The sequence below is a fragment of the Paenarthrobacter nitroguajacolicus genome (genome assembly GCF_029952445.1).
GTDB classification, from domain to species: domain Bacteria; phylum Actinomycetota; class Actinomycetes; order Actinomycetales; family Micrococcaceae; genus Arthrobacter; species Arthrobacter nitroguajacolicus_B.
The window spans coordinates 1-55576 of the sequence record NZ_JAQPPK010000031.1; the positions used below are offsets into that span (position 1 = coordinate 1).

Genomic DNA, 55576 nt, shown 5'->3' on the forward strand with positions numbered 1-55576 from the left:
CCGCGAGCCCATCAGCGGCGGCCGAGTCAACAGGGTATAAGAGACAGGTGGCAGCCGAGACCCCCGCGGCTGAAAGCCGCACACGGGAGCGGGGTGCATGGGCGGCCGCAGACCTCGCCGAAGCGACGTGGGGCCTTGAGGTGGCCAGGTGGGGCCGTGCAGCCGGCTCGGGAGTTTCCGGCACTGATGCCCCCGCCGCAACGGCAACACCGGCATCAACGGCATCCGCATCCATGGCTGCAGCATTCTCCGCGCCCAATCCCGCCAGTGCGGCACCCAGGCAGATCGAGGACTTGGGATCGGCGTCGACGGCGATCGGCCGGTCAAGTTCCACCGAAATCAGCTCAGCCACCAAGGGAATCCGTGACGAGCCACCAATCAGCAACACCGCGCTCAAGTCCCCAGGCTCAACATTGATCCCGCGCAGGCTCCGCTCCAGTGCATTCACGGTTTCCCGGATGGGCGCCTCGATCAGGGCCTCGAACTCCGAACGGACCAGCCGCAGTGTCCGCTGGGTTCCCGGCAGTGCGACGGCGATACTGGCCTCGCTGTCCATGGACAGGGCTTCCTTGGCTTCCCGGCATTCCCGCCGCAACCTCGACAACGCCGCCCTGCTCTCCGGGGCATCCGGATCGAGCCCGTCCAAGGCATCATCGAGGTGGCCCATCACGTGACGCAGGACGGCGGCGTCAAAATCGGCGCCGCCAAGTGTTTCTATGCCGTCCGGACGGCCCAGGAGTTCGAAAGTCCCGGCTCCCGCTTTGCGCAGCACCGCGGTATCAAAGGTGCCGCCACCGAGGTCGTACACGGCAATGGTGCTGCCGTCCTCCACCCGGGTTTGGGCGGCATAGTGCAGGGCAGCGGCCACTGGTTCGCTGATCAGGGTGACGTCCTGCAACCCGGCCATGTTCAGCGCGGCCAGGACCGTGGATGTTCGGTGTCCGCCCCAAGCGGCGGGATGGGTCATGATGATCGACGACGGCGAACCCCCCTCGCGCTCTTCGGCCCGGTCCACGACCCATCGGGCCATGGCTGCGTAGACGTCCTCCGGCGCCAGCCAGCTCCCGCCCACGGCAAGCGGAACGGAGTCACCAATGCGGCGTTTGAACTCCCTGACCATCCGGCCGGGATCATCCAGGCCCCGGCGCTCAGCGGCCTCCCCCACCAATATCCGGCCGTCATCTGCGTAGAAAAGCACAGAGGGCACAGCACTTCCGTGGAGCCCCAAAGGAAGGATTTCAGGCGTGGGTGCGGAGCTCCGGGAAGGCTTGATCAGAGCTGCGGCTGTGTAACTTGTCCCGACATCGATGGCGAGAACATAGCTCATGGGTACCTCGAAAGTTCACATGGCATGACGCAAGCGAGCGGCTTCACTGGCGGGTCCTGAACAAGTTAGCACCTGCCACGGACCGGCAAAAGACCTAATTGCTCAACCGAATTGTCAATTTCCGGAAGTCGCCATGACTGTTGAGGTAAAGCTCCTGCTCACGGCAGGAATGGGTCCTAGAGACCGGAGTAGGAATGCAGGCCGTTGAAAACCGTATTCACGAGTGTGAAGTTGATGATCACGCAGGCATAGCCAACGATCGACAACCAGGCTGCACGGGTTCCCGTCCATCCGCGCGTGGCACGGGCGTGCAGGTAGCCTGCGTAGACAACCCAGATCACGAAGGTCCAGACTTCCTTCGGGTCCCAGCCCCAGAAACGGCCCCAGGCCTTCTCCGCCCAGATGGCACCGAACATGAGCGTGAACGTCCAACCGATGAAGGCGATCGCGTTGATGCGGTAGGAGAGGTTTTCCAGGCTCAGCGCGTTCGGAACCACCCGCATGAAAGCAAGGTTGTCCTTGCGGCCGGCGGCCAGGTTCTTCTGCCGGTAGGACTGCAGCAGTTGCAGAACCGACATCGCGAAGGTCAGGGTGAACAAGGCAGATGACAGTACGGCAATGGAAACGTGGATGATCAGCCAGTAGCTTTGCAGCGCAGGAACCAAGTGGCCAACCGGGGTCCAGAAGGATACAGACGCGGCCACCAGCATGATGATCGCCAGGCCCAGCACGAACGTGCCCAGGAACCTCAGGTCGCGGCGGATCAGCGTAATCAGGAAGACGGCCACGGCAACGAAGGCGCCCGTGGTGAGGAACTCGTACATGTTGCCCCACGGCACGCGGCCGGCACCCAGCGCGCGGGTGACCACGCCGGCGCCGTGAATCAGCACGCCCAGGACGGTCAGCGCTACTGCAACACGGGCCGCGGCGCGGCGTTCACCGGCGTACTTCATGTCGCCTGCAGCGGTGCCACCCTCAACGGTGAGGCCCGACGTCGGGCGCTCGGCGCGGCCGGCCGGCCCACCGGCGTCGGGACCTGACAGCGCAGCTCCAACGCGACCGGCGGCGACAGCCACCTTCTCGCTGGTGGAACTGGCTGCGGCCTTGAGATCAACCGCCTGGAAAGTCTTGCTGCTCTTCGCCAGGTCCCAGGCAAAGGCGATGAACGCCACGGTGTACGTGCCGGCGGCCAACAGCATGAACAGCTCGCTGTACTGGCCCAGGGTTTCGTTGATGGCTGGCATTACTGGTCCTTCGAGGTTGAGGAAGAGACGGTTGGTGATGCGGGGGGTTCCGGTGATGACGGGGGTTCCGGGAGGTTCCATTCGCGGGTAAGGATCTCACGCAGTGCTGCTGCTTCGCCGGCCAGGCGGTGGTCCTCACCGCGTGCCAGCAGGCCGTACTCCACCATGGTGCGCCCGTCCTCATGGGTTCCGGTGCGGACCCAGACACGGCGCCGGTTGACGTACAGGGAAACCATGAGGCCGGCCACCGCCAGGAGGCCGAAAATGAGGGCGTAAAGCTGGCCCGGGTTGTGGTGGATGTCCACCCCGATGTACTTCTTGACGCTGTCGAAGGTAATGCTGCCCTTGCCTTCGGGCAGCGTGGCGGTCTGGCCCAAGCCCAGCACGATGCCGCCCGCTTCGAGCTTCCGCCCGTTCAGCTGGTTGAGGTTGCTGACGTCCAACTCGAAGACGTTTTGCGGCGTTCCCGCGTCCAGGCCCAGATCGCCGTAGTAGGAATCCAGGTTCAATTGCGGGTTGGCCAAAGCCGGGTCGGCGCTGAAGGAGATTCCTTGTTCCGACTCGAAGGCCGTGGGCAGGAAGAAGCCGTTGAAACCGAGCTGGTCTGGCTTGCCGTCCGGAACCTTGATGACCACCGAGGAGTAGTAATTGGCCCCCTGGACCTTCGCCGTGACGGGTCCTTGGAAGGCCACGTTGCCGGCACCGTCGCGGACAGTGACCACGGGTGCATAGCCGTTACCGGTGAGATACAGGCTGGTTCCGCCCAAGGAAATGGGGTCGTTGACCTTCAGCACTTCCTTCTGCTCGGGTGCGCCCGGGTTTTCCTTGGTAGTGACCTCGGCCGTGTAGTCGATTGGCTGGCCGGTCTTCTTGGGCGACTCCCGGTCGAACGTCGCTTGGAACTTGTCCAAACGGACCGAGTACGGCTGCAGCGAGCTGCTTTGGAAGTTGGTTCCCGGCGTGAATTGGTCGTAGCCCACCAGAGTGTTCACGAAGGTTTCGCCTTCCACCAGGATGCGCTGGCCGCTGTAGCCGAAGAGGCCGCCAATGGCCACGGACACCAGAACGCCGATCAGCGAGGTGTGGAAGACCAGGTTGCCTACTTCCTTCAGGAAGCCGCGCTCGGCACCCAAGGACGGCAGGGCGCCGTCGACGTCCCGTACTTCAACGCGGTAGCCGCGCTTCTTGAGCAGCCCGGCGGCATCGTTGATGGCTTTCGACGCCGGGATCCCGGCGTCGGCGGGCAGCGCGAGGGTGCCGTACTCGGGAAGGCGCGAAAGGCGCTTGGGGGTCCGCGGAGGCTGCGACTTCATGGCCTTGTAGTGCGCGATGGCGCGAGGGGTGACGCAGCCAATCAGGGAGATGAACAGCAGGATGTAGATGGCCGAGAACCAGGCCGACGAGTAGACGTCGAACATCTGAAGCGCGTCCAGGAACGGCCCGCTTGCAGGGTTGTTCTTGATCCACTCCGTGACGGTGACGGGGTTCGCGGCGCGCTGGGGAAACAGCGAACCCGGCACCGCACCCACAGCCAGCAGGAGCAGCAGGAACAGTGCGGTACGCATGCTGGTCAGCTGGGTCCATGCCCACCGGAGCATGCCTTTGAGGCCGAGGACGGGTACCGCAGCCTCGGACTTGGCCTGCTGGAGTTTTCCTTCCGCCGCATTGTTGCTCTCAGCGGATGGTGACTTCTTCTTGGCTTTCACGGACTCGCTCATCAGATTGGCAACTTCACGTCGTTTTGGAACCAGTACTGCAACTCGGTCACCCAATGGCCCCACACACCGGTGGCCATCAGGATGCCGAGCAAAATCAGGATGCCTCCGCCGATCCGCTGGATGGCCAGCCGGTGCTTGCGGAAGAACGTCATCACGCCCATGCCGCGGCGGACAGCCAAGGCGATCAGGAGGAACGGGATGCCCAGCCCAAGGCTGTAGATGAAAGCCAGGAGGGCGCCCTTTGCTGCAGAGGAACCACCGGAGAGGCTCAGCAACTGTACCGCGGAGTACGTCGGCCCAATGCAGGGTGCCCAGCCCAGCCCGAAAGTGAGCCCCAGAAGCGGTGCACCCCACAGGCCGGCCGGTGGCTTCGCGTGGATCTTGGCGTCACGCTGCAACCAGCCGAAACCGCCCATGAACACGACGCCCATAACGATCACCAGAACGCCCAGCAACTGCGTGATCCAAGCATTCTGCGGGCCGGTCAGGAGAGTTCCAAGCTGTCCGAAAGCACCGCCCAGGAGCACGAAGATCACCGAGAAACCGAGGACAAACAGCCCGATCCCCGCCAGCATGCGGCCGCGCCGCTGCTTTTGAAGGTCGACGCCGGTCAGTCCGGTCACGTAGCCGAGGTAGCCAGGGACCAGGGGCAGCACGCACGGCGACAGGAACGAGACCAGGCCGGCCAGCAAGGCAACCGGCACGGCCAGCAGCAAGGAACCGTTCAGGATCGTCTCGGCGAAAGGACTGTTCACGGCGACTACTCGGCCACGGCAGCGGTGATGAGGGCCTTCAAAGTGCCCTTCTCGATCTCGCCGAGCACGCGGGAGGCAACTTTGCCTGCCTTGTCCAGGACCAGCGTTGTGGGGACAGCGCCCGGCGGGACCATGCCGGACACGGACAGGAGCACGGACCCGTCCTTGTCGTTGAAGCTCGGGTAGGTGAGGTTGAAGGTCTTGTCGAAGGCTTCGGCGGTGGCTTTCTCGTCACGCAGGTTCACGCCAAAGAACTGGACGCCCTGGTCCTTGAATTCCTGGTGCAGCGCTTCGAGTTGCGGGGCTTCGATGCGGCACGGAGCACAGGCGGCAAACCAGAAATTCAGGACCGTGACCTTGCCTTGCAGGTCCTCGGGCTTGACTTCAGTGCCGTTGAAGAGCGTGCCCTTGATCGACACGGGCGCTGCGCGGTCGGCTTTGGCGAACTCCGTGACAGAGCCGTCGCCGGCAACATAGTTCTTGTTGTCGCCGGCTTTGGCCTGCTCAGCCAGGGAGTCTTTCTGCGCGCACGCGGAAAGGCCCATGGTCAGTCCGGCCAGAAGAACTCCACCGGCAGTCAAAACGCCACGACGTGAAAGGTTGTTGTCCATGTTTTCCTAAGCCCCCGGAGTGCTGGCCGCACCGGGAAGCAGGGCGGCAGCGGGTTCGCTGTACTCAACTCGTATGATCTTGCCGTCGTCATCGAGCGTCAGGGACGTGAGCGAGGTCAGGGTGCATTCGCGTTTGCGGGGATCGTGCGCCAGGCGTCGGCCCTCGGCAGTCAGGCGCGTGGACCAAATGGGAAGCTGGTGGCTGACCAGGATCGCTTCGGCGCCGTCCCCGCCCAATTCAATCGCCTTCAAGCGTGCATCTTCCACTGCGGCCAGGACGCGGGCAGCCTGCTCCTTGTAAGGCTCGCCCCAGGACGGGCGCAACGGATTCCGGAAGTAGAGCCAATGCTTGGGCTTCAGGAACTCGCTTTTGGTGGGATGGAGTCCCTGGAAGTGGTTCTCGGCTTCTATGATCCGGGGTTCGATGCTGATCTCAAGGTTCAGCGCTTCCGCCGTCGGCATGGCGGTTTCCTGCGCGCGGGTCAACGGCGAGGCAACAAGGTGCACGATCTTGGCACCCTCGCCAACACGGGCAACAAAGTGGTCGGCCAGCATTCGGGCCATCTCCCGGCCGCGTTCGGAGAGGTGGAATTCCGGCAGTCGACCGTAGAGGACGCCGTCGGGATTATGGACCTCGCCATGGCGAAGCAGATGGACAGTTGCTTGGGGCATGTTTACCAGTTTCTCAAAGAAGCGGGGCGATCCGAAATCTTCTACCGCAAGTAGAACTCAAAGTTTTCCCGAAATGTTCCGCGGAGTTGGAATAAAAGATGCATATGCATGTTTATACTAGACACGAAGCTCGGTTGACGCTTCAAGCAATTGGTTTCAGCCGGGCAAGCACGCAGTACCTTCCACTACATATAGGAGCAACAACCATGATGACCCTCCCCGCTTCCGTAACCACCGGCACCTGGACCCTCGACGCTTCCCACAGCGAAATCGGCTTCACCGTTCGCCACGCGGGCATCAGCAAGGTCCGCGGCCAGTTCAAGGATGCTGCAGCCACCCTCGAGGTCGGCGAAACCCTGACCGACTCCAAGGTCACCGCAACCATCCAGACCGCCAGCTTCGACTCCGGCGACGTCAACCGCGATGGCCACGTCAAGGGCGAAGACTTCTTCGACGTGGAGAAGTTCCCGGAGATCACCTTCGTGTCCCGCCACGTCAAGGCCAACGGCAACAGCTTCGACCTCGTGGGCGATCTCACCATCAAGGGCGTGACCAAGGAAGTCTCCATCGAGACCGAATTCAACGGCGTCGCAGTGGATCCGTTCGGCAACACCCGCGCGGGCGTCTCGGGCGAAACCACCATCAGCCGCAAGGAGTTCGGCCTTACCTGGAACGCAGTCCTCGAAGCCGGTGGCGTCCTGGTCAGCGACAAGGTAGTCATCAACCTGGAACTCGCGTTCATCGCTCCGGCCGCAGCCTGATTCCAGAACACCCCGAACGGCGTCCCTGTTCAGCTTCGTGCTGCAGGGGCGCCGTTTCGCATCCGGCCGTTTCGCATACGCAAGAGTCACCCGGCTATTGTTCGGCAAACACCCTGTATTTAGCTGCGAGTTAGCTCCGAATTTCCTATGCAACCTTCAACCTGCGGTCTACAGTGATGCCATGAGTACCCCAGATGAAGCACCCCAGCCACAGCAGCCCGGCGCCCAGCCACCGCAGCCAGGCAATGTTCCTCCTGCGGGCTACCAACCCCCCGCCGGCTATCAGCCTCCTGCCGGATACCAGCCACCCCAAGGCGGCACCGTTCCGCCCGGCGGTTACCAGGGGCAGCAGGGTTACCAGCCTCCCCCTGCCTACCAGCAGCCAGGGCAAGCAGCGTACACGGCGCCCACCGGCCCGAACCCCACACCGCCTGCAGGCTTGGGCTACAACGCCCCGCCGCGGAACGTTTTCGGTCTGGACTTCAGCAACATAACGCAGAGGTTCCGGGACACCACCGGCGTTCCGAAGACACTCACCACTTCCTACTGGCTTTGGGTCGCTGCAGCGGCCCTGGGCGTCATCGCCAACTTCGCCAACATCTTCATTTACCGCGACATCTTCGGGGCGCTGGCCATCGGGACGGGGATCTTCAACTTCGTCTTCAGCCTGGTGATAGCCGCCGTCTACGTGTTCATCGCCATCCGCCTCAAAGAGGGAGCGCGCTGGGCCCGGTTGGTTCTGTCGATTTTGGGCGGATTCGCGGTTCTCTCGTTGCTCTTCCTCCTGATTACGCTCAACCTGTCATTGCTCAGTTCAGCTGCGGCAGTTGCGGCCGCAATCATGATGTGGCTCCCCGAATCACAAAAGCACTTCGTATAGGCAGGTCCTGAACCCAGGCAGGCAGGTCCTGAACCCAGGCAGTTCCTGAACCGAGTCCCTTCCTGAACCGAAGGCCGTGGCCGATCCCCCAAGGATTCCCACGGCCTTCATCATGTAGAAGTACGCCAACATGATGATTTTCCCTGCCCACTTGAATTTCCTGCGCGTGGTATGCAGTGGCGCCGGACGCTGGGGGTACGGTGGAATCAGAACCACGCTGGGGGCAGGGTCACTTTGCTGATCCCGGCGGCCGTACCTGCAGTCGAACAAGCAAAGGAATGCCATGAGCAACCCTCCATACCCGCCGTCGAACCCGGGCGACCCCAACCAGCCCGAGCAGCCGGGCGCCCAGCCCGCATCGCCCCAGTATGGCCAGCAGTCCCAGCCGCCCGCGGCACCGCAATACGGCCAACAGTCCCAGCCTCCCGCGGCACCGCAATACGGCCAGCAGTCCCAGCCACCGGCAGCGCCGCAGTACGGGCAGCCCGCGGCGCCCCAGTACGGCCAGCCGGCAGCACCCCAGTACGGCCAACCCGGTGCCTCGCCCTACGGCCAGGCTCCCCAGTACGGTCAGGACACCAACTGGCCGAGCCAGCAGCCCGGTCCGTCCACGGTCCCCCAGATGGTCAATACCGCCTTCTGGTTGATCGTCGGTGCAGGAGCCGTCTGGCTGATCTCCATCATCATCTCCATGGCAGCGGTCAACGATCCCTCCTTCAGGAGCATGTTCGAGGACCAACTGTCGGCCGGCGGCGCTGATGTCCGCTTCGAGGACGTTCAGGGCTTCATTGTGGGCGTCATGGTGGCACTGGGCGTCATCGGCGCCGGCTTGTATGCGCTGGTTGCCATCAACGTCCGCAAGGGCCGCAACTGGGCACGCATCCTTGGTACAGTCCTCGCTGCCCTGTCGATCTTCGCCCTGGTGCCGCTGAGCCTGGCGTCGCTTTCAGCCTTGCTCGGTATCGTGGCGATCGTCCTGTTGTACCTGCCGGCGTCGGCTCCGTACTTCCGGAAGACTCCGCAGTTCGGCAACCCGTACCAGGGCCGCTAAGCGGTAGGCTTCCTACACACCACCAAGGGGCGCGGACTCCGGCAAAGGCTAAACAGCCTGGCCCGGTGTCTGTGCCCTTTGTGCGTGGTAGGCCAGAATCTGGAGTTCGGTGGCCATGTCCACTTTTCGCAGATTCACGTGCGGCGGGACCTGCAGGAGCACTGGCGCGAAGCTCAGGATGCTCCTGATTCCGGCTGCGATCACACGGTCACATACCGCCTGCGCCACGGTAGCCGGAAGCGCGAGCACCACCATGTTTGTATGTGTTCGTTCAAGGACCCGCTCAAGTTCGGCTGAATCGCTGACGCGCAGCCAACCTACCTCATTGCCGATCACCATGGGGTCGGCGTCGAAGATGGCCACGACGTCGAAACCTCGGGACTCAAAGCCGCCGTACCGGGCGAGGGCCTTGCCAAGGTTACCGGCACCCACAATTGCCACTTTCCAGTCATGGGTCAGGCCCAGGGCGGCGGCAATGTGGCGGCTCAGATATTGGACCTCATACCCGACGCCCCGAGTTCCGTAAGAGCCGACGTAGGAAAGGTCCTTGCGGAGAGTCGAGGAACTAACGCCTGATGCTTCGGCCAGCGCTTCGGAGGAGACGCGCTCCACTCCTTCGGCCAGAAGCGAGTTCAGCGCACGCAAATAGAGGGTCATCCGGGCCACAGCCGCGGGCGGGATCTGCTTGGCGGCAGGTTCGTTGTCCCCGGATATAGCTTCCGCGGACGGTTCCAGCGCAGTCACGGTATTCTCCATTGCGTCGCTTTGTTGTTCCACTCTATGACCCCCGGCCGGACTCAACAAAAGCCACTACATACAGGCAACTCCACGCTCAGCCCGCCAAGGCTTTCTTCAAGGTGCGGGTCAGCCGGTCCTCGTCAATCTTCCAAAAATCGCGCTGAACACCGTTCACCAGGACCACCGGAATCTCTTCCGCGTAGCGTTCCTGAAGTTGGGGGTCGCCGTCGATTGCCTGCTCGGTCCAGGTGATTCCAAGGTTCGCTGTAACGCGCTCGACGGCGGCGCGAGCCGCCGTGCAGAGGTGGCAGTCAGCTTTGGTGAGGAGAACGACGTCGGGAATAGCCATGTGATTAAAGGTAACCGCCCGCGATCCCCCTCCAGCAACCATCTCTCACATCCCACCCCCTCCAGCCGGACCCTCACTCACATCCCACCCCCTCCCGCCGGACCCTCACTCACATCCCACCCCCTCCCGCCGGACCCTCACTCACATCCCACCCCCTCCAACAACCATCTCTCACATCCCACCCCCGGGGGCATTCCCGTGCGCCCTCAACGCGGGGTACCGGCAATTGACTAGACTCAAGGCATGCCCGAGGAGAAGAACGCCGCTGTGGCCGGAGCTGCCGAAGCGCAGAAGCACACCGGTGAAGCTGCTTTCTTCGACGTCGACAACACCTTGATGAAGGGCGCGAGCCTCTTCCACGTGGCACGTAAAATGTACGAACGCAAAGCCTTCACTTTGCCGCAGGCGGCCGGTTTCGCCTGGAAACAGTTCAAGTTTGTGATGCGTGGCGAAAATATGGAGGACGTCCACGCCGTTCGCGACTCTGCCCTGACTCTGGCCGCCGGCATCACCGTTGATGACATCAAAGCCTTGGGCGAAGAGGTCTACGACGAAATGATCGAGTCCCGCATCTGGCCTGGTACCAAAGCCCTGGCCGAGCAGCACCTGAGAGTTGGCCGCAAGGTTTGGCTGGTAACGGCGACGCCCATCGAGGTCGCGACAGTAATTTCCACACGGCTTGGCCTGACCGGCGCTTTGGGCACAGTCGGCGAGGTACATGAAGGCATGTATACGGGGAAGCTAGTCGGCGATATTTTGCACGGACCCGCCAAGGCAGTTGCGGTCCAGTTGGTCGCCGAACGCGAGGGACTTGATCTGGACCACTGCTGGGCATACAGCGATTCCGCAAACGACATTCCGCTTTTGACCATGGTGGGGCATCCCGTGGTCATAAATCCTGATGCCAAGCTGCGACGGCATGCCCGCGACCACAACTGGCCTGTGTATGACTTTCGCTCCGGTCGCCGGGCAGCAACTCTCGGCCTCAAAGCCGCCACTGTCGGTGGGGCGATTTACGGTCTGTGGCGCGGCTTCTCACGCTTCCGCGGCCCCCGCCTCTAACCCTCCATCACATCCCACCCCTTTCCCACCATCCCTGTCTCACAAATCCGCCCTTTCCGGGGATCCCTACCGCAAATGATGAGCCGCATCTCCCGGCCCTGTGGATAACTTCTGCGCCGATGGGCAGTGGTGGGAAACAATGCCGGTATGCAGAAACCGTCACCCCTTCCCGTTGCCCTGGCCTCCGTTCCTTTCACACTCGAGGAAGCCGCAACCGCCGGGCTGAAACAGAGGCAACTTTCCAAACGAATCAGCATCGAGAACGTCAGCAGGGGTATACACCGACCTGTTGCCTGGGCCTTTGACTTAACGGAGGCTGCCCGCACTCTTTCGGCCGCAACCCCGGGCGCGTGGATATCCCACGTGACTGCAGCCAGGTTGCACGGGCTCTACCTGCCTCCGTGGCTCGCGGACTCAAACGAATTGCACCTGAGCAAGCCACGGAGGCTTCCCTCGGTCCGACGCCGCGGCATAACCGGACACACTGTGACTGTCAAAGATGATGAGGTTGAGTTCACCAACGGTATGTGGATCAGTACCCGGGCAAGGACCTGGTTGGACTTGGCGAGGCAATTGCCGTTGAAGGATCTGGTGTGTGTTGGTGACCAAATCATCCGCATCCCCAGACCCGAGTTCGAAAACCGGGACAGGCCTTTCGGTTCCATCGGAGAACTCCAGGCAATGGTTGAACAGCACAAGAACCTTCAGGGTGTTGTCCGAGCACGCGATGCCCTGGATTTAATGCGCGTAGGCTCAGACTCCGTTCCGGAATCGCTGCTGCGCCTGGCCATGGTGGACGCCGGCATATCGGAGCCCGATCTTCAGGTGCGGCTCCGTCCGGACGATCCGTTCTCGCCTTCGGCGGACCTCGGCCTTCGCGAGCGCAGGCTCGCTATTCAGTACGACGGCGGCCATCACCTTGAACAGGAACAGATGTTTAGGGATCGACGCCGTGACAAGGCCTTTGAATCGGCAGGCTGGACGGTTCTCGTCTTCAGTCAGGAGGACTTGGCGGACGGCTTTGCCCGTGCAATAGGACGAATCAAGCAGGCGCTAAGGAATGCTTGGATCGATCCCGCTATAGGTTCGGGGTTTGCGGCAGGCCGGTGAGAGAGGAACCCACCCAACAGGCGCACACCTGAGAGAGGAACCCACCCAAGGGGCGCACACCTGAGAGAGGAACCCACCCAAGGGGCGCACACCTGAGAGAGCGTCGGGGATGCAAAAATGCCCGCCACCTCGAAAGGCAACGGGCATTCACGCTTGATGAAGTATCTCTACTTCTTATTGCGGCGCTGGTGGCGGGTCTTGCGAAGCAGCTTGCGGTGCTTCTTCTTGGCCATACGCTTGCGGCGCTTCTTAATAACTGAACCCACGAAAGTTCCTTACAAACTAGAAGTTCCTGTCTGTTGGAACACATCCGCGGAAGCAGACAGTACAACTGACAGATTCTTACATTGACGTAAAACGTTCCTTAACAGAGTACCGCTTCAAAGGGGTACCCCATGACCACGGTCCGCTGAACGGACCCCGGCAGCCTCAGGCCGTCTCGGATTGTCCGTCAACCACAGCACCTTTGAGGTACTGGGCCACGGCTTCCTCCGGCACCCTGAAAGAACGGCCAAACCGGACGGCCGGCATTTCTCCTGAGTGGACCAGGCGGTACACGGTCATTTTGGAAACACGCAGGACGTCGGCCACTTCAGCCACCGTCATGAAACGCGCATTCGAGAAGTTAGTCTCCGCGGACATTTCCCATATTCCTTTGCTCTCAGCCGACTAGGACACCCCCAGGAACGGTGTGACGATGCTGAGCCATCAAACAACCATGTGCTAGATACTCTAGAGGCTGATGGGGCCAATGTGAAAGCTTTTCGGTGAAGTGGGATGCTACTCCCCCAACGCAGCTCCCGAGACGGCCCGACGCTTCCGGGCGGACGCAGCCAACTGCTCCAAGACCGACGCCGTGACATCCCATTCCATGCAGGCGTCGGTGACACTCTGGCCGTAGACGAGCTCCTGCTCACCGGACAACTGTTTGGTAACGTCCAGGTTCTGCGCCCCACCGACCAGGAAGCTCTCCAGCATCACACCGGCGACGGGAGAGGAAGCGCCGGCTTCGAGTTGAGCTCCGATTTCCAAGGCAACCTCAGCCTGGCGGTGGTGGCTCTTGCCGCTGTTGGCGTGGCTGGCATCCACGATCAGTCGCGGGTTGAGGCCCTTGGCTGCGAGCTTGGCGGACGCAGATGCAACATCGGCGGCGGAGTAGTTCGGACCCTTGCGCCCGCCCCGGAGAATGACGTGGGTGTCAGGGTTTCCCGACGTCGCAACCAGAGCTGCGCGGCCGTCGTCGTCGATTCCCAGGAAGGCTTGCTCCGCGGCAGAGGCGCCGCAAGCGTCGATCGCCACCTGGAGGTCGCCGTCCGTGCCGTTCTTGAACCCGATGGGCATGGACAGTCCGGAGGCGAGCTGGCGGTGGATCTGGCTTTCCGTGGTCCGGGCGCCGATCGCACCCCACGAGACGAGGTCGGCCATGTACTGCGGGCTGATCGGCTCAAGGAACTCCGTGGCGGTGGGCAGCCCCAGGGCAGTGACCTGCTTCAGGAAGCCACGGGCTGCGCGGAGGCCCGCGGCGATGTCGTGGCTGCCGTCCAAGTGGGGATCGTTGATGAGGCCCTTCCAACCGACAGTGGTGCGCGGCTTCTCGAAGTACGTCCGCATGACCACCAGCAGGTCCTCCTTGTGCTTCTCCGCCTGGCTGACCAACCTGCGGGCGTACTCAAGCCCGGCCTTGGGGTCGTGGATGGAGCAGGGACCAACGATCACCAGCAGGCGGTCGTCCACACCGTCCATGATGGCGCGGACCTGGTCGCGGCCGCGGTCGACGACGGCAGCCGAGCGGGCGTCCAGCGGCAGCTCAGCGATGAGGTCCTGGGGTGCCGGAAGCGGCTCGAAGCGGGCCACCCGCAAGTTGGAGGTAGCGGGCTGGGTGGGATCGCTGGATTCGAGCGATTCGGTGGATTCTGCGGCGATGCTGGTCATTTTTGGGTCCTGTCCGGGATACGGAGCGGGCCCCTTTTCAGAACCCGCCGGATATGGCGAAGGGCAGAGAATGATCTCTGCCCTGTTGGCTCTGAAGGAAAGTTGGATGCGTGTCAGTTAGACGCGGGCCCCTCCAGAGCCAACGAAAAATACGCATACCAACGGTTTGTCATAGCCACACCATAACCGGACAAACTCAAACCCGGCAAATTGCGTCCATCATGATGACAAAAGTTTGCGCAGGAACTGCAACTGCTTGATCCAGTGGTGTTCCTGGCCGCCTTCGTGGTTGTTGAAGCGGTACACCTCGATGTCCTTTTCCGGCGAGCCTGCAGAAAGCCCGTAGTTGTTGTAGCTCGCGAAGACCGTGGACGGCGGGCAGATATCGTCCATCTGGGCTGCGGAGAACAGTGCGGGAACGGTGGCCCGACGGCCCAGGTGGACGCCGTCGAAGTAGTTCAGGACGGCCAGCATCGGCTCGTAGCGGTCCCTGTGCCTGCCCAGGAAGGAAGCGATCTCCGGATACGGGCCGCGCGGGGTGATGTCGATCGCGCGGGGGAAGTCCTGCAGGAAGGGGACGTCGGGCAGTGCGGCGATGACGCCGTCGAGCCTTCCGGCCGTCAGCCCGGCGGCCGCAACGGTGATGCCGCCGCCTTGGCTCACGCCGGTGAGCACCACTGCGGAAGGGTCGACGGCGGGATGGCTCTGTGCCGCTTCAACCGCACGGAAAGCGTCCACGTAGACCCGCCGGAAATAGTAGTTGTCCTGATGGTCGGCGCCGCGCGTCATGAGTCCGGCATAGTTCACCTCGCCCGCCGAGGGGTGTGGATCCGGGGTGTCGCCGGAGACCCCGCCGTAGCCCTGGCCGCGGGTGTCCATGATGAAGTGCGCGTAGCCGGCCTGCGCCCAGCGTGTGTTCTGGTTGACCAGCCCGCGCCCGCCCGAGTAGCCAATGTATTCCACCACCACAGGAAGCCGCGTACCCGGCTCGAGGTGCGCCGGAAGGTGAAGCCAGCCCTTGATCCGGTCTCCCCCGAACCCTGAGAACGTCACATCGAAGGAGTCGATCACTGCCAGGTAGTTGTCCACGGGCTCGAAGACTGCGTCCAGCGGCAAGGCCCGGGCCTCGTTGATGGTGCGGTCCCAGAAGTCGTCAAAGTCGGCCGGCGCCACGGCACTGGAGGCGTAGTCGCGAAGTTGATCGAGGGGAAGGTCAAAGAGAGGCATGGGGACATCCTACGTCATGGTGTTGTGCGCCTTGTCACAGGCTCTGGAGCTAGAGCTTTTCGATCCGAAGGTCGCGGTAGGCGGCCTTCAGCGGGGCCATCTGGCGGATCCCGAAGTAGCCGCCGCCCAAGGGATCCGGCCCGGGGTCCGTCCAGGAGAACAAAGGTAATTCATTGATGGAGAAGGCCACCCGCGGCCCATCCTTGATGACTTCCATCCGGTAGAGGCCCTCAGCATCATCGGCCGGCGGAAGCGGGTCCGCACCCTGGGCCACGAGTTCAAAGCCCGCACTCTTGCGCAGGTTGCAGGTCCGGAACGCACGTTCTGAGGCGTACTTGTGCCGGAGGTACGAAATGTGGAGGGCATCCATGTCTCCGGAGTGATACTGCGGATAGAAGCCGGTCCGGGGCGACAAGGACGAAGAAAACAAGTCCTCTCCCCCATGGCCCCGCGCCGCGAAGAACACCATGGCCAGACCGGGCTCTTCCAAGGGCCGGAAGTCCCAGCTGATGCGGACATGGTCGGGTAGCAGCTCCGGGCACCACAGTGTCCAATGGGCGTGGTCCCCGTGCTCCTCCGCGTCGAGGGAGCCCGACAGGACCAGCGCGGTGGCTCCGTCGGCCGCCCGCCCCGGCCCGCCGTCGTCGTGGGTTCCGAACTGAACCGGCCCCTCAGCGATCCAGGACGCCACATCCGACGGGCCCCGCAGGGGGTTGGAATAGATCAAGCGCGTGCCCCCGTGGTGAGGGCGCCAAGGCCATACCCCAACGCTTCCAATTGCCCGGCCACGTACGCGGCGATCCGTCGTGCGCCGTTCTCATGAAAATGCGTGTTGTCCTCCAACCCTCCGGCCCAGTGAGCGTGCTCGCCCGGGGCGAAGTGGAAGAACAGCTCCTTGGACCCTTCCTCGCCCAGTTCCAGGTAAAGTTCCCGCGTCCAGCGGTTGAGGTCCAGGACGTCCAGGCCGAGCTCGGCGCCCAGTTCACGCACGACGGCGGGAAACTCACCGAGACTGTGCTCCAGTTGGCCCGCCAGGAAGAGCCGGCGTTCCACGGAGGTACACAGGATGGGGATCCCGCCCTTGGCACGAACCTCGACCACCATCCGGCGAAGGTTCTCCGCGTAGCCGGTTCGGGCCGCGAGGTGTTCACGCTTCTGGTCGTTATGGCCGAACTGGAGGAGCACAACATCGCCCTGCACCGTCTGCTGGAGCAGTTGCTGCCAGAGGCCTTCTTCCCTGAACGATTCGGTGGTGGCACCGCCCTTGGCGTAATTGTGGACGGCACCCCACCGATAGGTTTGTGGCGCAAGGTGGGGGCCCCATCCGCTCATCGGATACTCGTAGCTGGGGCAGGCAGCCACAGTGGAGTCGCCCGCGAGGAGGATCTTCATGGTTGTCCTTTCATCGAGACAGCAGCGCCTAGCCCTTGACCGATCCGATCAGCATGCCCTTGGCGAAATGCTTCTGGAGGAACGGGTAGAAGATCAGGATCGGGAGGGTGGCAACCACGATCACCGCGAATTTGATCCCCTGTTCCGGTGGAATATATGACGGGTCCACGTTGCCCGTGCCCAGGAGGTCGGACGCGGCGGTGACCTGGCGGAGGTACATCTGCAAGGTCCACATGTTGTTGTCGCTGAGGTAGAGCAACGGGGACATGAAGTCGTTCCAGATACCAACGGCGTAGAACAGCGCAAAAGTGGCCAGTACCGGTTTGGACAGCGGCAGCAGGATCCGCCACAGGATCCCGATTTCCGTGGCGCCGTCCATCTTGGCGGACTCCTCCAGCTCGGCAGGAAGCTCCTGGAAGAAGTTCTTGATGATGATGAGGCTGAACGGATTGATGGCCGCGGGAAGGATCAAGGCCCAGTAGGTGTTCAGCAAGCCCAGGTCCTTGACCAGGAGGAACGTGGGAATCATGCCGCCGGAGAACACCATGGCGAACACCACCAGGGACATGATCAGCTTCCGGCCCCGGAGGTTCTTCTTGGCCAGCGGGTAGGCCATGGTCACGGTCAGTACCAACTGGATCAGCGTACCCACCAAGGTCACCAGGACCGTGGTGACCAAGGCCCGGATAAACGCGGGCGTGGAGAAAATGTACTCATACGCCGAAAGGGTGAACTGCTCCGGCCAGACGAAGAAGGCACGCCGGGTGATCTCGGCCTCGTTGGCGAACGAGCCTGCGATCACGTAGATGAACGGCAGCAGCGTAATGATCCCGATGAGGCTCAGGAAGACGTAGTTGGCGGCGTCGAAGATCCGGCCGCCACGCGTGTTGTGAATCTTCATTAGAACAGTCCGCTCTGGTTGAACCGCTTGGACAGCCAGTTGGTGCCGAAGATCAGCACGATTCCCACCAAGGACTTGAAAAGCCCGACGGCGGTGCTGTAGCTGTAGGCGCCTTGGGTGATGCCCACAAAGTAGACGTAGGTATCAAAGACGTCGGCCACGGAGCGGTTGAGTGCGTTGGTCATGAGGTAGATCTGCTCGAAGCCTGTGTTGAGCATCTGCCCGATGGCCAGGATGAGCATCACGATGATGGTGGAACGGATGCCGGGCAGGGTGATGTGCCAGACACGGCGGAACCTGCCGGCGCCGTCGATGATCGCGGCCTCATATTGATCCTGGTCCACTGTGGCCAGCGCGGCGAGGAAGATGATGGTTCCCCAGCCGGTGTTCTTCCAGATTTCCTGGAGCACGATCAGGGGCCTGAACCAGTTGGGATCGGACAGGATGTCCACGTTGGTCCCGAAGAGCAAGTTAACGAACTGGAAGAGCGGGCCGATGTCCAGGGCGAAAAGCAGGAAGCTCAACGAGGCCACGATGGTCCACGACAGGAAGTGCGGGATATATACGAGTGTCTGGACCGTGCGCTTGAGCACGGAGAGCCGGACCTCATTGAGCAGCAACGCCAGCACGATGGTCAACGGGAACGCGATCCCCAGGTTCAGGAACGCCAGGATCAGGGTGTTGCCCAGCAAGCGCGGGAAGTCGGGGTTGGCGAAGAAGTCCGTGAAGTTCGTGAACCCTACCCAGGGGCTGCCATTGACGCCAAGGAACGGCACGTAGTCCTTGAAGGCGATGGACACCCCGTACATTGGCCCGTACCGGAAGATCGCGAAGTACAGGACTCCGGGCAGAAGCAGGAGATACAGCCACTTGTAGTGGGCAAAGTGGACTGCGAATCCGCGCCGCCGCGCCGGGGCGGGCGGCTTGCTTGCCGCCCTCCCCGGGGCTTTGGCTTCTACGACCGGCGCTGTCACTTCTTGTTTTCCTGCCAGAGCTTGTTGATTTCTTCCTTGACCTTGTCACCGCCGCTGGTGTTCCACAGCTTGATGGCGTCCTTCAGGCCCTGTTCGTCGAGCTGGCCGGCAAGGTACTTGATGCGTGCGTCGGCCACGATGTTGTCCAGTTGCGCGCCTTTGGCAACGTAGGTGGGTGAGACGAAAGCCGCGGCGGGGTTGTAGACGGCGCTCTTGAGGTCTTCGGCCATGATGGCGGTCCGATCGTCGAACACTTTCTGCTCGTACTCGGAGGCCTGCTTGACCGGGTAGAAATTGTTGCCTGTGACGTTGGTGCCCAGTTGGGCAAAGCTCTTGATATCGGTGTTGACCGTTTTGCCTTCAGGGGTTTCGGGTTTGATGGTTGCGGCCAGGCCGTCCTCCACCGTGAAGTTCACGCCCTCGATGCCGTTGTTCAAAAGTATCGCTGCGTCCTTGCTGTTCAACTTGTCCAGGAAGCTGAGCACGTTCTTCAGATCGGCTTCGGTTTTAACGCTGGCTTTGGGAATGGCCAGGAAGCCGGAGTAACCGTCCGTGGGGTGGGCGTGCAGTTCGCCGTCGGGGCCCTTCAGGCTGCCAACGAAGCCCACCTTATTCTGGAAGTCATTGGGGTTGGCCTGCTTGAACAGGTTGATGAGGACGCTGACGCGGGAATCGACGTCGATGATCATTCCGCCCTTGCCGTTAAAGAAGGGTTCATTCCACTTGGTGCTGTCGTACGTGGCGAAATCCGGGTTGATGAGCTTTTCATCCACCATTTTCTTGATGAAGCGGTCGGCTTCCAGGAATTCGTCGGTCTCGAAGCTGGGAACGAGCTTGCCGTCGCGCTCGGTCCACCTGTTTCCGGCCCCGTACCAGGTCTCGATCATGTCGTACGGGCTGTTGGTGCCCAGCGCGCCCCACTTGGGGATGGTGATGCCGTAGGTATCGTTCTGGCCGTTGCCGTCCGGGTCCTGCTCAGTGAACGCCTTTGCAACCTTGTAGAGGTCCTCAACGGTTTCGGGCGCTTTCAGGCCCAGTTTGTCCAGCCAGTCCTGGCGGAACATGACCGCGGCGCGGATCGGATTGCGGCCACGGTAGACGCCGTACACTTTGCCGTTGATGCTGGCGTTCTGTTGGACTTCCGGAAACGTGGTCTTGAGGTTCGGGTAATCCTTCAGCTTGTCCGTCAGGTCCCAGAAGGCGCCGGCTTCCGCGTTCTTGACGAAGCCGGGCGTTTTGCCTTGGACCACCAGGACATGCGGGATATCCGAGGAAGCGAGGGTGATGTTCATTTTGTCTTCGTAGGACGCGTTGGGCGTCCACGTGATGTTGATGTCCTTGCCGGTGACCTCTTCGAGCTTCTTTTGCACAGCACCGTCGGCCGTTGGCGGCTGCGCTTCCAGGAAGGGCGCCATGATTTTGACGGAGGAAAGGTCCGACGCCGGTGCTTCGCCACCGCAGGCGGTCAGCGCCAAGGCAGCAGAAACGACGACGGCGGCGGCCAGCGTGTGTTTTGTACGGATCATTTTCTTACCTGCTCCACTTCTTCGGGGTTGTTAGGGTTCGACGCATTGGCCTCAGGCACTCCGGGAAACCTTTTGAGGGTCCAGAGGTGTTGGCCGTCAGCATCTTGATACGTTTCATTAGTGCTCGTGGTTGATGCACTGCGGATAGGTTCAACATGCCCCTGGACGTCCAGGGGGCGATGGAGGACATGGGGGCTTGCCGCCCGTCGGATGGGATCGGCGTCAGACAAGGCTCGCCTCCTTCGACCCGGCAGTGGGGCTGTTGGCGCCGACACCCGGCGCACGCCCGGCTTGGACGGCGGGTTCGGATTCGGCCATCGCTTGGTCATTGGCGGTGAAGAAACGGTCGCACAGCCAGCCGGTCAGGTAGAGCCAAGCGCCAACGCCGAAGAACGGAATGAGCCCGGGGACGGAGCGGCACACAAACACGGCGGCCGCGGTGACGAACAGGAGGATGACCGTGCCGGCGAGATGGCGCACGGCAAAGCGGGAAGACATCAGGAAATACTGGGGAACGGTGAGTTCATAGCGGGCGAACATGGGGAAGAGGTAGCAGATCGTCCCCGCGGCGAACAAGGTGGCAAGCAGGATACCGGCAGAGGCGATTTGCGAACCCAAGTCCCAACCGCTGGAGAAATAGGCCCAGTTCAGGGTGAGCGCCGCACCTACCACCAACACCGGAAGCCCCAGGGCATTGCCCCTTCCGAAGTTCTTGAAGTACTCCCCGGCAAACCGCTTAAGTAGTGGCGCGGCATCCCCGCGGACTCTTGCGCGCACCAGGACGTGGGCGGCAACGGTGCTCGGCCCCACCCCGAAGACGACTCCTCCCAAAAAGGTGAACACCAACCACAGAACATTCAGGCAGGCAATCCACACCAGGGTGTCGAAGAACGTATATGCCCGGGCGCCAAATCCAGCAGGCGTCATTGTCAGCTCCCTTCTCCATCGTTGCAGAACAGGCCCGGCCAGGTTGGCGGTGGCAATTGGCGATAAGCCGCGAACAACCGCCATTGCCAATAAGTCGGGAGCGGCCCGAGCGGGCCACGTCACATAGCAAGCGCTTTCCCGACAACTTAGACCGGCATGGATGCGGGAGTCAAGGACATTTCTTGAATCGTTACATTTCGCGGTTCCGGGCGTTACACTAGATGAGACCATCAATCGGAAAGCGCTTGCCGGGTGTAGCCTGAGCCAGCCGGAAGACCAAGTACCGACTTCGACGACGACGTCACACGCCCTCGTTGCAGCGCCAGCAAAGGAGAGCCATGGAAACCCACTCCATAGAGCCCGTGATCAGTTCGATGACCGGGCGGACCGCCTCCGGAACCTCCACTGCACGTGCCAGGATCGCGCTGGTTGGAGTCCATGGATTCGGCACCCACCACCTGCACAACCTCGAGCGGCTCTCTGCCGAGGGCCAAGTGGAACTGGTAGCGGTGGCAGACCCTAATCCGCCCGGGTCCGGGTCATTGCCGGAGACAACGGCAGTCCACGGCACCTTGGACGAGCTGCTCGCGGCAGGCCACCGCCCGGACATCATCATTGTGGCAACGCCCATCCAAACCCATGCGCCGCTGGCGTTGTCTGTGCTGGCCTCCCAGGCTCACCTCTATCTTGAGAAACCTCCCGTGGCCTCCATGGCGGATTTCCTGCGCCTCCAGGAGGCAGCCACCCTGTCCGGCCGCAGTGTCCAGGTGGGTTTCCAGAGCCTTGGCTCACATGCGGTGGCCGCCCTGGAAAAGCTTGTCGCAGGCGAATCCTCGGCTCAGCTCCCAAGTATCGGCACGTTGAAGGGCATCTCGGCTACCGGGCAATGGGTCCGGGATCGCGCCTATTACAAACGCTCGCGCTGGGCCGGAAAGCGCAGCCTGGACGGTGTGGACGTGGTGGATGGCGTGGCCACGAACCCGCTTGCCCACGCGATCGCAACGGCCTTGCGCCTCGCCGGAGCGCGCGAAACCCATGACCTGGCTTCGGTGGAAACAGACCTGTACCGGGCGAACGACATCGAAGCTGACGATACCTCAGTGATACGCCTGCGGACTGCCGGCGGATTGCCGATCACCTGCGCGCTCACCCTTTGCGCGGCCGAGTCGGTGGAGCCCTATGTCACGTTGCACGGCACTGAAGGCACGGCCGTTTTCCACTACACGGAGGACCGCGTTTCGGTCACCACTGAGGCCGGAGAAATCACCAAGGTCTTTGGGCGGGATGACCTGACGGAAAACCTGATCCAGCACCTGGCCAACGGCGCCCCACTGATCAGTCCGCTCCACCACAGTGGGGCGTTCATGCGGGTGGTTGAAGCCATCCGCACCGCAGAACCGCCCCAGCCGATCTCCCCTGATGACGTGGAATGGGTGGGAACAGGCGAAGCAGCGCATGCCGTGATCCCGGGCATCCGGGACGCCCTGGAACGGGCAACCCGGGCCCACGCCACTTTTGCAGAGCTGGGACTGCCCTGGGCTCGACGCACCGCGACCGACCCACTGTTCCTCCCCGGCCCGGCCCATACGGTACTCCGGGCACAAACGGTACTGCAGAACGGTAGCCGCCTGGAATCGGAGCTTTCGCCCAGGCCGTACCTCCACCCGGTAAGCACGCCTGCAGGAACCGTGGTGACAGACCACCTTCCTTCAGACCACGCCTGGCACCTCGGCGCTGGTTTCGCGCTGCAGGACGTCAACGGCAGCAACTTCTGGGGAGGCCGCAGCTACCGAAGGAGCGCCGGAAAGTACGTCGACCTCCAAGACCATGGACGGATCGAAATCGGCGGCGTGACGCGGGAAGAGAACCGCACCGCGTTGGACTTGGACTGGTTCGGTGCCGACGGCAGCTTGCTCATGACCGAACACCGTACTTTCGAACGCGCCGTGATCAGCCCCCGCACGTGGCGCCTGGACATCCAAACCCGGCTCACCGCCGTCGTCGATGTCTCTTTGGGCAGCCCGGGCTCGCACGGTGCCACCGGCAGCGGCTATGGCGGTTTCTTCTGGCGGCTACCGGCCAACGCCTCACCCCGCGTCTTTTCCTCCACAGCCGAGGGCGAGGCAGCGGTGCACGGCTCGGTTTCTCCGTGGCTGGCATGGATGGGAGAGTTCGACGCCGGTCCCGCCACTTTGGTGTTCGCCGCACCTGCGGAGTCGGCGGACCCATGGTTTGTCAGGTGCGGCGGCTATCCGGCAGTTGGCTCGGCACTGGCGTGGGAACAGGCCGTGGACCTTGCCGCCGCTGAGTCAGTGACCCGAACCAACGCCGTCTGGATCAGTGATGGAACCCTTGATGTGGAGGCGGTCGAGGAATTGGTCACGGGGCGTTGACCCGCCCGATCCGCCACATCAGCAACCCAATGACCCCCGCGGACGCCATGCCCAAGGCGCCAGTGACCACCAGCCCGGTCCTGACACCGAAATCCTCGGTGAGCCACCCTGCGAGCAGCCCTCCCAGCGCGTGGCCGCCAAGGAGCAGCGGGAAGTAGAGGGCCAGGACCCTCCCCCGGACATGCGTGCCGGCCTCAAGCTGGACCGCCGTGGCCGCGCTGGTCAGGAACACCAGGGTCATGAAACCCACCACCAAGAGCATCACAACAAACGACTCCTGGGTGGGCATCACTGCGGCAAGCAATTGCGTCAGCCCGAAAAGACCGGCACTGGCTACGATCCCCTTCCGGCCAAAACGCTTCAGGCGGGTGGCCACCAGCGCTCCGGCCAGCGCTCCCAACGCGCTGACGGTGTTGAACAGGCCGAAACCGGCCGGACCGCTGTGCCAGACCCTGTCGGCAAAGGCGGCCAGCACCACGGGACCATTCATGCCGAAAGCACCCAACAAACCCGCCAGGAGCATGGTCAGCAGGAGCCGTGGCCTGGCCCGGACAAAGTGGAACCCGGCCAGTACCCGCCCTTTTCGGGCCGTTGGGTCCTGGGTTTCCGGTGGTTGATGAAGTTCACTGGGCTTGATGACGGCGATCATCACCAGTACGGCCACGCCAAGGAAGGCATTGGCTGCGAAAGCGGCGGCAGGTCCGGCTTTGGCAATAACGACGCCCGCCAGGGCAGGCCCGGCCATGGCACCCAATTGGCCGATCGCACTGTTCAGCCCGATGGCCGCTGGCAGCCCTGCATCGCCAACCACCTCGTTGACGAAGACCTGCCGGGCAGGACCGTCAATGGCGCTGGTGATTCCCAGCGCGATGCACGAGGCATAGACAACCCAGACATCGCTGCCACCCATCGCATTCCAAACGGCGAGCCCGGCAGCCAGTACCACGGCCACGGATTGGCAGGCCACCAGGATACGGCGTTTGGGAAAGAGGTCCACCAGGAAGCCACTGACCGGTCCCACCACCAGCATGGGCAGGAACTGCAGTGCTACCGCCAATCCAACAGCGGCCGGGCTTCCCGTGAGCTGGAGGACCAGCCAGTCCTGGGCGAGCCGCTGCATCCACACGCCCCCGCTTCCCACCAGGGAGAGGACCACAAAAATCCGGTAATTGTGGTGCCGCAACGGGTAGTGCCAGGTTTCGGGGGAACCGGAGCGCCGGGCTTGGAAGTTGGTGGAGGTGGTTCGTCGTGTAAAGGGGCGCGACAGCACGGAAGTTCTGCTCGATTCAGCGGTGGGAGCGGATTTTGATGGCTGCGGCGGCCAGGATCAGGGTTCCCGGAACAATGACGAACAGTGCTTGCAGCATCCAAACGAACACCACGGCCATGATCACGGCGGCCAGAAGGAGCAATGAGCCGCTCCGGTCGCGTACGGCATCATTCTTCGCGTCGGCATACGCTGCGGCCCAGCGCTGGCGGTCGGGTACCTGCGCGTCCGGCTGGTCGGCATCCCCGGACCATGCCACCTGCCCGCTCCAATTGGCGGTGATGCGCAGGAAGAACACAGCCCCGGCGGCAGCCAGGATGATGGTGGCCGGCAGGATCGCCGCCCGGCCCGGCAGTTGACCCACCAAAGCGAGCAGCAGGTTCAGGACAACCACGACGGCGGCCACCGCCGTCGTGATTCCCAGCTTCCAGCTGCCGGGAAGCGCACGGCGGAAATTCCCCCACATGCTGCGAAGCGAATCATCCCTGCCACTGAGGTGCCTTTCCAGGTGCGCGACGCCGGCCGCGTAGGCAGCCGGCGCCGTCACCAGGGGGATGGAAAGGAGGAGGACGATGACTCCGGCCAGGATGGTTTCGGAGAACAGCGCAAAGCGGTTGACCGGAAGCCCGGGCTTCGCCTGAGACGTGCCGGTGGTGTCCATGGTGCTCATTTCCTGTAGCTCCCTTAGCCCTTGAGGCCCTGCGTTGAAACGCCTTCGACGATGTAGCGCTGGAAAACCAGGAAGAAGACAAGCACCGGCAGCAGCGCCAGGACCGACATCGCGATCATGGCCCCGTAGTCCGAGGACTGTGTCTGGTCCACAAAGAGGCGCAGCGCCAAGGGCAACGGGTACTTTTCCGGTGTGTTCAGGTAGAGAAGCGGCCCCAGGAAGTCGTTCCAGCTCCAGATGAAGGAAAAGATGGACGTGGAAATCAGGGCCGGCTTCATCAGTGGAAGCATGATGGACCTGAAAATCCTCACGTGTCCTGCGCCGTCGATGCGCGCCGCTTCATCGAGTTCAGCCGGCAGGCCCCGCATGAACTGGACCATGAGGAAGACAAAGAACGCGTCGGCGGCCAGGAACTTACCGATCAGCAACGGGACGTAAGTGTCCACCAAGCCCAGCTGCTGGAACACGATGTACTGCGGGATGATCACCACGTGGAATGGCAGGAGCAGGGTGGCGATCATCATGCCGAAGAACAGGCCGCGTCCGGGAAAGTTGATCCTGGCGAACGCGTAGGCCGAGACGCTGGCTGATAAGACAGTGCCCACAACAGCGCCCACGGCAAGGATCAGGGAGTTGGTGAAGAACGTCAGCGTGGAGACCCCACCGATGCCGTCCATGGCGGTGGCGAAGTTGTCGAAGCTGAAGTTGCTGGACCAGAGCGCGTTGTTGGCGCCGCCGATTTCCGAGTTCGGCTTGAAGGCGGACGCGATCATCCACAGGGCCGGGTAGAGGACCATCGCCACCAGTGCCAGGGCAACGATGTGGAAGATGGCGCTCTTGATGCGCTTGGCCGTGACGGACTCGGACTTCGGGTTGTAATCCGCGGACGTGGTGCCGGGCGTGGATTGGACGGGAGTTGCCGTGGTTGTCATTTCGAATCACCGCTGTAGTGGACCCAGGACTTGGAGGTCTTGAAGAAGATCAGCGTGATGATGCCGACCACAATCACCAGGAGCCAGGCCATGGCCGAGGCGTAGCCCATCCGGAAATCGCTGAAACCGCGCAAGTACAGGTAGAGGGTATAGAAGAGTGTGGAGCCGGCGGGGCCGCCTTCACCGTTGGAGATGATGTAAGCCGAAGCGAAAATCTGGAAGGCGTGGATGGTTTCCATCAGCAGGTTGAAGAAGATCACCGGGGAAAGCATGGGCCAGGTAATGTTCAGGAATTTCCGGACGGGGCCGGCGCCGTCCATGGACGCTGCCTCGTAAAGATCCGCGGGGATCTGCTTGAGGCCCGCCAGGAAGATCACCATCGGCGCGCCGAACTGCCACACCGTCAAAAGGATCATCATGCCCATGGTCATGTTGGGGTTGCCCACCCAACCGCCGAGGTTGATGCCGAAGAACGACAATCCTTGGTCCACAGGCCCGGAATCGCCGAACATGGCTTTCCATACGATGGCGATGGAGACGCTGGCCCCGATAAGCGACGGCGCGTAGAACGCTGACCTGTAGAAGCCTTGGCCTTTTCGCTTGCTGTTGAGGAGCATCGCGACCGCCAAGGCCGCGGCGAGCTTCAAAGGAGTTCCGACCACCACGTAGTTCAGGGTCACGCCCACCGACTGCAGGAACCGTTCGTCCTGGAAAAGGGTGGTGTAGTTGTCCAGGCCAATCCATTTGGGGGCGTCAAACAGGTTGTAGTTGGTGAAGGAGAGGTACAGCGAGGAAATCATCGGGCCTACGGTCAGGGCGATGAATCCCAGCAGCCAAGGCAACAGGAAGGTATAGCCGGCGCGGGCGTCCGCCCCCCGCCGCCGCGACTTGCGCGGCTGCGAGGGAGCGGACGACTGGGAGCGCCTGCTCAGGGTTGGGCTTTGAGTCACAAGATCAGTCCGTCAGTTGGGAAAGCCGTATCAGACACGGTGGCCTGATCAGGCGTTCTGCTTGATGAGGTCTTCGGCTTCCTTGAACCACGCATCAGCCGCGCCGTCGATGGTCAACTTGCCGTAATTCAGGTCAGAGCTGACGCGCTTGAAGGTTGATTCAAGCGTGCCGAAGCCGACGATGGGCGGCTCGGGAGCATCCTTGAGGTACTTCTCGATAGACTTCTCGTAATCCACCACCAACTTGTCGGTGCCTTCGAACGTGGTGCCGTCGCGCTGGGTCTTCGACGCCGGAACGCCGCGGGAGGTCTTGAAGATCTGGGCCAACCTCGGGATCGTTGACCATGAAGTCGATGAAGCGGGCCGCAGCATCCTTGTACTTGGTCTTGGCGCTGGCCACCATCAACATGGAGGGCTTGAGGAACAGGCCCAGGTTGTCCGGTTCATCGGAAGGAACCGGCACAAGCTTCAGTTCCTTGGCTCCGCTGTCTGCCAGGTAGCCGGCCATGAAGTTGTCCCACGTGACTTCCGTTGCCGTGACGTTGGAGCCGAACGGGGACTTGGGCAGCAACTGGGTGGTCTTGTCTTCGCCAACGATCGCGCCCGTACCGCGCAGGTTTGCGCTGAGGTTCCACCACTTCTTGAGGTCGTCCTTGGAGAAACCAAGCTTTCCCTCGTCGGTGAAGGCCTTGATGTTGTTCTGCCGCAGCCAGATGTTGAAGTTCCACCAGACACCGGTGTAATCGGTGCCGCCGAACAGTGTGCCATTGCCCTTTTGGCCAACCTCGGCCAGGAAGGCGTTGAACTCCTTGTAGTTCCACGATCCGTCGGGCTCGGCAATACCCAATGATGCGAGCTTGGCGGGATCGTAATACACAGCGAAAGCATTCGTGCTGGTGGGAATGCCGAACGTCTTGCCCTTGATCTGGCCCGACGGGAGGAGCGATTTGTCGAATCCGTCCGTATTGATCTTGACCGTACCGAGGTCCAGGAGCTGGTTCCGCTGGCCGTAGTCGCGGAGGTAGGACAGATCCCATTGCATGACGTCAGGCAAGCCACCACCGGCAGCTTCGGTGGCGCGCTTCTGCCAGTAGCCTGCGAAGTCGGAGAAGTTGCCGTTGACTTTGATGTCCGGGTTCTTGGTTTCGAAAAGTGCGATGGCCTTCCGGGTGCGTTCTGCCCGGTCGTCATTGCCCCACCAGGTGTAGGTGATGGTGACGGGCTTGTCCGCGGAACCGGTTTGGCCGGAGGACGAGGACTGGCCACCACAGGCTGAGAGGAACGCGGCAGATGCAGTGCCGAGAGCCACGGTGGTGAGGAATTTCCTTCTATCGATCATGAGAGCCTCCTTGCTCAGTTGGTGCAAGCTGTCCGGGGTTCTGCAACGTGGCAGTGATCTCGCTTACACTCGTTCTGAATCGATACAATATCCTTATTGGACAGTCTCGGCAAGCGTTTTCCAAAGCCCGGGTCTTCCTGCCCTTCCGCCCGTGACTTCCAGCAAGAACCACCAACCCGACGAAGGAGTCCCCATGACCTCTCCCGATACCCCCCACCGTCCTTCGGTTTGGAACAGCTTGGACGGCTTGGCATATGGCGGGGACTACAACCCGGAACAGTGGCCGGAGCATGTGCGGCTCGAAGACATCGAGCTGATGAAGGAAGCCGGCGTCAACTTCCTGAGCGTCGGAATCTTCTCCTGGGGCCTACTGGAACCCACCGAGGGAAATTACGATTTCGGCTGGTTGGACGATGTCCTGGACAACCTCCATGGCGCCGGCATCAAGGTGGCCCTCGCCACGGCCACCGCTTCTCCCCCGGCCTGGCTTGCCCGCAAATACCCCGAAATCCTGCCCGTCACTGCGGAAGGCACCAAACTTGAGCGGGGCTCGCGACGCCACTACACGCCGTCGTCAACCGTGTACCGCAGGTACGCCACCACCATGACGCGCGTGATCGCCGAACGCTACAAGGACCACCCCGCCCTGGCGCTCTGGCACGTCGACAACGAACTCGGCTGCCACGTGGGCGAGTTCCACGGAGAGGAAGACGCCGCCGCGTTCAGGTCCTGGCTCACCCGCCGCTACAGCTCCATCGAGGAACTCAACGAGTCCTGGGGCACGGCATTTTGGTCCCAGCACTACGCCTCCTTTGACGAGATCATCCCGCCGGGAGCCGCCCCCACCACCCTGAACCCCGGCCAACAACTGGACTTTGCCCGGTTCAATTCCTGGGTGTTCATGGACTACTACCGCGAATTGCTGGCGGTCCTCCGCGAAGTCACGCCGGGCATACCTGCTGCCACCAACTTCATGGTGTCCAGCGCGACCAAAACCCTGGACTACTTCGACTGGTCAAAGGACATGGACGTAGTGGCCAATGACCACTACCTGGTGGCAGCCGACCCTGAGCGCCATATCGAACTCGCCTTCAGTGCCGACCTCACCCGCGGAGTAGCAGGCGGAGCGCCGTGGATCCTCATGGAACACTCCACGTCGGCGGTCAACTGGCAGCCACACAACCAGCCCAAGATGCCAGGCGAGATGCTGCGCAACTCACTCACGCACGTAGCCCGCGGGGCAGATGCCGTGATGTTCTTCCAGTGGCGGCAAAGCAAGGCAGGATCCGAGAAGTTCCACTCGGCCATGGTCCCCCACGGTGGCCGCGATACACAGGTATGGCGGAACGTGGTGGAGCTCGGGCAAGCCTTGTCCAGGCTGGAACCCGTCAAGGGCTCGCGGGTGGAATCCAAGGTGGCGATCGTGTTCGACTACGAGGCCTGGTGGGCTTCGGAACTGGACTCGCACCCCAGCAACTCGCTGAAATACCTGGACACCATGCGCGCTTTCCACCGCGCGCTCTACCTCCGCGGAATCACCACCGACTTCGTCCATCCCTCAGCGGATTTGTCAGGTTATGAGCTCATTCTGGTGTGCACCCTGTACTCCGTCACGGACGCGGCCGCCACCTCAATAGCCGAGGCCGCCAAGGGTGGGGCCACGGTTCTGGTCAGCTATTTCAGCGGCATCGTTGACGAGCGGGACCACGTACGCCTGGGCGGTTATCCCGGCGCCTTCCGGGAACTGCTGGGCATTCGAAGCGAAGAATTCCATCCATTGTTCCCCGGTGGCACCCTTACCCTGAGCGATGGAACCGTGGGCTCAGTGTGGAGCGAGCACGTTCACGCAGGACCGGATACCCGGGTGGAGGCGACGTTCACCGGCTATCCCTTGGAGGGAGTCCCGGCCTTGACCCGGCGCAGCGTGGGGGCGGGTTCGGCCTGGTACCTCGCAACGCTCCCGGACGCCGCGGGAATCGATGGGTTGACCGCCCGACTCGTGGAAGAAGCCGGGGTGAGGTCGGCGACCGAGGCATCCACCGGCGTCGAACTCTCGCGGCGCACAGCCGACGACGGCCGCACCTTCCTGTTCGCCATCAACCACAGCCGCGAGGACGCCACAGTAAAGGCCGACGGCGAGGACCTCCTCAGCGGCGCGCGTTTCAGTGGCGTTGTCCCCGCCGGAGCCGTGGCCGTCATCGCGGAAAGCTGACCGGCACAAAAAAGAAGCGCCCCGGGCCGGTCACGAATGACCAACCCGGGGCGCTTTGCCTGTTTGAAGGAGCTAACTGATGGCGGACTTCATTTCGTCCACAGCCTTCTTGCCGGCTTCTTCTGCCGAAAGCCTGTTGAACATGACCTCCGAGGTGTACCGCTTGATGATTTCCTGGATGGCACCGGCGCCCTTGGGCGGAGCGGCCGGCGCATCCCCGAGCTCGTCCTTGATGGAGTCAATGAAGTCCACTACCTTCACGTCAGCCTTGGCGAGCTTGGGTGCGATCGCTTCGCGAACATCGGAGTTCGGGTAGACGCCGCGGTCTGCCAGGAGAATCTCGCCGGCCTTGACGTTGTTGGTCAGGAAGTCGATGAACTTGGCAGCTTCTTCAGGGTGCTTGGACCGCGATGACGCAGACCAGAACTGCGAGGCCTTGTACCAGAGCCCGGCGTCGTCAGCCTTGCCGGTCTTCGACGGGAAGCGGAGGATCTGGAGTTCGCCACCCGCCGCCTTCTCCAAAGCGGGGAGCTGGTTGGACCACCAGAACGCCATGCCGTTCTTGCCGGTCGCCAGGCCACTCTGGTCCAGCGGTGCGGCTTCGGCTTCAACGATTTCCGACGCCGACGGAACGGCCTTCTTGTCGCTCATGTCCTTCAGGAATTCCCAGTAGTCCTTGATGTCGGAGGGCTCGAAGCCGAGCTTGCCGTCCTGGGTGTACAGCGACTTGCCGTTCTGGCGCAGCCACACTCCAAGGGAAGCCTCATCCGTACCGTAGGCCGCGGCACCGTACGTACCCTTGGGAGACTTGGCCGTCACCTCGGCAGCGATCCTTTCGAAGTCATCCCAGGTCCAGGTTTTGTCGTCCGGCATTGGCACTCCGGCAGCTTGGAACACGGCCGGGTTGGCCAGGATAGTGGCGGCGTTGATGCCTGCCGCGATACCCGTGAGGCCCTTCTCCCCCTTGCCCGCGTTCAGCGCGGCTTCGTCCATCTTGGACGTATCGATCTTGTACTTTGAAAGATCGAGCAGCGCGCCGCGGGTGGAGTACTCGGTGATGTACTTTTCGTCCATCTGGATGATGTCGGGAGCGTCGTTGGCCGCTACTTGCGTTGCCAGCTTGTCCCAATAGCCGGACCAGTCGCCGAACTCCGCTTTGACAGTGATGTTCGGGTTCTCGGCCTCGAAGGCCTTGATGGCTTCCTGGGTCAGCTTGGCCCGCTGGTCCCCACCCCACCAGGAGAAGCGAAGCTCCACCTTGCCGTCTGCGCTCTTCGGTTCCGAACCACCGCCACAGGCGGTGAGTGCGAGGACCGCGGCGGCCGTGGCGGCGATCAGGGCAGAGGCACGGAGCTTGCGCTTGGTGCGTTTGGCCTTGGAAACCAAGGGACCTCCTGTTGATGTTGCGGCGGGGGCGACTGCTTCACCCTCTGGATTTGCGGGCACTGATGTCTCCGATCTTCGTTGATCCTGATGCGATGCGATTGGCGGGAAAGCGTTTTCTTGCGTTGAATTTATGGTACAAGTCACATTCTTGTAATACAAGATACTTGATGCGGCTACTTGATACCGGTAGTTGCGATGCCCTTGATGAGGAACCTCTGGCCGAAGAGGAACACCAGGAAGACGGGCAGCAAGGACACGATGGACATGGCGAAGAGTGATCCCCAACTGGTGGCCGACTGCGAGTCCACGAACGCGCGCAGGGCAACCGGAACAGTGAACATATCCGGGTCGGTCAGGTAGATCAGCGCCCCGAAGAAGTCATTCCAGGTCCAGATGAACGTGAAGATGGTGGTGGTTGCCAGGGCCGGCACCATCAGCGGCAGGATAACCCGCAGGAAGATCCTGGGGTGCCCTGCGCCATCGATGCGGGCTGCTTCGTCCAGGTCCTTGGGAATGCCGCGGATGAACTGGACCATCAGGAAGACGAAGAACGCGTCCGTGGCCAGCAGCTTGGGCACAATCAGCGGCCAGAACGTATTCACCCAGCCGATCTGCGAGAACAGTATGTACTGGGGCACGATGATCACGTGGAACGGGAGCATGATGGTCAGCAGCATGATGCCGAAGAACAGCTTCTTGCCGGTGAACTGCAGGCGGGCGAACGCGTATGCGGCCATGGAACAGGACACCAGGTTGCCCACGATAGAGCCCAGGACCACGATCGCCGAGTTGATCATGTAATGCCCGAACGGGTGGGTCAGCGCCGACCAGCCGTCCGTGTAGTTGCTCATTTCCAGGTTGTTCAGCCACAGGCCGGGCTCGCGGAAAATGAGGTCGTTCGGACGCAGGGAGGAAATCACCATCCACAGCAGCGGGTAGATCATCACGCCACCGACGATGATCAGGATGGCGTGCTTGATCAGGCCCTTGATGCGGGCACTGCGGCTGAAAGCCAGATTGCCACGGGATTCACGCCGGCGCGGGCTCTTGCCGGACTTTGCGGCGGAATCGCCACCGGCAGCGGGGAGGGTCTGGAGTTTAGTCATCGTAGAACACCCAATACTTTGAAGCGATGAAGTTGATGGCAGTGAAGACACCGATGATGACCAGCAGGAACCAGGCCATCGCTGAGGCGTAGCCCATATCAAACTGGCCGAAGCCCTTTTGGTAAAGGTACAGGGTGAAGAACATGGTGGAGTCGGATGGACCGCCATTGCCGCCGGAGACGATGAACGCCTGAGTAAACGACTGGAACGAACCAATGATCTGCAGTACCAGGTTGAAGAAAATGATGGGGCTCAGCATGGGAAGCGTGATCCGCCAGAACTGCTGGAGCGTGGTGGCACCATCGACCTTTGCTGCCTCGTAGTACATAACCGGGATCTGCCGCAGGCCGGCCAGGAAAATGATCATGGGGCTGCCGAAGGTCCACACGTGAAGCAGGATGATGGAGCCAAGGGCCGTGTTGGGATCCGAGATCCAGCCCGGACCCTGGATTCCGATCATTGCCAGCACCTGGTTTACCAGGCCCGTGGTGCCGAAGATCTGCTTCCACAGGATGGCAACGGCCACGGAACCGCCCAGGAGGGAGGGCAAGTAGAAGATGGAGCGGTAGAACGGCAAACCGCGGAGGCCTTTATCGAGGACCAAGGCAATCACCAAGGCAACCGCCAGCTGGAGGGGAACGCCCACCAGGACATACGTGAACGTGACCCGAAGCGAGTTGTGGAGCCGGGCATCGCCGAACATGCGGACGAAGTTATCCAGGCCCACCCATTCCGGTGGCTGCAGGAGGTTGTAGTCCGTGAAGGACAGGTACAACGACATGAACATGGGTCCCACCGTGATGACCGCCAGGCCGAGCAACCACGGAAGGAGGAACACATAAGCGGCCTTGTTGTCGCGGCCGTTCGCCTTCTTCTCCTCCTTGGTCATCGGGCCCTTGCGGCGGGTCATCGATGAGAGTTCGCCAATAGCGCTCATTGTTTCCCCCTCGCCGTCCCGCGGGCGCCTTGCGGCGTCTCCGCGTGTTCATATGCGGCCATGTGGTCTCCTTTGGTCATCGTGGCCATCCACGGAAATACGAGTGTGGTTGGTGCTTGCCTTGCAGGCGTCGCCGGTCCTCTGGCGCTACCCCTTCGAAGTGCCAGGATGCGGGTCCCGGTTTCTGCGGCTCCGTACCAAAGTAAACGTTTTCTTGACCCATGTACAGCCTTTTGCTAATTTTTGAGAAAGCGTTTTCTTATGAAGCCGCTCCAAACGGTTTTCCACGCTGAAGAAGCCCGGCGTGCGCTTTCGCATACCCTCGGATCCGACAAGGCAGGACACCATTGTTTCCCACCAACCCCGCCTGCCATGACCGCAGTTGACGCAGCAGGACCACGTGCCCGCCCCGGCGCCCTGGGCGGGTACGAAGACTGGCCGGCATACATGTCACGGCATCACCACAGGGCGGATTCCGACGCGCGCCAGGAACTTGCCGACGCATTGGGGGTTCCGGGCGTCCCCGCCGACCTCGGGTCCCCGCCAAACGTTGAGTACACGGTGCACTGGGAGAAGAAGCACGACGGCGTCATCACCTCGTTCCTGTCCTGGCAATTGGGCTTCGGGCCCCGGACGTCGGCTTGGTTCGTGCGTCCCGCGGGCGCAACCGGCCCACTTCCGGCGCTGCTCGCCCTGCACTGCCACGGCGGGATCAAGTATTACGGTGCCGAGCGGTTGGTGGCCCTCCCCGACGAATCCGGTGGAACCGGGGCCGTAATGCCGCCTTTGGAGGAACGGGCAAGGCTTTACGGCGGCCGGGCACTCGCCACGTGGCTCGCCCAACAAGGCTTCGCAGTCCTTGCACACGACGCCTTCATGTGGGGCAGCCGCCGGTTCCGTTTGGATCCGCTACCGTGGCGGACCGCCGGCGTCATGAACGGCCAGGAGGCACTGTGGCGGCAGGCCGGCGTCGAACCTTCCGCGCCCGAACGCTACGACGCAGCAGCGGCGGCGCACGAAGAAACGGCGGCCAAAGCGGCGGCCCTAGTGGGCAGCAGCGTCGCCGGGACCGTCGCGCATGACGACCTCGCGGCGTTGTCGGTCCTCGCCGCGCTTCCTGGAGTGGACGCGGGGCGCCTGGGTTGCCTGGGTTTTTCCGGCGGTGGCGGCAGGGCTTTGGTGCTTGCAGCCCTGAGCCCACTGATCCGCAGCTATGTGGTGACGTGCATGATGACCACCTTCGCCTCGCTGCTGCCTGCCTACCTGGACGCGCATTCCTGGCTGCTGCACTCCCCCGGCCTCACCAGGCTCGGCGATTGGCCGGATCTGGCCAAGCGGTCCGAGGCGCGGGTGCTTGTCCAATACGCCTTGGACGATCCCCTCTTCCCGGAGCAGGGAATGCGCGACGCCCATGCGTACCTGTCCGGGCAGTCGCCGACCGGCCAGTTGTTAACCGGGCACTTGCCAGCCGGTCAGTCACCAAGCGGCCAGTACACCGGCAGCTTCTGGCAGGAACCCCACGTTTTCACCCCGGCCATGCAGGAGGAAGCGGCAGCGTTCCTCGCCTCTGCCCTGCAGCCCCGGCACCCCATCAATCCACCCGTACCTGACCGCACTAGGACAGACTCATGACACAACCCTCAACCAGCAACACCCTTGAGGCCCAGCCCCGGCTTCCCCGCATCGCTTTGGTGGGTGTGCACGGCTTCGGCGAGCGCCACCTGGAAAACCTGGACCGCCTCACTGCCGCCGGCGTCCTGGAGCTGGTGGCTGTCGCCGATCCGCAACCCCCTGCCGAGGGCACGCTTGCCACGAACGTAGCGGTTTACGCTTCCCTCGACGAGCTCCTCGCGGCCGGCCCCACACCGGACGTCGTTATCATTTCCACGCCGATCCAAACCCATGCTCCCCTGGCCCTTGCCGCCATCGAAGCCGGGGCAAACGTCTACCTGGAAAAGCCACCGGTCGCGTCCATGGCCCAGTACCAGGAAGTCATGGCGGCTGCCGCCAACGCCGGCTGCTTGGTTCAAGTGGGCTTCCAAAGCCTGGGCTCGGACGCACTGCCTGCCATGGACGAACTGGTGGCGTCCGGCGCGATAGGCGAGGTCCGGGGTATCAGCGCCACGGGGATGTGGTTGCGGAACAAGGCCTACTTCAAGCGTTCCCGCTGGGCAGGCAAGCGCAGCCTCAATGGAACGGACGTGGTGGATGGCGTAGCCACCAATGCTTTGGCGCACGCGGTGGCCACCGGGCTACGGCTGGCCGGGGCACGGACTGTGGACCACGTGCACTCCGTTGACACTGATCTTTACCGAGCCAACGACACCGAAAGCGATGACACCTCTGTGGTGAGGGTTCGGACGGAAAACGGCATGGTGCTGACCTGCGCGCTGACACTCAGCGCGCTCGTTCAGTCCGCGCCGACCGTCACCGTCCATGGCACCCTGGGCCAGCTGACGCTGTACTACACGGAAGACCGTGTGGAGATCACCACGCCGCAAGGAATCCGCGAGGAAACATTCGGGCGGACAGACCTCCTTGAAAACCTCTTGGCTGCGCGCAGTGAAGCGGACCTGCTCAGTCCCCTGAGCGGATCCGGGGCCTACGTGACGGTGCTCGAAGCAATCCGAACGGCGGATGCACCCCGCGCTATACCTTCCGCGTTCATTGTGTGGGAGGGCGTCGGGGACGATGCCCACGCCGTGGTGAAGGGCATCGGCTCCTTGATTCGCCGGGCCGCGTTGGGCCAGGCCACTTTTGCTGAACTCGGAGCTTTCGCTGAACCCGGAGCGCTCATTGAACCTGGGACGTCCTCCGAAACGCCTGGATTCACCGTCAACGGCACGCTCGTTGCCACCGTTCAGGACGGGACGCACATCCGTCCCACATCATCTCCGCGGCCCTACCTCCATCCCGTGCGGACACTTGGCGGCACAGTGGTCACCGACCATGTCCCGGAAGACCACGTCTGGCATTTGGGGGCAGGAGTGGCCCTGCAGGACGTGGACGGGATCAACTTCTGGGGCGGCCGCACCTACACCCGAGACGCCGGGATGTACGTCTGGCGCAAGGACCACGGCAGGATCGTCACCGAATCCGCGGAACAGGGCGACGGGTACAGGCAGGAGCAGCTGAGCTGGATCGGCCCCGACCAATCACCAGTACTCCGCGAACAGCGCGTCTGGAGATGGGCCGCCGTCGGAAGTTCGACGTGGCAACTCACGCTGGACTTCACGCTGGAATCGGCCACGGGACGACCCGTGCTGCTGGGGAGCCCGGGTTCGAACGGACGGCCGCAGGGCGGTTATGGCGGCTTCTTCTGGCGCCTGCCCAAGGTTGCCGACGCCACTATCTGGACTCCGGAGATGCGCGGCGAGGACGCGGTGCATGGCAGCATCGCGCCATGGCTGGCCTGGTCAGGAACGTTCGACGCCGGTCCTGACGACGCGCCGTCGCTCGCCGGCGGTACCGGGCTGGGCCATCCGGCAACACTTGTGTTCCTGGCCTCGCCGCAGGCACCGGACCCTTGGTTCGTGCGGCATGAGGGCTACCCCGGGGTGGGACTCTCGCTGGCGTGGGACAGCCCTGTGGCCACCGAGCCCGGCTACCCCGTCCACCGGAGCGTGAGAGTGCTGATCGCGGACGGTTTCCTGGCGACACAAGACATTGAACAGCTCATCACTACTTTGGGGGAACCGGCATGACCATACCGACTCAATCCACACCTACCCGAGCCACAGGGGACCAGTCCATACCGGTGCCAGCCGGCACCGCTGCAGGCAACGTTGCCGACCGCGCCGTCAAGCGCCAACGCGTCCTGGACATCCTGGACGCCGCCGGACGCGACTCACTGTTGCTCACCTCCAATACGGCCCTCACCTGGTACCTGGACGGCAGCCGGGTCCACATCAGCCTGGCCGGCGACCCCATCGCCGCCCTCCTGGTGGACCGTGCCGGCGACCACCTGGTGACGTTCAACAACGAGGCCGAGAGGATTGCCGCGGAGGAGCTGCCGGAGGGGGTCAGCCTGGACACGGTACCGTGGAACGGCCAGTTGCACGCTGCCGCGTCGAAGCTGGCGCTGGACGGTGATCCGCTGGTGGAAGCTGCCGTCACCACCGAACTGCGGGCCGCCCGCCAACAGCTCTTGCCAGCCGAAGCTGCCCGCTATGCCTCCCTGTCCGCCGACGCAGCGGCAGCCATGACGGATGTCCTCAAGGCAGCGACCCCTGAAACCACGGAATTCCAGCTGGTCTCGGACCTCGCGGCCCGCATCGTGGCGGTGGGAGCCGAGCCCCTCGTCCTGCTCTGCAACGGTGCCGGCCGCAGCGGCTTCCGCCATCCCCTGGCTACTCACGCCGCCATCGGACGCCGCGCCATGGCTGTGGTGTGCGCCCGCCGGAACGGCCTGGTTGCCAATGTCACCCGCTGGGTCGCGTTCGACGCCGGCTCCCCGGAGGAGCTCGACGCCGAAGCCCGCATCGCAGCGGTGGAGGCCGACATCTTCCGGGCCACGGTTCCAGGGGCCAGGCTCAACCAGGTCTTCAGGGAAATCCAGCATTCCTACGCCCGGCACGGTTTCGGCGAGGATCAGTGGACCCTCCATCACCAGGGCGGACCCGCCGGATACGCGGGCCGCGATCCCCGCGTGACGGCAGAGGTCACGGACACCATCGTCCTCAACCAGCCCTTCACCTGGAACCCGTCAGGGCCCGGGGTCAAGATCGAGGATACGGTGCTGCTCACGGATTCCGGCGTGCGGGTCTTGACGGTAGATGAACGCTGGCCGACCACCGAAGTGGACGGCCGCCGTCGTCCCGTTACGCTGCGCCCCTGACCCGGGCCACCACGCGCGAAAAGGGGCGGGGTCACCGTGATGGTGACCCCGCCCCTTTTCGTGCGTGGTGGCCCAACTAGGTGACAGCAACTGTCGCAATGAGTCCTCAAAGCGACGTTTGCTGTTACCTACTTGGGTTAACCGAGCGTCAGGATGCCGTCCACACGCCGCGGGATGCCCAACGGGTTGGCATCGCGCAAGGCCGGGTGCAGCACGCTTTCAGGGGCGTCCTGGTAGGCCACGGGGCGCTGGAAACGGCGGACCGCGGTAGCACCCACTGAGGTGAACAGCGACGTGGTGGCCGGGTAGGGGCCACCGTGCTGCTGTGCCCAGTTCACTGCGACTCCTGTGGGCCAACCGTCGAACAAAACGCGCCCGGCCAAGCCGCTCAACTGCTCCACGAGCGTCGAAACATCCTCGCCTGGCTGCGCGTGGACGGTACCCGTAAGGCTGCCGGGAACCTTGGCCAAGGCAGCGGAAAGCTCCTCTTGGCTGGAGTACTCGATGAGCAGAGTGGTCGGTCCGAAGCATTCCTCGAGCAGCTCTTCAGGGCGTTCAAGGACGTTGGCGGCGCTGGTGGAGAAGACCACGGGCGCGGCACCATCGGACAGGCTGTCCTGCTGCACGGTGCCACTGACGACGGCGACTCCCGGCTGGTCCGCTACGTTCCGCAACCCGTCGGGGTAGGCTTCCGCGATGCGCTCCGTCAGCATTGCGGCGGTCGGCTTGTCCTTGCTGGCCTCGGCCAGGTGCGCAGCGAAGTCCGTACCTGCCGGAACGAAGACCAGCCCGGGCTTGGTGCAGAACTGTCCAGCGCCCATGGTGAAGGAACCAGCCAGGCCGGCCGCGAGCTGCTGGCCGCGTTCCGCCAGGGCCTCGGCCGTGATGACAACGGGGTTCAGGCTGCCCAACTCACCGTAGAACGGAATGGGCTCGGGCCTGGAAGCAGCGAGGTCGAACAATGCCCGGCCACCTGGGATGGAGCCGGTGAAACCCACGGCTTTGATTGCGGGGTCCTGGACCAGTGCGGTACCGGCCTCGCGTCCGCTGACCAAGGCGAAGATACCCTCCGGAGCACCGGCCTTGGACAGGGCTTCGAAGACGATCTCCGCGGTCCGCTCCGACAACCGCAAGTGCCCCGAGTGCGCCTTGACGATCACCGGGCAACCGACGGCCAGTGCGGATGCGGTGTCGCCTCCGGCCACGGAGAAAGCGAAGGGGAAGTTCGACGCCGAGAACACCGCCACGGGGCCGATCGGACGCAGGATGCGGCGCAGGTCGGGCTTGGGCGGGGTGGCGGCGGGATCAGCGTGGTCGATGATCGCTTCCAAGTAGGAGCCCTCGGTGATGACCTCGGCGAACAGCCTCAGCTGCCCGCTGGTCCTTGCCACTTCACCCGTCAGCCGGACGGTGCCAAGGCTCGTCTCGGAATCAGCGATTGCCACAAGTTCGGTGACGTTGGCGTCCAACGCGTCGGCGACGGCGGTCAACCAGGCCGCGCGTTCGGCATCACTCGCTGCAGCGGTCACCTTCGCCGCCGCAGTTGCTGCCGCGGTGATGGATGTCAGGTCAAGAGTTGCTGTACTCAATGCGGTTTCCTTTGCTGTCATGGGCTGAAGTGTCAGTGGCTTGCTGCGGTGGCAAGGCACCGGCGAACTCGAAGCCGAGGCCCGGAAGGCCCGCTGAAGTGAGCCCGATGGTGCCGGTGCTGTTGCTGATCCGCACCGGGGAAGGACCGGCCAGGATTCCGAGCTGCCCGAACGAGGCATCTTCGACGTCCTCCACGCTGACCGGCTCAGCCAACGTGAGCGCCAACTGCCCCGAGAGTTCCGGAAGCAAGTGCGGCGCCACCCTGATGCTGTGGGTACGAGCCAGTTCAACAATCCTGCGGAACGGCGTGATGCCGCCCACCCGGACGATGTTGGGCTGGATGATGTCCACGGCCTCGGCCTCGATGAAATCGCGGAACCGGTACACGGTGTGGACATTTTCGCCCAATGCAATGGGCACCGGCGAGTGCTTGCGTAGGCGCCGGTAAGCCCAGAGGTCATCAGCACGGATAGGTTCCTCCAACCATTCCAGTCCGTACTCCCCCAAAACCTCCAAGGCCCGGAAGGTGTGGGCCAGGTCCCAGCGCTGGTTGGCATCGATCATGAGCAGCCGGTCAGGACCGATCACCTGACGCACAGCGGCAACCCGCTCTGCGTCTTCGCGAAGCTCGGGCTTGCCCACTTTGATCTTCACGGCCCTGTGTCCGGCCGCCACCCATCGCTGGGCCTGCTCTACGAGTTGCTCAAGGGTGTAGTGCAGGTTCACACCGGAACCGTAGACTTCCACGGAATCCTGGCGTTGACCCAGAAGACCGGTGACCGATGTGCCGGCCCGCCTCGCCGTCAGGTCCCAAAGCGCCAGATCGACGCCGGCCATTGCGATGGTGGTCAGACCCCCACCGCCGGCCTCGTGCAGCCGCTTCCAAAGCTGGTCCCAGACTGTCTCCGGATTCGCTTCCAAGCCGGCAATGAACGGCGCGATGTCGTGATCCAGAAGGGCCTTGACTGCTTGGGGACCGATGGTCGGGGTCCACGAGAAACCGTGACCCGTGCCGCCGTCGTCCGTAGTCAGTTCGGTGACAATCACATGGTTCTCGGGCGCCTCCACACCCCAGCTGCGCAGCAGCGGGACCGTGATCAGGCGGCTGGTGAGGCCCGTGATGCGGGCCGTCATCAGCTGCCTGCCAGCTCGTGGCCCTTGGCCAGGATGGCTTTGAGTTCCAGCAACTGCTCCTCTGTGGGATCAACCAGCGGGGGACGGACCGGGCCTACCGGAAGGCCTGCGAGACGCAGACCGGCCTTGATGAGCGAGACGCCGAAGCCCGGCGTCTGGTCACGGAGGCGGACAAGCGGAGCGTAGAAGCCCTCCAGCAGCGCGTGGCGGCGTTCTTCGTCACCGGCGACGTAGGCGTCGTAGTAGGCCTTGGCGATCTCCGGTGCCATGGCGAAAGCTGCCGAGGAGTACAACGGGATGCCCAGGCCACGGTAGGCGCCCTGGGTCAGTTCCGCAGTGAGGAGGCCGTTGAACAGAGCGAAGTCGGTGCGGCCGCTCGCATTGATGGCCGAAACGATTTCCTGGGCCAGGCCGACGTCGCCGATTCCGTCCTTGAAGCCGACCACCTTGGGATTCGCGGTGAGCCGGGTGATGGCTTCGGCGGTGAACTTGGCAGTGCCGCGGTGGTACACGATCACGGGCAGGCTGCTGGCCGCCGCGATGGCTTCAACATAGGCCACCACACCGTCCGTGGGACCGGTCACGAGGTACGGAGGGAGCACCAGGAGGGCATCCGCCCCGGCTTCCTCGGCAACCTTTGCAGCGGCCAGGGCGTGGCCCAAAGGACCGCCGGCACCCGAAACCACCGGAACGGCCCCTGCAACAGCCTCGACGGCGGCGGTCACCACAGTTCGGATCTCATCGAGGGAGAGCGCGTGGAATTCACCGGTGCCACACGCCGGGAAAACGCCGCCGGGACCGAACGGAAGCCGTGAGGTGATGTGCTCCTTCAGCAGGGCAACGTCCACGCTGCCGTCCTCAGCGAAGGGTGTGACGGGAAAGAACAGTACGCCGTCGAAATTCATGGTGCCTCCTTGGTTGCTCCCGCCGGGACCAGGCCGGCGTGGATCTCGTCATTGAGTGGTGCTCGGTTTGCTGCAGTATCAGGGCCCGCGTACGGCGGGGTGAGTTCAATTCGCCAGGTGCGCTTCGGTTCCCAGCCCAGGAGCTCACGGGCCTTGTCGACGGAAAATGCCGGGCTGGTTCCGGTCAGACACGCAGTGAGGTTTTCGCTGCCGGGAAGGAAACGTGGAAAGAGTTCGGCCAGTGGTGCTGTGGCCAGGGCATCCTTCGCGCCAACAAAGAACACCTCGCCGTTGGGAATGGAGTCCATCTTGTCCAGCAGCACATCAAGGAAGTCCGCCACGTCACGGGCGTCCACGTAGTTGAACAGGGCCGGAGCGGACAGGGCGGGGTCGTCCAGGCGTTCACGGACCGTGTGGCCTTGCTGCGTGAGCGCTCCTTCCCATTCCTCCGGGGAGATCACGAAGCAAGGGCGGAACGCGGCGTAGCGGATCTTGTTTCCCTGTGCAGCCGCGAACATCTGCACCGTCTGCTCGGCGATCAGCTTGGACAACGCGTAGGCATTCCACGGCTTGGGTGGCGTCTTTTCGTTCAGCGGAAACGACGGCGGCAGCCACCCTGCCGGCGAGCCGTAGCCCAGTGCGGTGGGGCTGCTTGCCGTGACGATCTTCGGGACGCCGGCATCGGTGGCTGCGCTGATGACCGCGTAGGCGAGCCGGGTGTTCGTGCTGAAGATGACGTCCTCAGGTGCGCTGAAAGGTACGGCAATAGCAGCGAGGTGGACTACGGCGTCGGGCGCTGTTTCGCGGATGAGCCGCTCCGCCTCCCCAGGCGCCAGCAGGTCCGCGCTGTATTGCTCGACGCCGGCTGGCAGTTGCGCTGCCGGAATGGCGTCACGGTCAACCGAGATCACCGTGTGGCCGGCTCCGGCGAGTCCGGACACGACGCTGCGGCCGAGCCTGCCCGAACCGCCGGTGACGAAAATCCTGCTCATGCTGTCTCCTTGTCTGGGTTGAACCGGTCAGGCCTGGCTGCGGCTGAGGTCGACGCCGAGGCCGAGTTCGCTGATCCGGACGGGAAGGTCAGTGTCCAGCGACTGGTTCCCGGCGATACCCACCGATACCGAGCGGAGTCCGTCGATGTAGCCGGACGGACGGCCCAGCGGGTCGATGCCGGGGCCGTTGAAGAGGTCCGAGAGCAGCAGGTTGTCGCCACCGCCATGGCCACCTTCACCGTTGATGATGGGGACCTCATACGCAGCTTCCCAGTGGCGCTGGACCACCAGGCGTTCGCCGTTCCGGCGCACTGCGTCCTCTTCTTCGATGGGTGTGGCGCTCGGGTCCACCACCGTCTTCTTGTCGGTGCTGGATTCGACGGCGGCGCGCTCCACCACTTCGAGTTCAGCCCTGCCCTCGGTGCCGTTGACAGTCACCCGGTAGCCTTCCCACGGGCTGTGGGCGTTCAGCGAGTAGCTCAGGGTGGGTCCGCCCTGGTAGTCCACCACGAGGGCGAGGTTGTCCTCGATGGTGATGCCCTCCGTGAAGACGTCCTGGTCGCGGAGGTAGCCGTCGAACTTTTCGTTGTCGTAGTACAGGGCTTTCAGGCGCTCATCCTCGCGCATGTCCAGACGGAAGGGATCGTGCTCCAGGCCGTCCACGGTGCCGCGTTCCGGACGGGCCCCCAAGCCACGCTCCGCAGCATTCTTCTCACCGTAGAAGCGCAGGCCACCGGAAGCGAAGACCCGTTCCGGAACGTCATTGATCCACCAGTTGACGAGGTCGAAGTGGTGCGAAGCCTTGTGGATGAGCAGGCCACCGGAGTTCTTCTTGTCCCGGTGCCAGCGGCGGAAATAGTCGGCGCCATGCACCGTGTCCAGCACCCAGCTGAAGTCGATGGACGTGACCTTTCCGATCACGCCGTTCTGGATGACTTCCTTCAGAGCGCTGTTGCGCGGTGAGTAGCGGTAGTTGAACGTGACCACAACGTTGCGTCCGGTCCTGGCCACGGCCTCGGTGATGCGGCGGCAACCCTCGACGTCAATGGTCAACGGCTTTTCAACCACGACGTCGGCACCCGCCTCGAGCGCCTCCACGATGTAGTCCGCGTGGGTGTAGTCGGGCGTCGTGACGATGACGCGCTCGATGTCGTTGGACTGGATGAAGCTGGTGAGCGAGCCCGGTTCGAAGGAAGCCACTGGCTCCGTTCCGCCGAGTTCCTTGATGAGCTCCTGGTAGAAATCCACGCGACCCTGGTTGACGTCTGACAAGGCGATGAGCTGGGCTACATCGGCGTGCTGTCCGTAGATTGCCCGGATGTACATTTCCGAGCGGCCACCGGTTCCGATCAGGGCAATGCGGGTCCGCTGGCGGCCGTCTGTCCGGGTTGCCGCTTCTGCTGGTGGGGTCCGGGTCTCGGCTGAGTCGACGTTGACCATGTGAATGCCCCTTTCAAAAGGCAGGAGTGAACCGCTTGACGGCCCGGGTGTGTGTGGAAGAATAAGCGAGAAAGCGTTTTCTCAGAGGGTTATAAGCTTTCTATCAAGACTCTGGTGGTCACGTCAACCGCTGCTCCAACGACGGAGCACCCGGAAGGCGACAAAAGGGAAGGGGCCACATGGCACGCAGGAACACCAACAGGCGCGTTGGGATTGCCGACGTCGCGGAGAAGGCAGGCGTTTCACACGCCACGGTCTCACGCGTCATGAACGGTAACGCCGCAGTAGATCCCGGCATCGCCGCGCGGGTACGCGCCGCCGCGGCCGAACTCAAATACCAGCCAAATCCAGTCGGCCGGAGCCTGGCGCTTGGAAAGACCGACACCATCGGCATTGTGGTCCCGGATCTGGCCAACCCGACGTTCCAGGCCATCCTGCGCGGACTCAGCATCGCAGCGGCCCAGGACGGGTACCGCGTCCTCATCGCGGATTCCTCTGAAGTCACCAGTGAGGAAGCGATCCTGGCCGGGGAGGCCCGGCGCCGTTGCGATGGCGTGGTCCTTTGCGCGCCCCGCATGGGGGACGCGGAACTCGAGGAGCTGGCCCCCACCCTGCATCCGCTGGTGCTCATCAACCGCACCACCATCGCCACCAACACGCCGAGCCTCAGCGTGGACTACGGCCAGGGCATCCAGGAGTTGGCACAGCACCTCGTGTCCCTGGGCCACCGCAGACTGGTCTTCCTCTCAGGACCCGAGCACAGCGCCTCAAACCGGCAACGCCTGGTGGGCTTGGACCAGTTCAGGAAGGAGCACCCGGAGATCGAGCTGCAGATGCTCCCGGGCGGCTCCAACTTCGATTCGGGCCACGAATGCACCGATGCCATCATCGCCAGTGGCGGCACGGGTATCCTCGCCTTCAACGACCTCGTGGCCATGGGGCTCCTCAGCGGCCTGCATGAACGCGGCATCCGCGTCCCGGAGGACATCTCCGTGACGGGCTTCGACGACATTCCGTTCGCCAAGTACACCACCCCGCCGCTGACTACGGCGGCGGTGCCCATCAATGAGCTCGGAAGCCTGGCCTGGCGGAGGATGCGCGAGCAGATCCAACAGACCGGCGATGCCCCCGCCCAAGCCCAGGACGAGTTCTCTCCGCGCATGGAAATCCGCAAAAGCACTGCAGCACCCGCCCTCAAACCCGCGTAGAGGAACAACGCGGGGTCACTTATGGCCCTTTCAGGGGGCTCCAATGGGCCCTAAGTGACCCCGCGTTGCTTTAAGTAGCGGGCACTCCTGCCTCTTTGTAGAAGCCCTGGATGTGGGCCGCCACCAGCTCAGCTGCCTTGCCGCCGTCGTTGTTGTTCACTGCGGTGAGTATGGCCCGGTGTTCCGTCCGGAGCCGGGCGCATGTGGTAGTCCAGTCGGGCAGGTTTCCCGTGAGCTCACCTGCGTAGTTCTCGATCGCGCCCCGCAGCGAAGCCATCATGGCACTGACCACCGAGTTGCCTGCCGCCTGCGCCAAAGCCACATGGAAACGGGCGTCCAAGGCAAGGAACGCATCGATATCCTGCGCAGCGTCCATCTGGTCCAGCAGCTCGGCGGCCTCCTCAAGCGCCGGCGCACCCACCTTGGCCCGTTCGGCAGCCCAGGATTCCAGCAGGACACGCGTCTCGACGATGTCGGCCACGGGAAGATGACGGGTGGCCACATGCAGCCTGAGGGTTGAACCCAGCGCAGATCCCGGCTCAGCGATAACGACAGTCCCGGCATCCTTTCCCGAACCAACGCCGGCGCGGACAACGCCCATGGCCTCGAGAATGCGCACGGCCTCGCGCACGGACGTCCTGGACACCTGCAGCTGCTCGGCCATGGACCGCTCGCCGGGCAGCCGGCCGCCCAGGACGAGGTCTCCATCAGACAACTGCTTCTCGATCCATTGCAGGACCAACTCATGGGTACGCATATCGGAATACTAGTTGATGTGGTCCAACCACATGCCTTACAGTGTGGTTAGACCACAGTGGTAAGACCACAGAATTCAAGGGAGAACCGTATGACCGACACCCTCGACCCCAAGATCACGGCCGCGCCCGCCAATGCCGGCAGCGACCAGAATGTAGCGCAGCAGCCGCGTACCGCCGTCGTGCAGAAATCAGGCGGGCAGCCCCCGGCACTGAAGCGCCGCATCCCCAAGGTGTCCGACCTCGCTCCCCTGATGCAGTTCAAGAAGCCCGAATTCAGCAAGAGTGCGCGACTCAAGCGCGCCAGCACCATCTGGGAACTGCGCGAGATCGCCAAGCGCCGCACCCCGCAGGCGCCGTTCGACTACACCGACGGTGCTGCCGAAGAGGAGATCACGCTGCGCCGGGCACGGCAGGCTTTCCAGGACATTGAATTCCGTCCCGGCATCCTGCGTGATGTCTCCAGGATCGACCTCCGGACAGAAATCCTCGGCAAGGAATCCCGCCTTCCGTTCGGCATCGCCCCCACCGGGTTCACCCGCATGATGCAGTCCGAAGGCGAATACGCCGGCTCGCAGGCCGCAGAAGCTGCCGGTATTCCGTACACCCTGTCCACCATGGGCACGGCATCAATCGAGGATGTCGCGGCTGCAGCCCCGAATGGCCGCAACTGGTTCCAGCTCTACCTCTGGACCGACCGCGACCGCTCCCTCGAACTGATTGAACGCGCCGCCAAGGCCGGCAACGACACCCTCATGGTCACCGTGGACACCGCCGTTGCCGGGGCGCGGCTGCGCGACGTCCGCAACGGCATGACCATCCCGCCGGCGCTGACCCTGAAGACGGTGCTCGATGCCTCGTACCGGCCCGCCTGGTGGTTCAACTTCCTCACGCACGAGCCCCTGACGTTTGCCTCGCTCTCGCGCTACACCGGCACCGTTGCGGACCTCATCAACTCCATGTTCGACCCCACCTTGACATACGAGGACCTCGACTGGCTGCGGGAAACGTGGAAGGGCAAGCTCGTGGTCAAAGGCATCCAGACAGTGGAAGACGCCCGGCGCGTTGTAGACCACGGCGCGGACGGCATCATCCTGTCCAACCACGGCGGCCGCCAGCTCGATCGCGCACCCATCCCCTTCCATTTGCTGCCCGAGGTCACTTCGGCATTGAAAGCGGACAACAGCAAGGCCGAAGTCATCCTGGACACGGGCATCATGAGCGGCGCGGACATCGTGGCGGCTCTTGCTCTGGGCGCAGACTTCGCGTTGATCGGACGGGCTTACCTCTACGGACTGATGGCCGGTGGACGCGAAGGCGTGGACCGCACCATCCAGATCCTGGAGAAGGACATGACCCGGACCATGGCACTCCTGGGCGTCAGCAAGGTCTCGGACCTGAACCCGGACCACGTGCGGTTGCTGCAGCGCTGAAGCGCCCATGTAAGTAATAGCACCTGTCGCATTGGGCGTCCATTGCGACAGGTGCTGTTACCCAGTTGGGTGCACAGGTGCTAGATCAGGCCTTGCGCCAGCATGGCGTCGGCCACCTTGACGAAGCCGCCGATGTTGGCACCCACCACGTAGTTTCCTGGCGCACCATATTCTTCGGCCGTGGCTGCGCAGCGGTCGTGGATCCCCACCATGATCTCGGTGAGGCGCTGCTCGGTGTGCTCGAAGGACCAGGAGTCGCGGCTGGCGTTCTGCTGCATTTCCAGCGCGGACGTCGCAACTCCGCCGGCATTGGCAGCCTTGCCCGGCCCGAAGAGGATCCCGGCTTCCTGGAAGACCGACACAGCCGAGCGGGTGGAAGGCATGTTGGCGCCCTCCGCCACCGCGATCAGTCCGTTGCTGACCAGCTTGGCGGCAGCATCGCCGTCGAGTTCGTTCTGCGTGGCGCAGGGAAGGGCCACCGTACCGTTGACATCCCATACCGAACCGCCAGCGACATGGCTGGCACCGGGCCGCCGGGCAGCGTACTCCGTGAGGCGCCCGCGCTCGACTTCCTTGATCTGGCTCAAAAGGCCGACGTCGATCCCCGCCTCGTCCACGATGTAACCGGCGGAATCCGAACAGGCCACCACGGTGGCGCCGAGGGACTGGGCCTTGGCAATGGCGTGGATGGCAACATTCCCGGAACCAGAGACCACAACGCGCTGGCCATCAAAGGAAGCACCCCGGGTCTTCAGCATCTCCTGGGCGAAGATCACGGTGCCGTACCCCGTGGCCTCCGGACGGACCAGGGAGCCGCCCCACGAAATGCCCTTGCCGGTCAGGACGCCGGACTCGTAGCGGTTGGTGATGCGCTTGTACTGGCCGAAGAGGTACCCGATTTCGCGGCCACCAACGCCGATGTCGCCCGCTGGAACGTCGGTGTACTCACCGATGTGGCGGTACAGCTCGGTCATGAAGGACTGGCAGAAACGCATGATCTCCGCGTCGGAACGGCCACGGGGATCGAAGTCCGAGCCACCCTTGCCGCCGCCGATCGGCATGCCTGTCAGCGCATTCTTGAAGATCTGCTCGAAGCCGAGGAACTTCACGATCCCCAGGTACACCGAGGGATGGAACCGGAGGCCGCCCTTGTAGGGACCAAGCGCAGAGTTGAACTCCACCCGGAATCCGCGGTTGACGTGGACGCGTCCGGCATCGTCGGTCCAGGGGACGCGGAAAATGATCTGTCGCTCCGGCTCGCACAGGCGTTCCAGGATGGCGCCTTCAAGGAATTCAGGGTGGCGGTCGTGCACCGGACCAAGGCTTTCGAAGACCTCAATGACGGCCTGGTGGAATTCCTTCTCCCCCGGGTTCCGCGCCAAAACGGTGTCGCGGACGGCTTCGAGCCTTGAATCCATGCGGTCTTCCTATCCTCGGTGCGCCGGCCAGCGGCGGGACGAATCAGTCCCGCCCATGGTTGCATCAAAGGAGGTAGGATCTCCATCCGGCGGCAATGTGACCCCCGCCCGGACTTAACACAAGCGTAGAAAATCGTTGACAAATCAAGGAACGGAAGGTTAACAAGAACTCACAATGTGATGAGAGTCACGTGAGGTGTCCGAGGCTTAGCGCTTGCGTCCGAACTTGGGGAGGTTGGGCAGGTTCGGCAGATTGGCCAACAGGTCGGCAGCCTTCGTGGCGGCTCGGCCCACGGTGCGCCCGATTTGCTGGGGAACAGTATCGTCGGACGCCGGATCCAACATCACAGGGGTGTCGCCTGCGTGGTCCTTCGCCGCTTGGTTGATCGCTTCGGGAAGCGTCGGCGTATCGACGGGCGTAGCCTCCGGTTCCGCTACAGCCGGAGCAGCGGCAGGCGCGACGGCGGCGGGAGCCGAGGTCCCGACGTCGAACGTTTCAAGCCAGTTGGCGACGCCGGCGAGCGGCTTGGGATTGAGCGCATAGAAACGCTTCTGGCCCTGGGCGCGCATGCTGACGAGGTCTGCCTCGCGGAGCACTTTCAAATGCTTGGAGATGGTGGGCTGGCTCGCAGCCAGTTCTTCCACCAGTTCGCCTACAGCTTTATCCCCAGAGCGGAGGGAGACCAGGATGTCACGCCTGGTTGCCTCAGCTATGACGGCAAATACGTCGTCAGTCACCATGCCTTACACCCTAGCGACATATACGCCGATTGGCATCCCTGTTTCCTTGTGTGCGGACGGGCAAGTCAGTGAAACCAACCATCAGTCAAACCAAGGGTCCAGTCCGTACAGCGGGAAGATCTCCTTGCGGGTGGCTATGACGGTCCGGTCCACCTCATCGGCGGGATCATAGCCAACCTCCCACGAGCGCCACCAAACGTCCACGTCATCGCCCATCGTCTCAGGAGCCCACACTCCGTACGTTTCCCTGACATACGACCTCCAGGCTTCCGGCACGGGAAGGCTGAGCGGGACGGGCCGCTGGGTGACCATGCCTATCAGGTGGCTCCAGGCGCGGGGCACCACCCCCGTGACGTCGTAACCCCCTCCCCCGGTGGCGATCCACCGGTTGTCGCAGTAACGGGCGGCAAGGCTCGCGACGGCGGAGGCGGCCTCCCGCTGCCCGTCGACGCTGAGGTTGAGGTGCGTCAGGGGGTCGTCCCGGTGGGAGTCGCAGCCGTGCTGGCTGACAATCACCTCAGGTTGGAAGGCTCCCACTAGCTGCGGCACCACGGCATGGAAGGCCCGCAACCAGGCGGCATCTCCCGTGAACGTGGGAAGCGCTACGTTCACCGCGGTACCGGGTGCGTCCGGTCCCCCGGTTTCATTGGCAAAGCCTGTTCCGGGAAACAGGGTGAGGCCGGTTTCGTGAAGGCTGATGGTCATGACCCGGGGATCGTTCCAGAAGATGCTTTGCGTCCCGTCCCCGTGATGGGCGTCGACGTCGATGCTCACCACGCGCTGAACGCCGCCGTCGAGAAGCCGCTGGGTGGCGATGGCGACATCGTTGTAGACGCAGAATCCGCTGGCACGGTCCCGTGCAGCGTGATGCATGCCGCCGCTGAAGTTCACGGCCCGCACGGCGCTGCCCGAAAGGATGGTCTCGGCCGCCAGCAGCGAGCCCCCGGCCAAACGCGCGCTGGCCTCGTGCATGCCGGCGAAGGCGGGGTCATCCTCGGTTCCCAGGCCACGATCTTCCTCGGGGCTGGAGGGGTCAGCGCTGACGCGCCGCACGGCCTCCACATACTCGCGGCTGTGGACCGAGAAAAGTTCGACGTCGGTTGCCAGGGCGGGTGCCTCCACCGCCACATGCTGGTGTTCGAAGAGACCCAACGATTCGGCCAGGCGGGCTGTCAGTTCAAGCCTCTGCGGGGCCATGGGATGGCCGGGACCAAAATTGTAGGCAGTCATGGCCGGGTCCCACACCACCGTCGTTGGCAGTGCGGAGCGCGTAATGCTGGAAGCTGTTGTTCCAAGCCTGGAGTTCATCCAGAACAGGCTACCCGAGGCTGGAGGGCCCCAACGCCCGGTTACGCGCACGAATAGTGGTTTACTACTCAGGAAAGCTTGTTTCAACCAAGGAAGAGCGCCATGTCCCACAGCCAGGCCCGGTCCGCGAGCCCGACCAACTGGCAACCCAACCAGCAGGAGCGGGAAGGTCTGTGGATCTTCACCCGCGTGCGCGACTTCATCGACAACATTGCCAACACCTCACCGGCGCGTTTGGCATTGACCGTGTTCGCCGTTGTCATCCTGCTCTTCACTGGATTGTTGTCCCTGCCGGCAGCGTCAGCCGAGGGGAACGTGACGCCGTTGCACCAGGCGCTGTTCACCGCAGTCTCAAGTGTCTGCGTCACCGGACTCACCGTGGTCTCCACAGCAACGCACTGGACGTTCTTCGGCCAGCTGGTCATCCTGGTGGGCATCTTCGTGGGCGGCTTGGGTACCCTGACCCTCGCCTCGCTCCTGGCCCTCATGGTCAGCAAACGGCTTGGCGTGCGCGGCAAACTCATCGCCCAGGAAGCCATGAACAACGCCGGCCGCCTTGGCGAAGTGGGTACCCTGCTCCGGATCGTCATCGTAACCTCCGTGGTCATCGAGGGGGCACTCGCCCTGGCCTTGATTCCGCGTTTCATTGTGCTCGGCGAGGATTTCTGGCAGGCAGTATGGCACGGGGTTTTCTACTCGATCTCATCCTTTAATAACGCCGGCTTCACTCCCCACTCGGACGGCATCGTCCCCTACGAGATGGATCTCTGGATCCTGGTGCCCCTGATGCTCGGTGTCTTCCTCGGCAGCCTCGGCTTCCCCGTAGTGATGGTGCTCCAGCAAAACGGGCTCAACTGGAAGAAGTGGAACCTCCACACCAAGCTGACCATCCAGGTGTCCTTCATCCTGCTCGCTGCCGGCGCGGTCCTCTGGGCCCTGATGGAGTGGGACAACGTGCGGACCATCGCCCACATGGACCTGGGCGACAAAATCACGCATTCACTTTTTGCTTCAGTCATGACGCGCTCGGGTGGCTTCAACCTGGTGGACCAGAACCACATGGAATCCACCACCATGCTCCTCACCGATGCCCTCATGTTTGCCGGCGGCGGATCCGCCTCCACGGCTGGCGGCATCAAAGTAACCACCATCGCCGTCATGTTCCTGGCCATCATGGCCGAAGCCCGCGGTGACGCCGATGTGAAGGTCTACGGCCGCACCATCCCGCAAGGCACCATGCGCGTAGCCATCTCGGTGATCGTCGCTGGCGCCACCCTGGTATCCGTGGCTGCCTTCTTGTTGCTCTCCATCAGCGGAGCCTCATTGGACCGGGTGCTCTTCGAATCCATCTCCGCCTTCGCCACCGTGGGACTGAGCACCAACCTCACTGCCGAGCTGCCGCCGTCGGGCGTTTACGTCCTGACAGCCTTGATGTTCGCCGGACGCGTCGGCACTGTAACCCTTGCAGCCGGGCTGGCATTGCGCCAGCGCAGCCAGCTGTTCCACTACCCGGAAGAGAGGCCAATCATTGGCTAATACCATGGGGGCCGCCAACCGCCCCGCACACAATGCCCCAGTACTGGTGATTGGCCTGGGCCGGTTCGGGTCCGCAACGGCCGAGCAGCTGGTCAAGCAGGGCCGTGAAGTCCTGGCCATCGAGCGCGACCGCACGCTCGTCCAGAAGTGGGCTCCGGTGTTGACCCACGTGGTCGAAGCCGATGCCACGAACATCGACGCCCTCCGCCAGCTGGGAGCCCAGGAATTCAGCTCCGCCGTGGTGGGCGTGGGCACCTCCATTGAGTCATCCGTGCTAATCACCGTGAACCTGGTGGACCTTGGCATCCAGCACCTCTGGGTCAAGGCCATCACGCCTTCCCACGGCAAGATCCTCACCCGGATCGGCGCCAACCACGTCATTTACCCCGAGGCCGACGCAGGGGTGCGCGCGGCCCACCTGGTATCGGGCAGGATGCTGGACTTCATCGAGTTCGACGACGACTACGCAATCGTGAAGATGTACCCGCCCAAGGAGACTGTGGGCTTCACGTTGGAAGAGTCCAAGGTCCGTTCCAAGTACGGCGTGACGATCGTCGGCGTGAAAACCCCGGGCGAGGACTTCACCTACGCCCGGCCGGAAACCAAAGTGTCCGGCCACGACATGTTGATCGTGTCCGGACACGTGGACCTGCTGGAACGGTTCGCCGCCCGGCCGTAACAGTTTTTGTACACCTAACGCCCTTAAGACTCCCGTTTGAGGGCGTTAGCTGTACAAGAACTAGCCGAGCTGTTTGGTGATCTCGGCTGCGCGGGCTGCTGCTGCGCGCGCGCCGTCGGCAATGATCCTGGGGATCCCGCCGTCGTCAAAGGCCGCGATGGCGCGTTCGGTGGTGCCGTTGGGGCTCGTGACGGCCACCCGGAGGGACCGCGGGTCCGCGCCCGGTTCGGCCAGCATGAAGCCTGCGCCTGCCACGGTTTCGCGGGCCAGCATCACGGACAGTTCTTCATCCAGGCCAAGCTCGACGCCGGCAGCAGCCATGGCTTCGGCCAGGTAGAACGCGTAGGCCGGGCCTGAGCCGCTGATGGCGGACAGCGCGTCCACCTGCTCTTCGGGGATCTCCACCACGGTACCGGCGCCCGCAAGCGCCTTTTTGGCCTGCTCGAGCTGCTCGGGCGTGCAATGGGTGCCAGGGGAAACAGAGACGACGCCGCGGCCAAGCCGTGCCGGCGTGTTGGGCATGGTGCGGATCACCGGCTGCCCGTCCGGCAGCGCCGCTTCGAGTTGGGCGATGGACACTGCCGCTGCGACGCTGACGACGATCGTGTCCTTCCCGAGCGCGGGGCTGATCTCCCGGGCCAGGTCCAGGATGCCCACGGGCTTGACACCAAGAATGACCATGCTGGAGCCCTTGGTGGCCAGCTTGTTGTTGTCCGGCTCTTCCTCGCCGGCGATGGCCATGACGCCGTGGCGCTGGGCCAGTTCGTCCGCGCGCTCGGCCCTGCGTACCGTCGCGACGATGTCGGAGGGATCGGTGCCCGCTGCGAGCAGACCTCCCAGAATTGCCTCGTTCATGGACCCACAGCCAAGGAATGCGATTCGGTTGCTCATGGCTCCATCATTGCAGTTGACCTTGGACGGGGTCGAATGGATTCCGGATTCACAGCTTGCTCCCAAGGTTATTGCAGGCAGCACTCATTCTTGGTCCGTAAGTTAGTAGTTACCTCATTGAGGGTGCGAGTGATGAGGCGGGCATGGGGATGTCCGCCAGCAGCACCGGTGGCCGGGCGGGTTTTCCCCCTTTCCCCATTCCGCCCCCCGTTCTTTCGCCTTTAAATGGGGGCTCCCGGCCCCGGGCCCGTCTCCTATTCCCATCTTCCAGCCCACCAGACCCATTACTTCAAACCGTATGCCGTTTTTTTCTTGTAAAAAAAAAAAACTGTAAAGTAATCAAGCTAGATCGTTGCGGAT

49 protein-coding genes and 1 pseudogene are annotated in these 55576 nt (G+C 63.1%); 14 read left to right on the forward strand and 36 right to left on the reverse strand.

The features are described 5' to 3' along the window. From PJL15_RS18915 to PJL15_RS18940, 6 genes are all read right to left on the reverse strand, one after another. On the reverse strand, positions 1 to 1327 hold a 1327-nt coding region (locus tag PJL15_RS18915; protein ID WP_281452677.1), incomplete at its 3' end, for an Hsp70 family protein. A gap of 176 nt (positions 1328 to 1503) precedes the next feature. After that, complete coding sequence (ccsB, locus tag PJL15_RS18920; RefSeq protein WP_281452678.1) at positions 1504 to 2571, reverse strand: c-type cytochrome biogenesis protein CcsB; 1068 nt, start codon at positions 2569 to 2571, stop codon at positions 1504 to 1506. After that, positions 2571 to 4289 (reverse strand): cytochrome c biogenesis protein ResB, encoded by a 1719-nt coding sequence (resB, locus tag PJL15_RS18925; protein ID WP_281452679.1) that lies wholly within the window; start codon positions 4287 to 4289, stop codon positions 2571 to 2573. The genes ccsB and resB overlap by 1 nt, the downstream gene beginning before the upstream one ends. Continuing rightward, positions 4289 to 5044 carry a cytochrome c biogenesis CcdA family protein gene (locus tag PJL15_RS18930; protein ID WP_281452680.1) on the reverse strand — a complete coding sequence of 252 codons (756 nt, stop codon included), beginning with the start codon at positions 5042 to 5044 and terminating at the stop codon, positions 4289 to 4291. Before PJL15_RS18930 ends, resB begins: the two co-directional genes overlap by 1 nt. Positions 5045 to 5049: 5 nt before the next feature. Further along, positions 5050 to 5655, reverse strand: a complete 606-nt coding sequence (locus PJL15_RS18935) for a TlpA family protein disulfide reductase (protein ID WP_281452681.1) — start codon at positions 5653 to 5655, stop codon at positions 5050 to 5052. 6 nt (positions 5656 to 5661) lie between these two features. Then, a complete protein-coding gene (locus PJL15_RS18940) occupies positions 5662 to 6327 on the reverse strand; it encodes a histidine phosphatase family protein (protein ID WP_281452682.1) in 666 nt (221 codons plus the stop codon). Positions 6328 to 6536: 209 nt separating this feature from the next. Between PJL15_RS18940 and PJL15_RS18945 the strand changes: the two genes are divergently transcribed. The 3 genes from PJL15_RS18945 (at position 6537) to PJL15_RS18955 (ending at position 9019) form a co-directional block, all read left to right on the forward strand. Continuing rightward, positions 6537 to 7088: a YceI family protein gene (locus tag PJL15_RS18945; protein WP_281452724.1), complete on the forward strand. Its 552-nt coding sequence runs from the start codon at positions 6537 to 6539 to the stop codon at positions 7086 to 7088. A 181-nt stretch (positions 7089 to 7269) separates the two neighbouring features. Continuing rightward, positions 7270 to 7968, forward strand: a complete 699-nt coding sequence (locus PJL15_RS18950) for a hypothetical protein (protein ID WP_281452683.1) — start codon at positions 7270 to 7272, stop codon at positions 7966 to 7968. A 283-nt stretch (positions 7969 to 8251) separates the two neighbouring features. Continuing rightward, the gene (locus tag PJL15_RS18955; protein WP_281452684.1) at positions 8252 to 9019 is read left to right on the forward strand and encodes a hypothetical protein; all 768 of its coding nucleotides are present in this window, start codon (positions 8252 to 8254) and stop codon (positions 9017 to 9019) included. Between the two features lie 48 nt (positions 9020 to 9067). Here PJL15_RS18955 and PJL15_RS18960 read toward each other — a convergent pair whose 3' ends face one another. Together PJL15_RS18960 and PJL15_RS18965 are read right to left on the reverse strand one after the other, a co-directional pair. Next, a complete protein-coding gene (locus PJL15_RS18960; protein ID WP_281452685.1) occupies positions 9068 to 9775 on the reverse strand; it encodes a redox-sensing transcriptional repressor Rex in 708 nt (235 codons plus the stop codon). A gap of 76 nt (positions 9776 to 9851) precedes the next feature. Further along, positions 9852 to 10106: a glutaredoxin family protein gene (locus tag PJL15_RS18965; protein WP_281452686.1), complete on the reverse strand. Its 255-nt coding sequence runs from the start codon at positions 10104 to 10106 to the stop codon at positions 9852 to 9854. Between the two features lie 243 nt (positions 10107 to 10349). On the opposite strand from PJL15_RS18965, the gene PJL15_RS18970 reads away from it, so the two are divergent. Both PJL15_RS18970 and PJL15_RS22655 read left to right on the forward strand, forming a co-directional pair. Then, positions 10350 to 11168 carry an HAD family hydrolase gene (locus PJL15_RS18970; protein ID WP_281452687.1) on the forward strand — a complete coding sequence of 273 codons (819 nt, stop codon included), beginning with the start codon at positions 10350 to 10352 and terminating at the stop codon, positions 11166 to 11168. Positions 11169 to 11654: 486 nt separating this feature from the next. Further along, positions 11655 to 12278 carry an endonuclease domain-containing protein gene (locus PJL15_RS22655; RefSeq protein ID WP_348651498.1) on the forward strand — a complete coding sequence of 208 codons (624 nt, stop codon included), beginning with the start codon at positions 11655 to 11657 and terminating at the stop codon, positions 12276 to 12278. A 167-nt stretch (positions 12279 to 12445) separates the two neighbouring features. Here the strand turns inward: PJL15_RS22655 and PJL15_RS18980 are convergent, their stop codons facing one another. The 10 genes from PJL15_RS18980 to PJL15_RS19025 form a co-directional block, all read right to left on the reverse strand. Further along, positions 12446 to 12544 carry a 30S ribosomal protein bS22 gene (locus PJL15_RS18980; RefSeq protein WP_003792170.1) on the reverse strand — a complete coding sequence of 33 codons (99 nt, stop codon included), beginning with the start codon at positions 12542 to 12544 and terminating at the stop codon, positions 12446 to 12448. A 163-nt stretch (positions 12545 to 12707) separates the two neighbouring features. Beyond that, entirely contained in the window at positions 12708 to 12920 is a 213-nt protein-coding gene (locus tag PJL15_RS18985) for a helix-turn-helix domain-containing protein (protein WP_017199160.1), read from the reverse strand. A 138-nt stretch (positions 12921 to 13058) separates the two neighbouring features. Beyond that, positions 13059 to 14210, reverse strand: coding sequence for a 3-deoxy-7-phosphoheptulonate synthase (locus PJL15_RS18990; protein ID WP_281452689.1), 1152 nt, complete (start codon positions 14208 to 14210; stop codon positions 13059 to 13061). 219 nt (positions 14211 to 14429) lie between these two features. Then, entirely contained in the window at positions 14430 to 15437 is a 1008-nt protein-coding gene (locus PJL15_RS18995) for an acetylxylan esterase (RefSeq protein WP_281452690.1), read from the reverse strand. 49 nt (positions 15438 to 15486) lie between these two features. Beyond that, complete coding sequence (locus PJL15_RS19000) at positions 15487 to 16164, reverse strand: DUF1961 family protein (RefSeq protein ID WP_281452691.1); 678 nt, start codon at positions 16162 to 16164, stop codon at positions 15487 to 15489. Then, a complete protein-coding gene (locus PJL15_RS19005) occupies positions 16161 to 16829 on the reverse strand; it encodes a rhamnogalacturonan acetylesterase (RefSeq protein ID WP_281452692.1) in 669 nt (222 codons plus the stop codon). Before PJL15_RS19005 ends, PJL15_RS19000 begins: the two co-directional genes overlap by 4 nt. A gap of 28 nt (positions 16830 to 16857) precedes the next feature. Beyond that, entirely contained in the window at positions 16858 to 17730 is an 873-nt protein-coding gene (locus tag PJL15_RS19010) for a carbohydrate ABC transporter permease (RefSeq protein ID WP_281452693.1), read from the reverse strand. After that, positions 17730 to 18704, reverse strand: coding sequence for an ABC transporter permease (locus tag PJL15_RS19015; RefSeq protein WP_281452694.1), 975 nt, complete (start codon positions 18702 to 18704; stop codon positions 17730 to 17732). Before PJL15_RS19015 ends, PJL15_RS19010 begins: the two co-directional genes overlap by 1 nt. Beyond that, a complete protein-coding gene (locus tag PJL15_RS19020; protein ID WP_281452695.1) occupies positions 18701 to 20230 on the reverse strand; it encodes an extracellular solute-binding protein in 1530 nt (509 codons plus the stop codon). The genes PJL15_RS19015 and PJL15_RS19020 overlap by 4 nt, the downstream gene beginning before the upstream one ends. A gap of 222 nt (positions 20231 to 20452) precedes the next feature. Next, positions 20453 to 21157: a YesL family protein gene (locus PJL15_RS19025; protein ID WP_281452696.1), complete on the reverse strand. Its 705-nt coding sequence runs from the start codon at positions 21155 to 21157 to the stop codon at positions 20453 to 20455. Positions 21158 to 21495: 338 nt separating this feature from the next. Between PJL15_RS19025 and PJL15_RS19030 the strand changes: the two genes are divergently transcribed. Continuing rightward, complete coding sequence (locus tag PJL15_RS19030; RefSeq protein ID WP_281452697.1) at positions 21496 to 23550, forward strand: DUF6807 family protein; 2055 nt, start codon at positions 21496 to 21498, stop codon at positions 23548 to 23550. Here the strand turns inward: PJL15_RS19030 and PJL15_RS19035 are convergent. The 5 genes and pseudogenes from PJL15_RS19035 to PJL15_RS19060 form a co-directional block, all read right to left on the reverse strand. Then, positions 23537 to 24820: an MFS transporter gene (locus PJL15_RS19035; RefSeq protein WP_281452698.1), complete on the reverse strand. Its 1284-nt coding sequence runs from the start codon at positions 24818 to 24820 to the stop codon at positions 23537 to 23539. The two genes, PJL15_RS19030 and PJL15_RS19035, sit on opposite strands and share 14 nt — an antisense overlap. A 16-nt stretch (positions 24821 to 24836) precedes the next feature. Continuing rightward, positions 24837 to 25487, reverse strand: coding sequence for a Poxvirus protein I5 (locus PJL15_RS19040; protein WP_432443842.1), 651 nt, complete (start codon positions 25485 to 25487; stop codon positions 24837 to 24839). Positions 25488 to 25501: 14 nt separating this feature from the next. Further along, positions 25502 to 26419 carry a carbohydrate ABC transporter permease gene (locus tag PJL15_RS19045; protein WP_281452699.1) on the reverse strand — a complete coding sequence of 306 codons (918 nt, stop codon included), beginning with the start codon at positions 26417 to 26419 and terminating at the stop codon, positions 25502 to 25504. Next, the gene (locus PJL15_RS19050) at positions 26416 to 27369 is read right to left on the reverse strand and encodes a carbohydrate ABC transporter permease (RefSeq protein ID WP_281452700.1); all 954 of its coding nucleotides are present in this window, start codon (positions 27367 to 27369) and stop codon (positions 26416 to 26418) included. Before PJL15_RS19050 ends, PJL15_RS19045 begins: the two co-directional genes overlap by 4 nt. 48 nt (positions 27370 to 27417) lie before the next feature. Continuing rightward, a pseudogene (locus tag PJL15_RS19060) lies at positions 27418 to 28708 on the reverse strand (ABC transporter substrate-binding protein). 193 nt (positions 28709 to 28901) lie between these two features. On the opposite strand from PJL15_RS19060, the gene PJL15_RS19065 reads away from it, so the two are divergent. Next, complete coding sequence (locus PJL15_RS19065) at positions 28902 to 30920, forward strand: beta-galactosidase (RefSeq protein WP_281452703.1); 2019 nt, start codon at positions 28902 to 28904, stop codon at positions 30918 to 30920. A gap of 72 nt (positions 30921 to 30992) precedes the next feature. On the opposite strand, the gene PJL15_RS19070 is transcribed toward PJL15_RS19065, so the two are convergent. From PJL15_RS19070 to PJL15_RS19080, 3 genes are all read right to left on the reverse strand, one after another. Then, positions 30993 to 32366: an ABC transporter substrate-binding protein gene (locus tag PJL15_RS19070; RefSeq protein WP_281452704.1), complete on the reverse strand. Its 1374-nt coding sequence runs from the start codon at positions 32364 to 32366 to the stop codon at positions 30993 to 30995. 113 nt (positions 32367 to 32479) lie between these two features. Next, complete coding sequence (locus PJL15_RS19075) at positions 32480 to 33412, reverse strand: carbohydrate ABC transporter permease (protein WP_281452705.1); 933 nt, start codon at positions 33410 to 33412, stop codon at positions 32480 to 32482. Next, on the reverse strand, positions 33405 to 34349 hold the full coding sequence (locus PJL15_RS19080) for a carbohydrate ABC transporter permease (protein ID WP_281452706.1): 945 nt from the start codon (positions 34347 to 34349) through the stop codon (positions 33405 to 33407). The genes PJL15_RS19075 and PJL15_RS19080 overlap by 8 nt, the downstream gene beginning before the upstream one ends. Before the next feature lie 372 nt (positions 34350 to 34721). Between PJL15_RS19080 and PJL15_RS19085 the strand changes: the two genes are divergently transcribed. The 3 genes from PJL15_RS19085 to PJL15_RS19095 are packed head-to-tail and all read left to right on the forward strand — an operon-like array spanning position 34722 to position 39186. Continuing rightward, positions 34722 to 35981: a dienelactone hydrolase family protein gene (locus PJL15_RS19085; RefSeq protein ID WP_281452707.1), complete on the forward strand. Its 1260-nt coding sequence runs from the start codon at positions 34722 to 34724 to the stop codon at positions 35979 to 35981. Further along, a complete protein-coding gene (locus PJL15_RS19090; protein WP_281452708.1) occupies positions 35978 to 38053 on the forward strand; it encodes a DUF6807 family protein in 2076 nt (691 codons plus the stop codon). Before PJL15_RS19085 ends, PJL15_RS19090 begins: the two co-directional genes overlap by 4 nt. After that, positions 38050 to 39186 carry a M24 family metallopeptidase gene (locus PJL15_RS19095; protein WP_281452709.1) on the forward strand — a complete coding sequence of 379 codons (1137 nt, stop codon included), beginning with the start codon at positions 38050 to 38052 and terminating at the stop codon, positions 39184 to 39186. The genes PJL15_RS19090 and PJL15_RS19095 overlap by 4 nt, the downstream gene beginning before the upstream one ends. Positions 39187 to 39323: 137 nt before the next feature. Here the strand turns inward: PJL15_RS19095 and PJL15_RS19100 are convergent, their stop codons facing one another. Genes PJL15_RS19100 through PJL15_RS19120 form a run of 5 tightly spaced genes read right to left on the reverse strand, consistent with a single transcriptional unit; the run spans position 39324 to position 45247 of the window. Continuing rightward, positions 39324 to 40775: an aldehyde dehydrogenase (NADP(+)) gene (locus tag PJL15_RS19100; RefSeq protein WP_281452710.1), complete on the reverse strand. Its 1452-nt coding sequence runs from the start codon at positions 40773 to 40775 to the stop codon at positions 39324 to 39326. Next, positions 40756 to 41910, reverse strand: coding sequence for a mandelate racemase/muconate lactonizing enzyme family protein (locus PJL15_RS19105; RefSeq protein WP_281452711.1), 1155 nt, complete (start codon positions 41908 to 41910; stop codon positions 40756 to 40758). The genes PJL15_RS19100 and PJL15_RS19105 overlap by 20 nt, the downstream gene beginning before the upstream one ends. After that, entirely contained in the window at positions 41910 to 42815 is a 906-nt protein-coding gene (locus PJL15_RS19110; RefSeq protein WP_281452712.1) for a 5-dehydro-4-deoxyglucarate dehydratase, read from the reverse strand. The genes PJL15_RS19105 and PJL15_RS19110 overlap by 1 nt, the downstream gene beginning before the upstream one ends. Further along, on the reverse strand, positions 42812 to 43807 hold the full coding sequence (locus PJL15_RS19115; protein ID WP_281452713.1) for an NAD-dependent epimerase/dehydratase family protein: 996 nt from the start codon (positions 43805 to 43807) through the stop codon (positions 42812 to 42814). Before PJL15_RS19115 ends, PJL15_RS19110 begins: the two co-directional genes overlap by 4 nt. 27 nt (positions 43808 to 43834) lie before the next feature. After that, a complete protein-coding gene (locus PJL15_RS19120) occupies positions 43835 to 45247 on the reverse strand; it encodes a Gfo/Idh/MocA family protein (RefSeq protein WP_281452714.1) in 1413 nt (470 codons plus the stop codon). A gap of 179 nt (positions 45248 to 45426) precedes the next feature. On the opposite strand from PJL15_RS19120, the gene PJL15_RS19125 reads away from it, so the two are divergent. Beyond that, the gene (locus PJL15_RS19125) at positions 45427 to 46455 is read left to right on the forward strand and encodes a LacI family DNA-binding transcriptional regulator (RefSeq protein WP_281452715.1); all 1029 of its coding nucleotides are present in this window, start codon (positions 45427 to 45429) and stop codon (positions 46453 to 46455) included. Positions 46456 to 46525: 70 nt separating this feature from the next. Here the strand turns inward: PJL15_RS19125 and PJL15_RS19130 are convergent, their stop codons facing one another. Beyond that, the gene (locus PJL15_RS19130) at positions 46526 to 47212 is read right to left on the reverse strand and encodes a FadR/GntR family transcriptional regulator (RefSeq protein WP_281452716.1); all 687 of its coding nucleotides are present in this window, start codon (positions 47210 to 47212) and stop codon (positions 46526 to 46528) included. Between the two features lie 90 nt (positions 47213 to 47302). Between PJL15_RS19130 and PJL15_RS19135 the strand changes: the two genes are divergently transcribed. Continuing rightward, positions 47303 to 48643 (forward strand): alpha-hydroxy acid oxidase, encoded by a 1341-nt coding sequence (locus tag PJL15_RS19135; RefSeq protein ID WP_281452717.1) that lies wholly within the window; start codon positions 47303 to 47305, stop codon positions 48641 to 48643. A gap of 80 nt (positions 48644 to 48723) precedes the next feature. On the opposite strand, the gene gdhA is transcribed toward PJL15_RS19135, so the two are convergent. The 3 genes from gdhA to PJL15_RS19150 all read right to left on the reverse strand — a co-directional run bounded on the left by gdhA (position 48724) and on the right by PJL15_RS19150 (position 52110). Beyond that, positions 48724 to 50061 (reverse strand): NADP-specific glutamate dehydrogenase, encoded by a 1338-nt coding sequence (gdhA, locus tag PJL15_RS19140; protein WP_281452718.1) that lies wholly within the window; start codon positions 50059 to 50061, stop codon positions 48724 to 48726. Between the two features lie 207 nt (positions 50062 to 50268). Then, complete coding sequence (locus tag PJL15_RS19145; protein WP_281452719.1) at positions 50269 to 50802, reverse strand: ArsR/SmtB family transcription factor; 534 nt, start codon at positions 50800 to 50802, stop codon at positions 50269 to 50271. An 81-nt stretch (positions 50803 to 50883) separates the two neighbouring features. Continuing rightward, complete coding sequence (locus tag PJL15_RS19150) at positions 50884 to 52110, reverse strand: acetoin utilization protein AcuC (RefSeq protein ID WP_281452720.1); 1227 nt, start codon at positions 52108 to 52110, stop codon at positions 50884 to 50886. 102 nt (positions 52111 to 52212) lie between these two features. Between PJL15_RS19150 and PJL15_RS19155 the strand changes: the two genes are divergently transcribed. Then, positions 52213 to 53646, forward strand: a complete 1434-nt coding sequence (locus tag PJL15_RS19155) for a TrkH family potassium uptake protein (protein ID WP_281452721.1) — start codon at positions 52213 to 52215, stop codon at positions 53644 to 53646. A 4-nt stretch (positions 53647 to 53650) separates the two neighbouring features. Beyond that, positions 53651 to 54325, forward strand: coding sequence for a potassium channel family protein (locus PJL15_RS19160; protein WP_281452722.1), 675 nt, complete (start codon positions 53651 to 53653; stop codon positions 54323 to 54325). A 60-nt stretch (positions 54326 to 54385) separates the two neighbouring features. On the opposite strand, the gene proC is transcribed toward PJL15_RS19160, so the two are convergent. Continuing rightward, positions 54386 to 55216, reverse strand: a complete 831-nt coding sequence (gene proC, locus PJL15_RS19165) for a pyrroline-5-carboxylate reductase (protein ID WP_281452723.1) — start codon at positions 55214 to 55216, stop codon at positions 54386 to 54388. Positions 55217 to 55576 lie beyond the last annotated feature (360 nt).

What these genes read in the sequence shown, in the direction of transcription:
- ccsB (WP_281452678.1), bottom strand. Translation starts at nt 2,571, where the DNA reads ATGCCAGCCATCAACGAAACCCTGGGCCAGTACAGCGAGCTGTTCATG.
- resB (WP_281452679.1), bottom strand. Translation starts at nt 4,289, where the DNA reads ATGAGCGAGTCCGTGAAAGCCAAGAAGAAGTCACCATCCGCTGAGAGC.
- PJL15_RS18935 (WP_281452681.1), bottom strand. Translation starts at nt 5,655, where the DNA reads ATGGACAACAACCTTTCACGTCGTGGCGTTTTGACTGCCGGTGGAGTT.
- PJL15_RS18940 (WP_281452682.1), bottom strand. Translation starts at nt 6,327, where the DNA reads ATGCCCCAAGCAACTGTCCATCTGCTTCGCCATGGCGAGGTCCATAAT.
- PJL15_RS18945 (WP_281452724.1), top strand. Translation starts at nt 6,537, where the DNA reads ATGACCCTCCCCGCTTCCGTAACCACCGGCACCTGGACCCTCGACGCT.
- PJL15_RS18950 (WP_281452683.1), top strand. Translation starts at nt 7,270, where the DNA reads ATGAGTACCCCAGATGAAGCACCCCAGCCACAGCAGCCCGGCGCCCAG.
- PJL15_RS18955 (WP_281452684.1), top strand. Translation starts at nt 8,252, where the DNA reads ATGAGCAACCCTCCATACCCGCCGTCGAACCCGGGCGACCCCAACCAG.
- PJL15_RS18960 (WP_281452685.1), bottom strand. Translation starts at nt 9,775, where the DNA reads ATGGAGAATACCGTGACTGCGCTGGAACCGTCCGCGGAAGCTATATCC.
- PJL15_RS18965 (WP_281452686.1), bottom strand. Translation starts at nt 10,106, where the DNA reads ATGGCTATTCCCGACGTCGTTCTCCTCACCAAAGCTGACTGCCACCTC.
- PJL15_RS18970 (WP_281452687.1), top strand. Translation starts at nt 10,350, where the DNA reads ATGCCCGAGGAGAAGAACGCCGCTGTGGCCGGAGCTGCCGAAGCGCAG.
- PJL15_RS18985 (WP_017199160.1), bottom strand. Translation starts at nt 12,920, where the DNA reads ATGTCCGCGGAGACTAACTTCTCGAATGCGCGTTTCATGACGGTGGCT.
- PJL15_RS18990 (WP_281452689.1), bottom strand. Translation starts at nt 14,210, where the DNA reads ATGACCAGCATCGCCGCAGAATCCACCGAATCGCTCGAATCCAGCGAT.
- PJL15_RS18995 (WP_281452690.1), bottom strand. Translation starts at nt 15,437, where the DNA reads ATGCCTCTCTTTGACCTTCCCCTCGATCAACTTCGCGACTACGCCTCC.
- PJL15_RS19005 (WP_281452692.1), bottom strand. Translation starts at nt 16,829, where the DNA reads ATGAAGATCCTCCTCGCGGGCGACTCCACTGTGGCTGCCTGCCCCAGC.
- PJL15_RS19010 (WP_281452693.1), bottom strand. Translation starts at nt 17,730, where the DNA reads ATGAAGATTCACAACACGCGTGGCGGCCGGATCTTCGACGCCGCCAAC.
- PJL15_RS19020 (WP_281452695.1), bottom strand. Translation starts at nt 20,230, where the DNA reads ATGATCCGTACAAAACACACGCTGGCCGCCGCCGTCGTCGTTTCTGCT.
- PJL15_RS19025 (WP_281452696.1), bottom strand. Translation starts at nt 21,157, where the DNA reads ATGACGCCTGCTGGATTTGGCGCCCGGGCATATACGTTCTTCGACACC.
- PJL15_RS19030 (WP_281452697.1), top strand. Translation starts at nt 21,496, where the DNA reads ATGGAAACCCACTCCATAGAGCCCGTGATCAGTTCGATGACCGGGCGG.
- PJL15_RS19040 (WP_432443842.1), bottom strand. Translation starts at nt 25,487, where the DNA reads ATGAGCACCATGGACACCACCGGCACGTCTCAGGCGAAGCCCGGGCTT.
- PJL15_RS19045 (WP_281452699.1), bottom strand. Translation starts at nt 26,419, where the DNA reads ATGACAACCACGGCAACTCCCGTCCAATCCACGCCCGGCACCACGTCC.
- PJL15_RS19065 (WP_281452703.1), top strand. Translation starts at nt 28,902, where the DNA reads ATGACCTCTCCCGATACCCCCCACCGTCCTTCGGTTTGGAACAGCTTG.
- PJL15_RS19075 (WP_281452705.1), bottom strand. Translation starts at nt 33,412, where the DNA reads ATGACTAAACTCCAGACCCTCCCCGCTGCCGGTGGCGATTCCGCCGCA.
- PJL15_RS19080 (WP_281452706.1), bottom strand. Translation starts at nt 34,349, where the DNA reads ATGAGCGCTATTGGCGAACTCTCATCGATGACCCGCCGCAAGGGCCCG.
- PJL15_RS19085 (WP_281452707.1), top strand. Translation starts at nt 34,722, where the DNA reads ATGACCGCAGTTGACGCAGCAGGACCACGTGCCCGCCCCGGCGCCCTG.
- PJL15_RS19090 (WP_281452708.1), top strand. Translation starts at nt 35,978, where the DNA reads ATGACACAACCCTCAACCAGCAACACCCTTGAGGCCCAGCCCCGGCTT.
- PJL15_RS19095 (WP_281452709.1), top strand. Translation starts at nt 38,050, where the DNA reads ATGACCATACCGACTCAATCCACACCTACCCGAGCCACAGGGGACCAG.
- PJL15_RS19105 (WP_281452711.1), bottom strand. Translation starts at nt 41,910, where the DNA reads ATGACGGCCCGCATCACGGGCCTCACCAGCCGCCTGATCACGGTCCCG.
- PJL15_RS19110 (WP_281452712.1), bottom strand. Translation starts at nt 42,815, where the DNA reads ATGAATTTCGACGGCGTACTGTTCTTTCCCGTCACACCCTTCGCTGAG.
- PJL15_RS19115 (WP_281452713.1), bottom strand. Translation starts at nt 43,807, where the DNA reads ATGAGCAGGATTTTCGTCACCGGCGGTTCGGGCAGGCTCGGCCGCAGC.
- PJL15_RS19120 (WP_281452714.1), bottom strand. Translation starts at nt 45,247, where the DNA reads ATGGTCAACGTCGACTCAGCCGAGACCCGGACCCCACCAGCAGAAGCG.
- PJL15_RS19125 (WP_281452715.1), top strand. Translation starts at nt 45,427, where the DNA reads ATGGCACGCAGGAACACCAACAGGCGCGTTGGGATTGCCGACGTCGCG.
- PJL15_RS19130 (WP_281452716.1), bottom strand. Translation starts at nt 47,212, where the DNA reads ATGCGTACCCATGAGTTGGTCCTGCAATGGATCGAGAAGCAGTTGTCT.
- PJL15_RS19135 (WP_281452717.1), top strand. Translation starts at nt 47,303, where the DNA reads ATGACCGACACCCTCGACCCCAAGATCACGGCCGCGCCCGCCAATGCC.
- gdhA (WP_281452718.1), bottom strand. Translation starts at nt 50,061, where the DNA reads ATGGATTCAAGGCTCGAAGCCGTCCGCGACACCGTTTTGGCGCGGAAC.
- PJL15_RS19145 (WP_281452719.1), bottom strand. Translation starts at nt 50,802, where the DNA reads ATGGTGACTGACGACGTATTTGCCGTCATAGCTGAGGCAACCAGGCGT.
- PJL15_RS19150 (WP_281452720.1), bottom strand. Translation starts at nt 52,110, where the DNA reads ATGAACTCCAGGCTTGGAACAACAGCTTCCAGCATTACGCGCTCCGCA.
- PJL15_RS19155 (WP_281452721.1), top strand. Translation starts at nt 52,213, where the DNA reads ATGTCCCACAGCCAGGCCCGGTCCGCGAGCCCGACCAACTGGCAACCC.
- PJL15_RS19160 (WP_281452722.1), top strand. Translation starts at nt 53,651, where the DNA reads ATGGGGGCCGCCAACCGCCCCGCACACAATGCCCCAGTACTGGTGATT.
- proC (WP_281452723.1), bottom strand. Translation starts at nt 55,216, where the DNA reads ATGAGCAACCGAATCGCATTCCTTGGCTGTGGGTCCATGAACGAGGCA.